This is a genomic window from Dehalococcoidia bacterium, from assembly GCA_021295915.1.
Lineage (GTDB): Bacteria > Chloroflexota > Dehalococcoidia > Lucifugimonadales > UBA1123 > VXRN01.
Window position 1 is genome coordinate 18,616 of record JAGWBK010000012.1, and the last position, 57,671, is coordinate 76,286.

Below are 57,671 nucleotides of genomic sequence, written 5' to 3' on the forward strand. Positions count from 1 at the left end.
CTCGCAGTCGTGCTGGCTGCGATTCTATTGATTCACACGTAGTACCAACCGGTACAGATACGCCTGCCGACTCCCCCGATGTGAAGAGTCTCGTGCCGACGCCTGACGTCGGCGGCACTGAGAACGATGTCGCGGCAATGCCATCGGTGGAGGCCGTTGCTGAAACGCCTGCGGCCACTGCCGACGTAAAGACCCTGGTTCCGGAGGATTCACCGGCGGCTGAACTGACGGGCGCTATAGAGACGCCATCCCGGCGCAGGTTCCGGCCGCACATCAGGCGTCCACACATCAAACCTGTACATATGCCCGTGCGGGTGCGCACTTTCGACTCCCTGCGCTACCGGAGCTACGTGTTCATCTGGCTGGCTACCGTATTCTCGTCTGCCGGATTCTGGCTGCAGCAGGTCGTTGTCGGCTGGCTGACGTACGAGGTCACCGCATCGGCGTTCTGGACGAGCCTTGCGCTGGGTCTCGACGCCCTCCCCATCCTGCTGGTCGGTCCCTTAGGCGGTGTGCTCGTAGACAGCTTCGACAGGAAGAAGCTGCTCGCATTCGTATATGGGTACCAGGCCGTAGTTACGACAATCTTCGCGATAGTCGCCATCACCGGAAACCTCGAAGTGTGGCACATCTTCGCCTTCATATTCTTCATGGGGCTGTCGTGGGTTATCAGCGATCCCGCGCGAATGTCTCTCATCCCCAACATCGTTCCGAAAGAGAACCTCGTCAACGCCTTCGCGTTGAACTCGATGGCGTTCTCAGTGACACGGCTGGGGATACCGGCACTGGGCGGCGTACTGATAGTAGTCATCGGGACCGGCCCAACCCTGCTGCTCGAAGCCGCCTTTCAGGTGTGTGCGGTGTGCACTGCACTCTTCCTGAACGTGCGCAAGACGGACAGGCCGGCGTTGAGACTGCCTACGGTGTTCTCAGATCTGCGTGATGGGGCCCGCTACGTTCTCAGCCAGCCGCTGCTGATCGGGCTGTTCACTCTGACAGCCATGCCGGCACTGCTCATAATGCCTTCGATACAGGGGCTGTTGCCGGTGTACGCTGCCGAGGTGTTCAACGTGGACGCCAAGGGGCTGGGGCTGCTGCTGTCGGCTGTCGGGGCCGGTTCGACGATTGGCACGTTCGTACTCGCCTCCATGGGTGAGATAAAGGCGAAGAACATCGTGATGCTAGGGGCGGCCCTGGCGCTGGCGCTGACGACGGCGCTGTTCTCCATCAACGCATTCTTCCCGACTGCCTATCTGAACCTGATGGTTATCAGCGCGGCAATGATGACTCTCTTCTCAGTCAGCAGCGCCACCGTCCAGAGCACGGTACCCGACCACTACAGGGGGAGGGTATCCGGTCTGTACATGCTGGCGTGGGGGCTGTTCCCGTTTGGCAGCCTTGGCGCGGGGTTCCTGGCAGAGCGGTTTGGCGCGCCTCACGCCACGCAGATCGCGGCTGGAACGATGCTGGTGCTGTTTGCGCTGGCGGTGTGGAGGATCAGGTCTTTGAGGCAGATCAGCTAGAGGGGATTACGGCTGACAGGGTTAGGTATTCCAGGTTTTCACCCTCACCCCAACCCTCTCCCTGAGGGAGAGGGGGACTGTTGGCTGGAATTTATCCTCGGCTGTTCAAGAATACCTACCCTGTAAGTGGGTTACTGTGAGGACTCGCCGCGCTTGGCTTCCTGCCAGAGGTCTTCTTTGGCGTCGAGAGACAGCGACTCGAAGTCGAGGCCGCGGTCGCGTGCGAGGCGCTCCATCGTCGTGAACCTGGAGTAGAACCTGCGATTGGACTTTCGTAGGGCGGTCTCGGCTTCGATACCCATCCAGCGGCTTGCGTTGACGACTGAGAACAAGACGTCGCCCAACTCCATTTCGCGGGCGTCGTCATTCTCGACCTCTTCCAGTTCGCGAAGCTCCTCTGCGACCTTCTCCAGCACACCGGCGTAGTCGTCCCAGTCGAATCCCCTGCGCGCCGCTCGTCCCTGCACGGCCTGGGCATATCCCATTGCAGGCATCGCTTTCGGAACGCCGTCCAGAATCGACCTGTCTGTGCCTGCCATCTCCTGGCGCTTGATCTCATCCCAGCGGGGTACAGCCTCTTCGGCGTTCTCCATCACGTCGTCGCCGAAGACATGCGGGTGACGTCGTACCAGCTTTTCAATGACCTGCTGGAAGACGTCAGAGCCGCTGAAGTCGCCCTGCTCTTCAGCTATCTGGATCTGAGACGCGCCGTGGAAGAGAACGTCACCGAGTTCTTCGGCTATCTTCTCCACGTCGCCCTCTTCGATGGCCTCCACGAGCTCGTAGCACTCCTCCAGAAATAGGTGCTTGAGAGAGTCGGCTGACTGCTCCCTGTCCCAGGGACAGCCGCCGGGAGAGCGCAGCGTCGCGACGAGCTGCTGGATCCCCTCGAAACTGCTTGGGAAACTGCTGTCTTTCACTGTCTTACACCTCTTTGAGACCTCTGTACAACCCAAATCTCTCGGGATAGGGATGAGAGGGGTGTGATTGCATGATACGGAACACGACTCGTGCCCCTCTGGACTCCGGCTTTCGCCGGAATGACGGCGGCCCACAGGTGTTCCACCTGTCTGTTGACACCCTCTCGAACTCGTCCATAAGATGCTACCGCATGACGCCCCGGATTGACATCGCGCCGACGGTCAAGGTCTTGGTTGCCGTCCTATTCATCGCGATGGTGCCGATCTTTCTGATTGCGTTCAACGTCCGCTGGGTCATCAACTTCCCGCCCCTCTACTCATATGGATTCGACAGGTACGACATCGTGCGCTACACGGGAATCGAGCGCGACGAGCTGATCTCGGCGGGAAAGCAGATCAGGGACTACTTCAACAACGGCGCCGAGCTGCTCGAGATACGCGTGGCCGTTGGGGGAGTCCTCGTAATGAACCTCTACAACGAGCGCGAAGTGCTGCACATGCGGGACGTAAAGGGACTCGTAAAGGGCGTGTACCGGGTGTCGGAGATCACAGGCCTGTTCCTCGCACTGGTTGTCATCGGCGGCTTCATAAACTGGCGTCGTGCGTTTGTACCGATGTTGGGCTCGCTGATACGCTGGGGCGGCGGAGTGACGCTATCTCTGGTAGTGTTGGTCGGCCTGGGAGCCCTTGTCGGATTCGACAGGCTCTTCCTGGCGTTTCACCTGATCAGCTTTAGCAACGACCTGTGGCAGCTCGATCCCCGGCGCGACTACCTGATAGCGATGTTCCCGCAGGGGTTCTTCTTCGACGCAACCATGCTCATCGCACTGGCAGTGGTCGTTGAGGCAGCGATACTGGTGATCGTGCCGAGATTCATGTCGAAAGCGACCGAGGCCGGGCGGGAGATGGCAGAATCAGATCTGGTGGGGGAAGCAAATGCCAGTTAGCGGATTGGGTATCAAATTCAGGAGACCACTCGCCGACGGCAGATCGTGGGGCGATGTCGGGCCATACGAGGAGATTAGAGGCACCCTGCGGTTCTCAATCGATCCGGATAACGGGGCCAATGCGCGCATAACGGATGCTGGACAGGCGCCGAAAAACAGCGCGGGTGGAGTCGACTTCTCGTCCGATGTATCGATCATACTGCCTGCGGACCGTTCCAGGGGCAGCGGACGGCTGATGCTGGACGTCGTCAATCGCGGCAACCGGGTCGCGCTGCCGAACTTCAACAGCGCTGATCGTTTGGCCATAGATGCAAGCGTCAGTGATGACGCCGACATCAGCCTCGGTAACGGATTCCTGATGGAGCGCGGCTACACGGTGGTCGCGTGTGGCTGGCAGGGCGACACTCCTGCGTTTCCCGCGCTGATCACCATGGACGGTCCTGACGCCGAGAACGAGAGCGGCGGTCCACTGGTCGGGAAGGTGTACACACAGCTCCAGAGCGTTGAGAACACTCACAACTTTCTGCTGTCAGACAAAGGTCACAGGGCGTATCCGGCCTATGACATGGATGAGGCGGACGCACAACTGGAAGTGCGGGACATGCCCGACGGCCCGACGAGACTGGTGCCGCGCTCGTACTGGCGGTTCGGCAGGATCGAAGAAGACGGCACGTACGTCCCCGACCCGGACTACATCTGCGCCGAGGGCAAGTTCGAGAAGGGACGACTCTACCAGATCGTGTATACGACCGTCGGCGCGCCGGTGCTGGGCCTGAGCTTCGCCGGACTCCGAGACTGCGTCTCGTGGTTCAAGTACGGGTCGCAGGCCGCGGAATCGCCGATCGACATCAGCTACGCGTACGCTTACGGTCGGTCGCAGACAGGGCGATACCTGCGAACGTACATCTACAACGACTTCAATCGGGACGAACAGGGACGCGAGGCGCTCGACGGCATCATCGCCAACGTCGCGGGAGGAATGAGGGGCGAGTTCAACCAGCGGTTCGGTCAGAACTCGAAAGACCGCAACAACATGCTGACGCAACTGTTCCCATTCTCGAGCGTCGAGCAGACCGATCCCGAGACGGGAGTGACAGACTCGCTCCACCGGCGGCTGGACGCGCGGGGGAGCCCGCTTCGAGTGTTCTACACCAACACGTCTGCCGAGTACCACAGGGGCGACGCGTCGCTTATTCACACTGACCCGGACGGGACTGCAGACGTCGACCCCGGCCCGAATGTCCGTGTGTACCACTTCACTGGGACCGAGCACGGCACCGGCACATGGCCGCCAACGGACACTTCCGACGCTGGAGAGGGCGTAAGCCGTACCCAGAACCTCAGGAGCGTGATCGACTACACGCCACTTTTGAGAGCGTGCCTTGATAACCTGGACAGGTGGGTTGCAGAGGGCGTCGAGCCGCCGGAGAGTCGCCACCCCAGAGTTGACGACGGCAGTGCTGTGCCGCCAGCGAAGCTCAGGGGCGTCATGGACGCAATTCCGGAGTCGAACTACCCGACGAGACATCCACTCCCGCACAGACGCAACTATCAGTTGAAGGCTGACGTCGAGCAGGTGACGAAGATGCCACCTGCCGTTGGCAAGGTGTTCGGATCGTTGGTGTCGGACGTGGACCAAGACGGCAACGAAATCGCAGGGATAACAATGCCCGAGATTTCCGTGCCGTTGGCGGCTCACACTGGCTGGAACCTGCGGCATCCCGACATTGGCGGCGAGACCCAGCCCCTGATGTTCGCGGGCGGTATGATCCCGTTTTCGAGGACCGAAGACGAACGAGCCGAGTCCGGTGATCCCCGGCCACCTATCAGTTCAAGATACCCCTCGAAGGATGCATACCTGGCGCTTGTGCGTGAGGCTGCTCAGCGACTGGTTGCCGAGCGACACCTTCTGGAACAGGACGTTGAAACTTGCGTGGCGCAGGCTGGGAAGTTCTGGGACTGGGCCACCTGATTGGGACAAGTCTTTACCATAGACTAGTCATTAACTTAGAATACATCGGGCTATATGATGGAACGCCTACCGGAAAGCTTAACGAAAGGAAAAGACAGAAAGACCAATGGCCACCTGGACACCTGACCCGACCTTCTATCCGTCGCCCAAGATGGCGATGGATGCCCCGCAAGAAGAGCTAGCTTACGTAGCGATCGTCAACCCGAAGGACGACGGAAAACCGGACGCGCTTGGCGTCCTGGATGTCAATCCGTCATCCCCTACTTACCAACAGGTAGTCGGTCGGATGGACATGCCGACCTCAGGGGACGAGCTGCACCATTTCGGCTGGAACGCCTGCAGCGCATCGCTGTGCCCGAACATGCCTCATCCGCACGTCGAGCGCCGATACCTGCTGCTTGGTGGACTGAGATCGTCCAACATCTTCATCGTTGATACCAAAGACGATCCCAAGAACCCAAAGATCGCCAAAGTCATCAAGGCGGAAGATTTCCAGAAGAAGACCGGATACAGCCGCCCTCACACCGTCCATTGCGGACCGGACGCGATCTATATGAATGCCCTGGGTTCGCCGGATGGCGAAGGCCCGGGCGGGATTTTCATGCTCGACCACGAGACCTTCGAGGTAAAGGGCAAATGGGAAGCTGACAGAGGCCCACAGGTCCTGTCATACGACTTCTGGTGGCATCTCAACCACGACACCATGATCACGAGCGAGTGGGGGACTCCCAAGATGGTGGAGTCGGGAATCGTTCCCGAACTGCTTTTGGACGGTCAGTACGGGCACCAGTTGCACGTATGGGACCTCAGGACCCGCAAGCACAAGCAGGTCATCGAACTAGGAGCCCAGCATCAGATGGCGCTGGAACTCAGACCTGCGCACGACCCGCGCAAGGCGTATGGCTTCGTCGGGGTCGTCACCAGCCTTGAAGACCTGTCTGGCTCGGTCTTCCTGTGGCACCAGGATGGCGACGAGTGGGCAGCCACCAAGGTCATCGAAGTGCCGGCAGAGCCTGCCGACCCGGACCTGCTGCCTCCGCTGCTGAAGGGCTTCGGCGCAGTGCCGCCTGTGATCACCGACATCAACCTCAGCCTGGACGACAAGTTCCTGTACGTGTCTTGCTGGGGCACAGGGGAGTTCAGGCAGTACGATGTGTCTGACCCCTTCAACCCCAAGCTCACCGGCTCCGTTCACATGGGTGGAATCGTCAGGAAGGCTTCCCATCCGAACGGCACGCCACTGAACGGCGGACCGCAGATGGTCGAGGTAAGCCGCGACGGGCGCAGGATCTACCTGACCAACTCCCTGTACATCGCATGGGACGAGCAGCTGTATCCAGAGGGAATCCGGGGCTGGACTACAAAGATCAACGCATCGCCTGACGGCGGTATGGAAGTCGACCCCGACTTCTTCATGGACTTCGGAGACGAGCGTCCACACCAGATCAGGCTGGAAGGCGGAGACTCCTCTTCCGACTCGTTCTGCTACCCGGACTAGCATGTCTGGGTGACCGGGAAGCGCGGCGGTGGAATTAGCTGAGTTCTGGCCCTGGCTGGCATTGGCAGCCTTGGGCGCGTATCACGGGGTCAACCCCGCGATGGGCTGGCTATTCGCCGTCGCGCTTGGTCTACAGGAGCAGAGCAGGCCGGCAGTTCTGCGCGCGTTCGCGCCGATAGTGCTGGGCCATGCCGTTTCGGTCGCTATCGTCGTCACGGTCGTATCAGCGAGCCGAACGATTATCCCCATCGAAATCCTGAAGTGGGTCGGAGCGGGCCTGCTGATCGCCTATGGCCTGTACAAGCTGTGGAAGAACTCCCACCCTCGCTGGGTCGGGATGCGGGTCGGGTTCAAGGACCTGACGTCGTGGTCGTTCCTGATGGCGTCGGCGCACGGCGCGGGCCTGATGCTCGTACCGGTGCTGTTCAACCTGCCCGGCTACGGGTCATCGGCCTCCCAGGCAATCGACGCGCGTGAACTCCCGCACTCCGAGTACATGCTGCTGGGTGCAGCGCCGTCAATCTCGACCGCAATCTCGCAGCTGACGGCCATCGGGGTGCATACTGTCGCCATGTTCGCGGTGATGGCGGTCGTCGCAATCGTGGTGTACGAGAAGGTCGGCCTGGCGTTGCTCAGAAAGTCGTGGTTCAACATGGACCGCATCTGGGCGGGGGCGCTTGTCGCAGCCGGGTTGGTGACGCTGGTTGTGGTGTGAGAGTCTGCTAGAGCAGTGGACTGAGCAGGTCTGATACGGCGAAAGACAGGTCCGGCAGGGCCAGCGGCGATATCACGTCGCCCGCCTCAAGCTCCATAACAACCCGATAGCCTAGCTCAGCCGGCTCCCGCATCACGAAGAGCCTTGGCTTGTCCACGTCGAGCACCCAGAGTTCCGGTATGCCGCGTATGGAGTAAACCACTGCCTTGTCGTTACGGTCGTAGGCCAGCGACGTGTCGGCTACTTCCACCACCAGTAGCGCGTCTAGTGGCGTCGGGTGACCGTCAACGTAAAAGTCGTCCCGCGGTGTCAGCAACTGAACATCGGGCTGTGGTTCAGTTATGTTGGCCAGGCGCAATGGGCCATGTATGCGAACGCAGGCGTGATCGCCAACGGCGTTGAGGAAGAGATGGGCGAGTTGATCGACAAGTGCCTGGTGCCGACTTCCATTGGGGAATAGCTCTACAACTTCGCCCTCGATCAACTCGACACGGTCGGTCTCAGTCAGAATCCCGACGCGAGCCATCTCGTAGTACTCATCGACGGTGAAGAGCTTTTTCTTTGCTGCGGTTACCATGCCGTCGCCCCTGAGTCCTCAGCCGAATGGCAGGAATCTTCTCCACCCAACGGTGTGTGACAGATTGTACCCCAAGAAGTCTTCGAGAGACTCGCGTCTCATCCCGATCTGTCCTGCGACGGTCGAAGTGTCGTCGAGTATCCAGTCGGGGATCTCATCCCTCGTCCTTCTGGATGCGAAAGAGTCGACCGATACAAGAACAAGTTCGCCGGAAATAGTCCAGCTTCCGATTTCGGGTCGGCGATCCCCGGTGTACTTGTCGGGATGTAGAAGTGTACCCAGCACCATCCTGGGACGCTCAAACGCACGAGTCTGGTATTCAGCAAGTGTCATAGGTGCGCACCAATCTGGAAGTGACGCTCCGCTCGGAAGACTTTCACTGAAGATCTCGCAAAGAACGGCTGAGGACAACTGTAGGACGTCAGTCTCTTCTGCCCCCGAGTTGGTCTCGCGCTTCAGTTCGTCCACTACACGGGCCAGGTAGTGCCGGTACAGCGAAGTCGTCAGCCTTTCACGTACTCCCGCAACTGAAAGCAGCAGTTTGCGGCGCGTAAGGGGATCGTCGCCCGGGAGAGATGTCCGCGTGTAAATCATCAGGCAACGCTTCACTATCTCCGACGGAAAATTGCGTGCCTCAGCATTCATCGACAGAGCGAAGCAGGGATATTCCTGAAACTGGATGTTCTCGTCCTTGATGATCTCCGGAGCATGACGGCTAAAGCGGTCTCGAGTAACGTCGTCGAAAACGACTGGAAATCTCCGATAGGCCTGCTGCAGTCCTCTCAAGTTGCTCCGGGTAAAGGACTGTGTATCGACTATTCGCGGGTACGAGAACATCGACCTCATCAGAGTCTCAATCAGGCTGGACTTCCCACAGTTGCTCTGCCCGTAGATCACAGCGAACATGGGTTGGTCGAAGCTGAACACATTCTGACGTAGGGCGGCGTTGCGCACGTCGCACATGAGTGGCGAAAAGAAGAACCAGCACATGAACGTGAAGTAGTCACGCTGGAGGCGGGGAACATCTCCTACAAATCCGTTGGCGTAGTTGCCGAAGAATTCCAGCCACGCCTCAACATCACTGCGCACTTCAGTGGAATCTATTTCCAGGCTCATGTCGTTCCCCGAGAGGTTGAACCTGCCTCCGTCGCGGGAGAGATATGTCTTCGGCCCCTCATCCTCTTGAGATGAGATGGCGATGCGGGTCATCTGTCTTACGATGTTGGGTACAAATCTGACGAAACCTCTGTCATTGGGCCGGACATCAGCCAGTGCCCTGCGACGTACGGGTTTGATGTGCTCCACCTGCTGCAGCACCTTCGGGATGCTATATTCGATCTCTTCGTCACGTTCGGCTGGAACGTAGACCGTCACACCATTAGGACTCGTTTCAGCCTCCTTTAGAACCGGCGTCTGATCAATCGGAATCAACTCGGCAGGCACGGGCTTGACTCGAAGCTCAACCCGGCTAGTCGCGATGTCTCGCACAGCCTTGTATTGGCTGGAGTAGTGGTCCCATGCAATCTCGTCGTTATCGAAGACGACCAGTGTTTCAGCCTGTCTGCCAGAAAACGCAGTTTCCGAAAGGTTGGCAGAACCCACGATGACACGCCTCAGGTCGTCCCGCTCAAGAAGATAAATCTTCGCGTGAGCAATTGCGTCCTTGACCACGTAAAAGCGTGCCGTGCCGTCAGCCGCGCGATTGTAGATGACCTCGCGCCGTTCGTCGGACATGCCCTTCACGGCGACGAAGCCGCGATTCAGTCTTTCGTCGATTACTGACTGGAACGACATGATATCGACAGCGTCCCTCGTCAACATTCCGTTGTGCCCGAAGATACACTCGAACTCCTCGTAGTCATGGTCGCGGAGTAGTCCGACAATCATCGGAATGCTAGGCGTGTAAGTAAGCGCACGCATAGTGGAGAATCCGGCGAACATTTCCATGTCGAAGGGGCGGACTCTCTCAGCGTGGGCGATTACTACGTCGAGTCCCCTGTCCCTCGTGTAGGAGTCAGGATCGTCGAATGCAAAGTGAGGTTGATTATTCAAAGCATCAGAATGAGATCTTGGTCAGTTGTACGCTTTCACATCTGGATTTTTTTTTCGCCGGAGAGGTAGGCTTCTGGCTCTTTCTGGAACGCGCGGTTGCAGCCTGGGCCGCAGAAGAAGTAGGTCTCGCCGTTGTAGTCGTAGCTGCCGCCGGAGGGCTTGCGTACGTCGACCTGCATGTCGCAGACGGGGTCGGTGGCGCGGTCGGAGCCGCTTCTGTTGAACAGGGGAATTCTCATCTGGGTGTCTCTCCTTTGAAGTTAGTCGAAGACGACTGATGCCGGTCAGGAACTCGGTCTGAATCTCTTTAGACGCAGCGAGTTGGATACGACAGTCACTGAGCTTAGAGCCATGGCGCCGGCAGCCATGATCGGGTTGAGGAAGCCGTGGTCTCCGAGTATCGGACGAAGCGCGTCGGGCACTCCCGCTCCGGCGAACAGAGGGTACAGCACTCCGGCTGCGATCGGGATGAGCGCTACGTTGTATGCGAACGCCCAGAACAAGTTCTGTCTGATTACCCGCATGGTGGCGCGGCTGAGTTCTATGGCAGCGGGCACGCCCAGCAGGTCGTCTCCCACGAGCGTTATGTCTGCGGCCTCTATTGCGACGTCAGTACCCGTGCCTATAGCTATGCCGATGTCGGCCTGAGCGAGCGCGGGGGCGTCGTTGATGCCGTCTCCGACCATCGCGACTGTCTTGCCCTCGGCCATTATCTCTTCGACTCTTTCAGCCTTCTCAGACGGCAGTACCTCGGCGATCACTCTCTCGATGCCGACTGCGGACGCGACGGCATTGGCAGTACGGACGTTGTCCCCGGTCAGCATTACCACTTCGATGTCCCTGTCACGCAGCGCAGCGACAGCGACGGCCGACTCGGGCTTCAGTGCATCCTCGATGCCGATGACTCCCTCTACGACGCCGTCCAGTCCTACGAACACCGGAGTGGCGCCGCGGGCGGCGAGGTCAGCAGCGACCTCATCCACGCTATCGGTCGAAATCCCCAGGTCAACCATCAGGACACGGTTGCCAATGGAGACTCTGACGCCGTCGACTGTACCTGTGACGCCCGCGCCTGGGATTGCAGAGAAGTCATCGGAGTCGTGAAGCGGGAGTCCGCGTTCCTGCGCGAGATCTAATATGGCCTGACCAAGAGTGTGCTCGGAGCGACTCTCCACTGACGCGGCTAGTGCCATCAGACGGTCATCACTGACATTGCCGGCATGGATAGCCGTAACGGCTGGTCGGCCCCTGGTGATGGTGCCGGTCTTGTCTAGCACTACGACATCGACGGCGTGAGCGCGTTCAAGCGACTCTGCGCTGCGTATCAGCACGCCGTTCTCTGCGCCCTTGCCCGTGCCGACCATGATGGCGGTCGGAGTGGCGAGTCCCATCGCACAGGGGCAGGCGATTATCAGCACAGCGACCGCCGTGAGGATGGCTGTGACGTAGCTGGGCTCTGGGCCAAACGCGAGCCAGACCAGGAACACTAGGGCCGCCACCCCGATGACAGCAGGTACGAAGTACGCCGAAATGAGGTCGGCCAGTCGTTGAATGGGCGCACGGGAACCCTGCGCCTCTTCGACGAGCCTGATGATGCTGGAAAGCATGGTGTCACGGCCAACACGGGTCGCCGTGAAGACCAGGCTGCCGCGCCCGTTCACGGTTGCGCCAAAAACGTCGTCTCCGGGCTGCTTGGATATGGGAGCGCTCTCTCCGGTCAGCATCGACTCGTCTACGGATGAGGTACCCGTGTCGACGACGCCATCCACCGGAATCCGCTCGCCCGGACGGACGATTATCTTCTCCCCGACAATAATGTCTTCAATGGGGATGTCAACATACTGGTCGTCGGAGTATTCACCCTCTCCCTCAAGGGAGAGAGGGGCCGTCGATCTGATGACCCTCGCGGTGCGGGGTTGAAGTCCCATCAGGGCCTGGATCGCGTTGGAGGCCCTGCGTTTCGCCCTGGCCTCCATGAACCTGCCCAGCAGTACGATGCCGATGATTGCAGTGGACGTGTCAAAGTAGGTATCTGTGGCGCGTCCCTCGAAGAACGACGAGTCCCAAAAGAACGTGACAACTGTGCTGTACGTGTAGGCGACCGACGTGCCCACTGCGATAAGCGTGTTCATGTTCGACGTGAGGTGCCGGGCCGCGCTCCAAGCCGAGGTGTAGAAGCTCCAGCCTGCCCAAATCTGGACCGGCGTCGCCAGGGCGAACAGGAGGAAGTCCATCCTGAATGGAAGAAGGTCATGCGCGTTCGGCAGTGCCATGAGCGCCATGACGACTGCGGCAACTGCCAGGCTGAATACGAACTTGATCCTCAGAGCCCTCAGGCGGCCTGGAGTGGAGTCTTCCTCGTACTCCCCGTCGCCAATCGCAGTGGCGGAGTAACCGGAGTCCTCGACGGCGTGGCGCAGGTCGGCTATTCCGGTCACGCCCTGGACGTACTCAACGGTGGCCCTCTCGGTTGCAAGGTTGACGGATGCAGACTCGACTCCCTGCACACTGGTCAGAGCGCTCTCGACGTGGGACACGCAGGCCGCGCACGTCATACCGTCGATGCCGAGGGTTACCTTGCGAGTAGCGACGCCGTATCCAGCGTCTTCGAGCGCGTCGCTCAGGACGTCCAGGCTGAGGGACCCGTTGCCAGATTGCATGGGCTCACGGAGCGACATCGTCGCCTTCTCCGTGGCGAGATTCACTGCCACGTCTTCCACTCCGTCGACCGAAATCAGTGCATCTGAAACATGGGAGACACACGCGGCGCAGGTCATCCCGGTGACCTGGAGAGAAATCTGAGAAGCAGGGGGTGCCGACAACGGATTACCACTCGGTAAAGGTAGCCTCTATTGTAGCACGGTGGATTAGAAGCCAACGTGAAAGGGGACCCCTTAAACAGGAGTCCCCCAATCACAGTCAAGCAAAACGACTCGCGGGCCGCATCTACATGGTGCGTACGACCCCGACGACCTTGCCTCGGACTGACACGTCCTTGGCGGGCACCATTATCGGGGCCATGGTGACGTTTTCGGGCTGGAGGCGGACCATGTCGCCTTCAATGTAGAACCGCTTGAGCGTGGTCTCTTCTTTCGAGTTGATCCATGCCGCGACCATCTCACCGTCACTGGCATCGACGGCAGGCTCCAGCAGTACGAGGTCTCCGTCCGCCACAAGGGCATCTATCATGGACGTGCCCTTGACCCTTAGCGCGAAGAGGTCCTGGCGGTCTTTGGTTAGGAACGGGGGCAGGTCTACCGTGTCGACGCTTTCGGACGCATACGATGGAGCGTCCGGGATCTGCAGAGGTTCACCAGCAGCGATGCTGCCCATGATTGGGACTCTCTGGATATCGCGCTTCGAGCCCTTCAGGCCCTCTCCAATCAGTTCGATGCCTCGCGATACCTCAGGCTCGCGCCTCAGATAGCCCATCGCCTGGAGCTTGTGGAGGTTGTAGTCGACTACTGAGGTCGAACTGACCTCACAGCCATTCTGGATGTCGCGCACCGTGGGCGGGTACTGGTGTTCGCCCATGAACGTCTGGATGTACTCAAGGATGCGCTGTTGTCGCTGTGAGAGCCGGTTCTTCATTTTTGACCTCGCGTACGAATGTTCTGACGGTTAGACTATCAGACCATATGTGCGATGTCAACGCATTGCGGCGCGAATTTAGAAAAGTCCAAGACTTTGTGAACTGCCGGTTACGACTGCTGGCCCACGTGTTGCGGAGTGGCGGTCTGTGTAGCGGCGGATCGTGCCGTCTTCGACGTTCCAGATGGCGGTGGCGTAGCGATCGATGAACGTGCGGTCGTGGACGGCCATCAGCACAGTCCCCGGGAAGGCATCGAGCGCCTCCTCGAACCGTTCTCGCGACGGTATGTCGAGGTGGTTCATCGGCTCGTCCAGAAGCAGGAAGTTCACTCCTTCCAACACCAGGGTGGCAAGCAGCAGGCGGGAGCGCTGACCGTAGCTCAGGCTACTGGCGGGCAGCAGAGGCTCGTCACCCTCGAATAAGTATAGGTGGAGCAGAGTTCGGGCCTCAGTTTCAGTTACGTCCGTCGCCTGCCGGATCATTTCTAGGGCGGACATGTTCCAATCCAGCCCTGCCTGGTCCTGTGGCATGTAGCCCGGCGTGATGTTTTCGCCGATCCGCACGGAGCCCAGTTTCGGAGCCCCGAGTCCGGCCACGAACTTGAGCAACGTGGACTTGCCGCAACCATTGGGGCCTAGAAGCGCGACACGTTCTCCGTGTTCCAGCAGGAGGTTGACGTCCCTGAACAGCCACCGTCCATCGAATCCGTGGCCAACATCGTCAAGCACAAGCACACGGGTGCCGCCCCTGGGCGTTCGTCCGAAGTCCAGTTTCATCGTCCACGCCGCCTTGGGACGTTCCACCCGGTCTGGAGACGAGAGCGTCTTTTCAAGGCGCCTCTCTCGCAACTTCGCCTTGCGCGCCACTTTCTTTGCGCGTCGACGGTAGAAGTCGTGCGTAGTCGAGGTCTCAGTGCGAAGCGCGGTCTGCTTCGTCTGGGCGATGTCTTTCTCTATCCTTCGCCTCTCAGCCTCCTGGTCCTTCCAGGCCGCAGTCTGCTTCTCTACTTCGCTCTCTTTCGCCGACCTGTAATCCGAGTAGTTGCCCGGATACGCAGCGAGGCCGGGGTGCTGGCTGTCGAGCTCCAGGATGCCAGTCACCGCGCCGTCCAGGAAGGTTCGATCGTGGGACACGATCACGGCTGCGCCCTCGTATCCGGACAGATACTCCTCCAGCCACTCCAGCGCCTCGATGTCGAGATGATTGGTCGGCTCGTCGAGCAGCAGGACATCGGGGGCGGACACGATTATGCTCGCAAGTCCAGCCCTCGTTCGCTGTCCTCCACTGAGAATGGAGAGAGGCGTGACGCTCGGTACGCCTCCGAGGTCCAGTCCCTGGAGCACGACAGCTATGCGCTGCTCGACATCATAGCCGCCGAGCACCGCGAACTCATCGGACGCAGTGCCGTACTCCTCTAACAGGCCATCCAACTCCGTGCCAGTGGCGCGGGACATGCTCTCCTCGATCCTGAGCAGCTCCTGGTGGGCCCTGGTGTGGTCTTCAAGACCTCGACGCACCGCCTCACCAAGCGTCTGGGCCGAGTCGACCTCAAACCCCTGCGGCAGCCACGCAGCGGATGTGGCTGAGCCGAGGATGACACGTCCGGTGTCGGCCTGCTCCTCGCCCGCGACGATTCGAAGCAGCGTCGACTTGCCCGAGCCGTTGGGACCGATCAGACCCAAGCGTTCCCCGGGATTCACCACGAACGATACATCTTCGAGGATGACTTCTGATCCGTAGCTCTTTGAGATGTTAACGACTTGCAACATTTTCGACCCAGGGGCGTTGGCGGTGAAGGCCATTATGCTAGCACGTCAGAAGCGACGACGAATGGTGGTCCACCATGATGACAACTCCGCCATCAGTCCATATATTTTTGCCATCGTCTCCATTTACCCACTATATGACTGAACCTCAAGGCAATAACCCGAAAGGAGTGGTCTATGGAGGTTTTTGACGCCCTGTTCTCTGTCGGTCTGCTCCTGGTGGTGGCCAAGCTACTGGAGGGGCTGTTCAAACGGATTGGCATCAGTTCGATCTTCGCCTACGCCATCGCTGGAGTACTTCTGGGGCCTGTGACCGGCCTGGTGGAACCCAACAGGGACATTCAACTCCTGCTGAACATCGGCATCTTCGTCTTCTTCTTCCTGGTGGGCCTGGACGAGTTGGACATCTCCGGCTTCCTGTCTGCGATACGGGGACGGCTCTTCGTTGCCGCCGTCCTTTCAGTTGCGATCTCCGTGGTGGTGACCACCGACGTCCTGTTCGATGTGGGATTGGATCTCGCCTTTACCGATGCAATGGCCGTGGCCGGTGTGCTGTCGCTCTCCAGCCTGGGCATCGTGGCCAAGGTGTTGATAGACGAAGAGCGGCTCAAGGACCCGGTAGGGATACAGATCTTCACCGGCGTGGTGATCGCAGAGCTGCTGGTCCTCTTCATAGTAGGGTTTGCCATCAGCGAACACGCCTTCCTCGAGGAGGAAGGACAACTGAGCGTAGTTACCAGCGTGCTTCTTCTCGTAGGTGAACTGGCCGCATTCACCATTGTCATGTGGCTGGTCTGCAACAAGGTCGTCCCACGTGTGTTGGTGCTGCTGCACCGGGTGTTGCAGGTGCAGCAGCTTTCGTACGGTCTGCTGCTGGGCGGACTGTTCCTGGTCATCGTGATAGCCGAAGAGGTCGGGCTCCATGGCTCGATAGGCGCCCTGCTGTTTGGCGCGGCCCTCTCGCCGCTGCCCTACCAGCTGAGGCACGACTCCATGCCAGGGATGAGGAGCACGGCGGAAGGGCTCTTCGTACCCCTCTTCTTTGCCTCTGCTGGACTGAACTTAAGCCTGGACTTCCTGGAGTTGAATCCCGGTTTCATAGCGGCGTTGATCTTCGTGCCCCTGGCCGCCAAGTTCGCCGGCGCCTTCATCAGCGCCTACGTTACCCGGCTGGATTCCCCATTCGCCGTGGCAAGCGGATTGATGGCCAAGGGCGTGGCAGAGATCGCCTTACTCCTGGTCATGCTGCACGCACATGTCATCAACGAGGCCCTCTTCTCGCTGCTGGTTGTGATCATGTTTGGCTACATTTTGCTGACGCCCATTGGGATCAGCTACGCAGTAAGAAGGGTCAAACATCCTGATGACGCTGCCGAAGACAGTGACATCCCCCACATGATGGACCGCTTTGTGCTGGACGGTATCCACGTAAAGGACGTGATCGACGATACGCGGATCTACCCGGACCAGTCCATCAGTGTGCGGAGTTTCGTGGAACAACTGGACTACCTCAGAACAGCATGACTATTTGGTGGTGGACGGCTCCGACCTGGCCGGTATAGTTTCACTGAACTTCCTGAGGTACCTTCCCAGGAGCCAGTGGGCCAGTACCTCGCTGGTGGAATTCATGCGGCAGAGCACGCTGACAGCTGACCCGGATGAGCTTGTGGAGGACACGCTTCAGCGAATGCAGGAGAGCTCGGTTTCGGTGTTGCCCGTGATCGACCCCGATACCGGAGAATTCCAGGGGTCCATCACCAGCTATGAGATCCTGGAAATGATTCTCCTGACGGCTGGCGGTAGGGACATCTAGGGCATTTCACATTCTTCCCGCGAGTTCCCTGTATTCCCAAATGGGCTGAGACTGGTAAGTATTCGAGGTTTTCACCCTCACCCCCGTATCAAGTACGGGGCAGGCTCCAGCCCTCTCCCATCAAGGGAGATGGGGCCTGTTGGCTGAAGTTCATGCCTGTCGGAATACACTTTACCTACTCCTGTCAGCCCCTTCGACAAGCTCAGGGCGAACGTACTGTCGATTTACCTACCCCTATAAGCCCCGGTGAGGAAAAGGGTAGGATGTGGGTGGCGAGAAGCCCACTGTCACCGAGAGGGGAAACACATGCAGGACCTGGTAACGGCCGAGTGGAACGACGCGATCGAGGCCATAGAACACTGCTACGAGATGGGGTGGACTGACGGTCTGCCGGTCATTCCGCCCACGCTTTATCGAGTGCAGGAGTTCATGGACGTCGCCGGACGTCCCGCGGACGAAGTCCTCGGCTCGATACCGGAGCGCAGGCGCGAGGTGACTGTTGCCAAGACCGCCGCGAACGCTGTCATGGCCGGCTGCCTGCCAGAGTACTTCCCTGTCGTGCTGGCCGCGACAGAGGCGATGCTGGACCCGGAGTTCAATCTCATCGCTCCCTCGTCCAGCCAGGGCGGCGCGGCGGTGCTGGTGATCGTCAATGGACCCGTCGCGGAAGAGATCGGCATGAACTCGGGGGCAAACCTGTTCGGGCCCGGCAACCGGGCCAACGCAACGATTGGGCGGGCGATACGTCTCATCCTGATGAACGCATGCGCGTCCATACCCGGGCTGTTCGACCGAACGGTAATCGGACATCCCGGCAAGTACACGTACTGCATCGCCGAGAACGAGTCCGACTCCGACTGGCTGCCTCTGCACGTGGAGCGTGGGCTCAGTCCGGACCAGAGCGCGGTCACGGTGTTCGCGTCGTGGGAGCCGCGACAGGTGCGCTCCGCGGCGTACTCGCAGGAGGTGGTGCTGGACACCGTGGCTGACGTCGCCTCGGTCCTCGGTTCGTCCCTTGCGTCGTCGGACTCGGTGGGAGACGACTCCACCCCTGTCCGGCAGGGTCAGCTCGTGGTGACAATCGGGGGAGCCGCAGACTTCTGGGGGACCTGGACGAAACAAGACGTTCGCGAGTATCTCCATCCCAGAATTGGCCGATCGATAGCCGACCTGAAGATCGTCAGGGTGCTGGAGGGCGACGTTGGACCGCAGGACTACCAGGTCTTCGCCAACTTCGTTCCCGAGCCTGACGACATCCTGGTTGTGAGGGCAGGCTCGCCCGAGGCGACGGGATACCGCTGCTCGGTCATATTAAGCGAGCTGCCCAAGGTGGCGTCCATGGCCGTAACGAGGGCAGTGTGAGGGGCGCTTCGCGCCGAGGAGAGAGCGGAGAGGAGTGAGGAGTGAGATTTCCTCGTCCCACTTCGTACCAGAACTGATGCAATCTTCCCAATCGCTCATCGTTGGCCAACTATCTCCGGAACGCCTGCGCGACGTAGTCGATGACCTGAAGCGCGACGATCCGCTGGCTCCGGTGACGGTCGTAGGCCCGTCCAACTACGCCAACCTGTCGCTGAGGCACGACTTCGCACGCGTCGGTTTCGTAAACGTCAGGTTCATGGTGTTTTCGCGGCTCGCGGAGTTCCTTGGCGCGCCGCGCATGGCGAGCGAGGGTCGCGCTCCCCTTACGCGAGTCATCGAGAACGCAGCCGTCCGGTCCGCAGCAAGCGAGGCCGTGGGACCACTTGGCGACCTGAGGGAACACTCGTCCACCCTGCGCAGCCTCAAGCAGGCATTTCGAGGCCTGAGATATGTCTCGAGCACCGCCTTAGACGCTCTCGCCGGTGCCGGGGTGCTGCAGGCCGAGACCGTGAGACTGTACCGGCAGTTCAGACTCGACACAGCAGAATTCTATGACGACGAGGACCTGGCACGAGCCGCTGCCGTATCTGTCGATGATCAACCGACTGCCGGATTCGAGGACATCGGCGCGATCGTGTTCTACTTGCCGCGTGATCTCACACCCGGACAGGTGGCGCTAATCGATGCGCTGGCCAGACGACAACGGTGTGTCGTGATGCTCGGACTCACGGACGACCCCGCTGCCAACGAGCCACTGGATGGGCTGGCTAAGCGACTGTCGCCATTTCTGAGAGCGTCGCAAATCGACGTAGTGAACCCTCTCCCAGAGGGAGCTGACAGGAGTGTGTATCTCGCAGACCGTCATTCCCGCGAAGGCGGGAATCCAGGGGCTGGGGCCGTCCTTCGACAAGCTCAGGACGAACGAATTGACGGTTTACCTGCCCCCGTGAGCCCGGAGGGAGAGAAAGCCGATACACATCTGCTGGTCGCATCTGACCCTCACCAGGAGATCAGGTGGATAATCCGGCAGATCGTCAGTCGAGCGCACGATGGGATGCCATTCGGCCGGATGGCAGTGCTGTACCGCAAGTCCGACTACGGCAAGATCATCGCTGAGGAGATGGATCTGGCCGGCATACCCATCGCAGGGCCGGACCGCACTACTCTTGCCGAGACTGCCGTGGGACGGACCCTGGTTGGCCTCATGGAGCTGGCCGACAGCGATCTTCGACGCGGGCAAGTCGCCTCGTGGCTGACAGGATGCCCGGTCAGGTCGCCCTCCCGAGAGATTCGGCTGAACCCGAGCAGGTGGGACAAGCTGTCGAAAGAGGTGGGAATCGTCCGTGGCATCGAACAGTGGAGAGACAGGCTGGACAAGTACGCTGCGGGGCTTGAGGAGTCGATCTCCGACCCAGAAAAGGCTGAGGAGATGTCGGAGGGGAGGCTGCGAAGCATGAGCTCGCAGGCCAAGTCGGCGAGGGATATGCTCGCTTTCATCGGGCACCTCCACGACGATATTCAGCCGCCGAATGAAGGCGCGTCGTGGGCCGACTTTTCGGCGTGGGCTCGCCGGCTGGTCGACGACTATGTGTCCAGGGGGACAGGCACTCCAGAGCACGAGTTGGATGCGTTAGAGAGAGTCCAGGACATACTTTCGGAGTTGACCGCCGCGGGTGCGGTCGCACCGGACCCTACACTTCAGGTATTTCGCGAGGACCTGTACGAGGCGCTGCAGGCTTCTGCCGGACGCCTGGGCGAGATGGGAAGAGGCGTGTTTGTCGCCCGGTTCCGGGACGCGGCCGGAATGCGATTCGACGCCGTGTACATGGTCGGAATGATCGAGGGAGCGGTGCCGCCCGCGCTGGGAGACGATCCGCTGGTCCCAGAGTCAGCGCGACACCGCGCCGGGGGCTCGTCTGCTGGATTCGACATGCCGCAGGACGCCAGGGCCAGAGAGCGACTCGACTACCTTTACGCGCTCGACAGCGCGCCTGACAGGACTCTGTCGGTCTCATTGGCAGACCTATCCGCGGGACGAGAGCAGCACGCGTCCAGGTGGCTGCTCGAACAGGCGGCGAAACTTAGCGGGGCGCGGGTGACCGCATCCGAGTTGCAGCGCATGGGAGGCAGTGACTGGCTGACCGTTGTTCCCTCGGCAGAGTCCGGACTGCTGGATGGCGCAGCGATAGATGCCTCCGATTTGCTCGACTACGACTTGCGCCACCTGGTCCGCTGGGAGAGGGCAGGCCAGCGCGTGTCCCAACACCCGTTTGCCACTGGCACAATCCTCAGCAGAACTCTGGAACTGGGAAGAGCGCGGAACAGCCGGGACTTCACCCAGTGGGATGGCAACGGTTCGTCTGTCGCTCGTGAGTCCAGTTATGCCAGCTACACCCTCAACAGGGCGCTGTCCCCGACGCGACTCGAACGCTGGGCTGCGTGCCCGTTCAGCTACTTCCTCGGAAATGTGCTCAGGATCGGTTCAATTGAGACCCCGGAGGATGTGTTCTCGATATCGGCCCTTGAACGCGGCAGCCTGATCCACAACATCCTGGATGAGTTTATGAGGCGCGTGGCTGAGTCTGGAACGATGCCCCAGCCTCACGAGGCCTGGAGCGCCGATCACAGGGCGGTGCTCATGAAGGTCGCCCATGAGCGATTCTCCAAGGCCGAGGCTGACGGCGTTACAGGAAGGCCTGTGATGTGGGAGCTGGAGAGGGCACAGGTCCTGGCCGACCTCGACACATTCCTGGAGCGGGACGACGCTCACAGGGCTAGATTTGAGGTGACACCAAAGGAGTTCGAGGTCAAGTTCGGATTGCCAGAAGGCCACTGGCAGGAGGCGGTATGGAGTCTCGATGACGGCGAGCGGGTGCGATTCAGGGGTATTATCGACCGCGTCGACGTCTCCTCAGACGGTCGCACTGCGCTGGTCATCGACTACAAGACAGGGAGCTCTTGGCAATACAATGGTCTCGAAAACGACCCCACAGACAAGGGCAAAAAGCTCCAGCTAGGGGTGTACGCACTGGCTGCACAGCGCGGCCTTGCGAACGTCGATAACGTAAGCTCAGCGTACTGGTTCGTGACGACGCGCGGATCGTTCGCGCTCGCTCCAAAGGAGCCCGTCGATGGCAGCTCCGACGAGGTACGCAACAGGCTCGGTGAGGTAGTCACCAGCATCGTCTCAGGTATCAGGAGTGGTGTGTTCCCAGCCAATCCTGGAGAGCGCACCCGCTTCGGATTCAACAACTGTGCATTCTGCGATTTCGACTCGCTCTGTCCTTCACGGCGTGACCGGACATGGGAGAGCAAACGTGATGATCCGCTGCTGTCCGGTTACCGCGACCTGGTTGGCGAGTAGTGGCATGATGACGGCGTTCACACCCATAGACCAGGCCGCACGTGACAAGATCCGGCTCACGCTGGGCGAGACTATGTTCGTCGAGGCGGGGGCGGGCACCGGCAAGACCACCAGCATGGTGAGCAGGGTCGTCAACCTGATCGGGTCGGGCAAGGCAACAGTAGACAGGGTCGCTGCGATCACCTTCACCAACTCCGCAGCCTCGGAGCTACAGGAGCGCATCAGGGAGGAGCTTGAGAAGGCAGCATCTGATGACGAAGTCGACCAGGCGTGGCGTGACCGTTGCGCTGTTGGAGTCGAGGACATCGACAGGGCGACGTTCACCACGCTGCACAGCTTCGCCGGAGCGATTCTTCGCGAGCGTCCGCTGGAGGCGGGGCTTCCGCCATCGTTCGAGACGATGGACCAGGTCGCCAGCGACCTCGACTTCGACGAGAAGTGGAACGAGTGGCTGGACTGGGCCCTGGACGACTCGGACAATGTCCCGACGTTGCCGGTGGCGCTGTCCCTCGGCCTGCGCCCAGACCAACTCCGAGAGATCGCGCTGGAGTTCCACAAGAACTACGACCTCCTTGAGGGGGTTGTGTTCGACGACACTGCGGTTCACCCTCACCCCAGCCCTCTCCCCCGGATCAAGTCCGGGGCAGGCTCTGAGGGAGAGGAGGCAGCTAAGTTCCATTCTGCTCAGAAGCTCGTTGACGCCGGACCTGAGCTTGAGCGACTGTGCGGCTTCTCGAAGCTGCGAGATGACGACCGGCTCTTCCAGCACGTCCAGTCCAAGCTGTCGTCCATACGACGGCTGAACGAGATGGAGCCGGGGTCGCCCGCCGCTCTCGGAATGCTGTCCAGGCTCATGCCACTTCGCATGAACCGGGGTCGCCAGGGCGACTGGAACACCGATCCGACCTCAGGCGTCAATGCGTGCAAGCAGATGAAGGACTACCTCCAGGAGCTTCATGACGCCGCCGCGATGGAGTTGGACCAGGCCCGGGGCACGTCGCTGCCCCTGATTCTGAGTGCGCTCCGTGATTTCGTAGTCGGCTACGAACAGGAGCGCAAGCGAGAGGGTCGCGCCGGGTATCACGACCTGCTGGTCTGGGCACGGAACCTGCTTCGAGACAACATCAGGGTTCGCGACCACTTCAGGCAGCAGTACACGCACCTGCTGCTCGATGAAGCCCAGGACACCGACCCCATTCAGATGCAGATCGCCATGTTCATCGCCGAGGACGTCCCGGATGGCACGCCACCGGAGTCGCGTCCAACGGACTGGCGCAACGTGAAGCCGGCAGACGGCAGGCTGTTCGTCGTCGGCGATCCCAAGCAGTCAATCTATCGTTTCCGGCGGGCAGACGTCCGCCAGCTCAACACCCTCAGGAGCCGGATGAACCAGACACCGGTCAACCTCGACCAGAATTTCCGGTCGCACCGACCGATCATCGACTGGGTGAACCACCTGTTCAGCAATTGGATGGAAGCCAGCGAGTCACAGGCCGAGTACGTGAGCCTGCGGCACAGGTGGGAAAACGAAACAGGCGACGAAGGTGCGCCATCGGTCTGGGAGCTAGGCGACGCTTTCGATGCACTGATGGGAAAAGTCAGGGCGCTAGAGTGCCAGGGGATCGCGTCAGCCCTCAAGCAGATTACCGGCAGTGGCTGGCAGATTCGATCAGGCGAGAGCAACGGCGCGCCTGAGTACAGGGCGGCCAGGTACTCGGACATCTGCATACTGATGCCGACCCGCACGGGCCTGAGAGACCTCGAGGTCGCTCTCGACGACGCTGGCGTGCCGTACAGGCTGGAGGGCAGCTCGCTAATCTTCGATACGCAGGAGGTCCGCGATCTGCTCAACTGCCTCAGGGCGATCGACGACCCTGAGGATGAGGTCGCGATAGTCGCCGCGCTTCGTTCACCGGCCTTCGCCTGCACCGACGTAGACCTGCTCAGGTACTACGAGTCAGGTGGCCGGTTCGACTATCTAGCTCGTTCGAGTAACCGGCGTGGCCCTGTGGCCGAAGGGTTGGAAGCACTCGGCAGCTACCACGAGCGCAGGATGTGGAGCTCGGTCGCGGCCCTGATAGACGGGTTCGTTCGCGAGCGGCCGCTGATGACCGCCGCGGTCGACCATCCACGCAGGCGTGAGCAGTGGCGCAGGTATCGGTTCATCGTGGCGCAGGCGAGGGCATTCACAGAGGCCGGCGGCGGCTCCCTTCGCAGTTTTCTCGAATGGATCGACCGGCTACGAAGCGAGGGAGCCCGCGTGACGGAGACTCCTGTACCCGAGACCGACGAGGACGCTGTCCGCATCATGACGGTACACGGCTCCAAAGGGCTGGAGTTCCCAGTGGTGATTCTGACAGGTCTGAACAATCGGAGATCGAACCGGACGGGCCAGGTGCTGTTTGGACGCCAGGACGGACATAGTGGACGTAACTCGGTCGAGGTAAAGGTCGGAAGCGGCGTCCGTACGTTCCAGACAGCAGGCTACGAGGACTTACAGACAGACGAGAAGGCGATGCTCGAGGACGAGCATGTCAGGCTACTGTACGTCGCCACAACACGTGCCATGGACCACCTCGTGCTCAGCATGTACAGGCGTCTGGGAGCCGAGACAGACGCCTCCTATATCGCCGACCACTTCGAGGAGCATGAAGATATGTGGCGCCGGTTGCCAGATACGACTGGCCAGCAGCTACTCCCGCCATCGTCAGCGACAGATGTGCAGAGTGGTGATGCTCTGGATGCAGTCCAGCACTCCCGCGAGGCCAGATCACAATGGATCAAGGCGCGAGACGAAGTGATCGGGCAACAGGGGCGTCCAACCACGGTGGCGGCGACCAGGCTGGCGGAGGTCGCCAACGAGGAGACCAAGGACGAGCAGGAGAACGAAGAGCCTTGGAGGCGCGGACGCGCTGGAACACAGATAGGACGCGCCGTCCACGCCGTACTCCAGACCATAGACCTCGCAACCGGCAACGGAATCGATGAGACCGCCCGGGCCCAGGCGTATGCTGAAGGCATCCCGGGGCGGGTCGAAGACATCATCAGGCTATCGAGAGTCGCGGTGCGGAGCAGCGTGGTGAAGCGTGCAGTGGAGTCTGGACGGTACTGGCGGGAGGTGCCTGTCGGAGTACCGATCGCCGGTGGATCGCTACAGGGGTTCATCGACTTGCTGTTCGAAGACCCAGACGGACTCGTCATCGTGGACTACAAGACGGACTCGGTGACCGCCGAAGGAGCGGCAGCCGCAGCCGCTCGTTATCGGCCACAGGCGGCGGGATATGCTCTAGCCATCCAGCGCGCCATGCCGCAGAGAAAAGTGGCGGAGGTCGTGTTCCTATTCCTGGAACCGCATAGCGAAGAGTCGATGTCGGACATCGAGGAGCTAACGGCAGAGGGAGAGGCGCTGGCTACAGACTACCTCACTTCAAGCTGAAGCTCGCAGGGGCCTCCTCGACAACTCCGTCGTTCTTGAGCTTTGCCAGATGCGTTGTGACGTTGCGCTGTGCGGAACGCTTGAGGCCGGGTTTTAGATCGCGGGGGTAGATCGAGTCTGTGATCGACTCGGCGGTTGTGTGACCTTCATTCAGTGCTTCAAGCACCTGTGTCTCTCGCCGAGCCCTGTGATCGTACTGCCAGCGGATTAGTCCACTGCCCTTGGGTGGCGGTACAACCGGGCCGTGCGCGGGACACACGGTCTCGTGTTCGATCTCGATCAGCCTCTGGAGAGACTCCATGTACGACGAGAGATCGCCGACTGACGTGGACGATGCGCCGAGCACTGTGTCTCCGGTGAACATCACTCCGTCCTCTGCCAAGTGGTAACAGACGTGGTCGACCTCGTGGCCCGGCGTGAACAGCGCGCTGAGCGTCACGCCAGCCACTTCGACGTGCTCATTGTCCTCCAGCGGAGCGACAGCATCATCGTCGCCCAGAATCTTGCGCAGCCGTTCGACGAGTTCAGGGTGGCAGCGTACCGTTGCTCCCGTGGCTTCCTGCACACGGTCGAGTCCGCCGATGTGGTCGACGTGGCCGTGCGTAATCAGGATCGCCTTGATCGTCGGCTTCCCGAGTTCGGCGTAGTAGTCGAGGATGGACTGGGTCCACTCCCGCCAGTGGTCGCCAGTGTCGATCAGCACCATCTCGCCCGAAGGGTCCCCAACGAAGTAGTTGTTAGATCCGCCGGGGTGGGAGACAGCGCCGTCGTCGATGTGCATGTTGTAAACGTGTGGGGTTATCTGCATGTATGTACTCTGCTCCGGCCTGTCATTCAATCGTCATTCCCGAGAAAGCGGGAATCCAGTGGGTGGGAATACGAGTCGCCTGCGAGCGCTGCTACAGCGCGTCCAACTGCGCTACAACCTCGGCAGGTAAGTCTATCGTCGTGGCCTCGGCGTTGCTTTGGACCTGCTCGGGACGGGACGCGCCTACTATCACTGACGTGATCTGTGGGCGCGATAGAGTCCAGGCGATGAGAAGCTGGGGTACGCTGACTTCTAGCTCTGCCGCGGTCGACCTGAGCGACTCGACCATGCCAAAGGTACGCTCGTTCCAGTAGGTGTCCTTGGCACGCTGTGCGTGTCGTGACGCCATGTGGCTGTCGTCGGGAGGGCCGGCATTGGGATCGTACCTTCCCGTCAGCACACCGCCCATGAATACCTGGTAGGGGATGATTCCGACTCCCTGGTCGTCGCAGGCGGCGAACAGCTCGCCCTCGATGTCGCGCTTCCCCATGTTGTACTCAGGCTGCACCGACTCGAACCGTTCATATCCGCGTTTGTCGCTGACCCACAGAGCCTTCGTGAGCTGCCACGCGGCGAAGTTCGAGCAGCCGATGTAGCGGATCTTGCCTGCCCGCACCATGTCATCCAGCGTGCCCAGCGACTCCTCGAGCGGCGTGTCAGGGTCGAAGTAGTGCACCTGGTACAGGTCGATATAGTCGGTACCCAGCCTTCTCAGGCTGCTATCGACGGCGTCGATGAGGTGCTTACGAGACAGGCCTATATCGTTCGGACCATCGCCAGTTGCGATGAAGCCCTTGGTGGCAACTACGAAATCGTGTCTGCGACTTCTCACCGCCTTGCCGACGACCACTTCGGAGTGACCCGCGTTGTAGGCATCGGCGGTATCGATGAAGTTGACGCCCGCTGCGAGCGCAGCGTCGATTACCGATATGGCGCGGTCATCCTCCACGTATCCCGCGCCGAACATGTTGGTGCCCAAGCACACCCTCGACACCTTCAGCCCGCTGCGCCCAAGTCTTACGTATTCCATGTGATGCCCTACCTGAACAGTCTTGCGGGACGCTCGACGGTGGCCTGGAGGCGGCGCATGAAGCTGGCGGCGACGGCGCCGTCTATGACTTGGTGATCGGCTGTCAAGCTGAGCGTCAGCATCTCCCTTACCACCACCTCGCCGCGAGAGACCACCGGCTTCTGCACTACGCGACCCACGCCCAGGATTCCGCTCTGTGGCGGGTTGAGGATCGGTGTGAAGCCATCGACGGAGCCTAAAACGCTGATGGTGAACGTGCCGCCAACCACGTCGTCCGGAGAAAGCTCGTTCGCACGCGCCTTGTTTGCCAACTCGAAAGTCGCATCGGCAATCTCGGTTATGTTCATCGAGCCTACGTCCCTTACCACCGGGACGATCAGCCCATCGTCGAGCGCGACCGCAACGCCAATGTTCACCTGGTCGAAGTAGTGGATAGTCCCGCTTGACAGCACGGAGTTCATGGCCGGCACCCGTCTGAGCGCTTCTGAACACGCTTTGATTAGCACGTGGGCCAACGTTATCGTGGTGTCTTCACCCTGGGATGCCTCCCTGCGCATTCGCTGCGCCTCGGTAGCGTCAACTTCGAGAAAGTACGAAAGCTGGGCAGTGTTCCTCAGGCTGTCCGACATGTGCTGGGCGATGCTTCGACGCATCCCGCTCAGCGGCTCGCTCCTCGAGGGCTCAGGCAGACCCGGAGGCATCGCTGGTGCCTGCGCGGCGGCCTGGGCCTCGGCAAAAGCACGGACATCCGATTCGACGATACGTCCCCTCGGTCCTGTGGGAGTCACCTGCGACAGGTCCACTCCGAGGTTGGTTGCGAGTCTGCGTGCTCCCGGTGTAGACGGTACGACCGCAGGCGCAGCGGCCTGAGCTTCCGCGAATGCCCGGACGTCTGCCTCGACCACACGTCCTCCAGGGCCGGTGGGAGTTACCTCCGATATGTCGACGCCGAGATTGGATGCGACCCTGCGAGCGCCCGGGGTCGAGCGCACTGATCCTCCCACCTGCTGGCGTGCCGCAGGACGTCTCTGCGGTGCCTGTCTGGTCGCAGTCCGTGTAGCCGGGGCTGCAGCAGCTTCCTGGGCGGGTGCCTCTTCTCCTTCGTCGAGCACGTATCCAATCAGGCCGTCTACTGCTACCGTAGCGCCCTCGTCGACTACCGGGTGGAAGCGACCGCCTGCGACCGATTCGAGATCGTAGTTGAGCTTCTCGGTTTCGATCTCGGCGATGACCTCGCCCTGGTTGACCTCGTCACCCTGGCTCCTGGCGAGCCGGACGACAACGCCCTCGGTCATGAAGTCGCCCAGCCTGGGCATGACAATTGGAGTAGCCAGTTCTTTCACCCTCACCCTAACCCTCTCCCGTCAAGGGAGAGGGGACTTTCATACCCGCCGCGGCAGGTCACCTCTCACCTGTCCCTACTCCAGCACGCTGAGCGCTGCCTCGACGGTCATCTCAGCCGTGGGCACGAATAGCGCCTCCAGAGGTCTGCTGTACGGTACGGGCGCGTGTGGCGCGTTCAGGCGCTTGGGCGGAGCGTCGAGGTAGTCGAACGCCTCCTCGGCGACGAGCGCAGAAATGTCAGACGCGATGGAGCAGCGCGGGTAGTCCTCGTCGACTATCACGACCTTGCGGGTCTTCTTGACCGAGTTGAGTATCGTCTCGTCATCCATCGGCGACAGTGACAGCAGATCGACTACTTCAACGGAGTAGCCCTGCTCCTCAAGCGCTGCCGCGGCCTGAAGGCACACGTTGGTCATATAGCTGATGCCTATTAGTGTGACGTCAGTGCCTTCCTGCACGACGCGCGACTTGCCAATCTCTATCTCGTAAGACTCCTCCGGCACGTCGACGTCGAACCTGATGCCCATGAGCTGGCGGTTGTTGAAGACGATGACGGGGTCATTGTCCCGTATCGCGGCGGTCATCAGACCCTTCGCGGTATACGGATCGGACGGAGCAACGCACTTCAGACCAGGGAAGTGGGTGAAGATCGAGTACAGGGTCTCCGAGTGCTGGGCTGCAGAGTTCGTGCCTGCACCAGTGCCTGTCATGATCGTCAGCGGTATCGTCACCTTACCGCCGAACATGTAGTGGATTTTGGCGGCGTTGTTCGTGATCTGGTCTGCGCATACGCCGTAGAAACCTACGTACATCAAGTCGACCACGGGACGCAGCCCCGATGCGGCGGCCCCAACGCCAGCTCCGATGAACCCGGCCTCCGAGATGGGCGTGTCTCTCACCCTGCCGCGTCCGAATTGGCCGACAAGTCCCCTGGTGAGCCTCATCGGGCCGCCCCATGCGTCCTGCTTGTCCTCCCTGTCGCCGCCTCCGGCGATGTCCTCGCCCATGACGATGACGTTCTCGTCGCGTTCCATCTCCTGCCGGATGGCCTCGTTGATTGCCTGTATGTATGAGACCTGTCGTACGGCTTCAGCTACCATGATGTTCTCTCTCCCAGCGATCTGATCAGTAATTCCAGCGTATTCTTGTTGATCTTAGGCGCGGTCATGTGGAATGTCTGAGAGTTCCTGCAACGTCTTCTCTCTGAGGCCCACAATAGTAACCCCGACGACTTCACCCCTGCTTTCGTCGTATCTAACGATTAAGCCCTCTCCTATATCTATACCTACTGCTGGCCTCGGAGACGAGACAGAGATATAGAGTACATCGCCCTCACCGTCGTATTCCCAGTTCAAGTCGCGTTTGCTGTCTAGTATTGACACCGCTTCCAAATGACTCTCCTCCTTGAGGATGGGAGACTGGTCAAGTACGCAGTCAACACGAAACCATCAGTCTCTTCAATTTCCTGGTATGGCACTATTACATACTTACTAGTGAGTGACGTGGCTGGATACAACCGTACAGCCAGCAGAGCCCCGAAGTCACCTTCCTGAATGAAATCAGGGGTTTCAATGGTCTCCAGGATCTGCTCTCTGTGACTTTGCATCTCCGGGTGTCCACTCTGAATATGCTGCCACCTCTCATCGGTTAATCTGATAGGGACATTGTTTGTAGAATGTGCAATCTGCATTGGTCAGTCAAAACGGTTCAGCTGACATAAACTCAGACTGTAACCGCATATGTCTAAATCATTCTCATATGAGCAGGAGTCTAAAGACGTCAGGACTGACCATGGCCGCATTTGACTGCGACTTGTCTACCCGTAGCTCACATACACGTCGGTCATCAGCTCTTCTGGGTCTGGGAACGGGCTTTCGTCCGCGAACCTGGTTGCGTCGGTAACCGCCTGCCGGCACTCTTCGTCAATCGCCCTTAGTTCGGACTCGGTGGCGAACCCGTTGTCCACGAGGTGGGCCTCCATACGGGCGAGGCAGTCACGCGCCTCGTAGTAGTCCTCTTCCTCCTGCGTCCTGTACCCGAGCGGGTCGTCGGCGCCGAAGTGGCCCTGGTACCGGTAGGTCTGCGCCTCTATCAGCGTGGGACCGTCGCCATTGCGTGCGCGGGCGACCGCCTCGGCGGCCACCTCGTGCATCTCGATGACGTCCTGACCGTCCACCGACACGCCCGGCATGTCGTAACCGGCGGCGCGGTTGGCGACCGACGCGCCCGCTACGGTGAACTCGAACGGCGTGGATTCCGCGTACCTGTTGTTCTCGCACACGAACAGCACGGGCAGCTTCCAGATGCTCGCGAGGTTCATCGACTCGTGAAGCACACCCTGGCTGGACGCGCCGTCTCCGAAGAATACGACGCTGACCTGGTCGGTGCCGCGCACCTTGGCGCTCAGGCCCACACCTGTCGCTACGGGGATATTGGAGCCTACGACACCGTTTGCGCCGAGCATCCCCTTGTTGATGTCGGCGATGTGCATCGTGCCGCCCTTGCCCTTGTTGGTGCCGGTGGCCTTGCCAAGCAGTTCGGCCATCATCTCGCTGAGGTCAACGCCCTTGGCGATGCAGTGGTGATGGCTCCTGTGGGTTCCGAGGACATAGTCGTCGTCTCGAAGGTGGGCGCAGATGCCAGTCGGGACCGCCTCCTGGCCTATGGAGGAGTGCATGCCTCGCAGCTTGCCGGCGTCGGCCTCTCGCCGTGACTGCTCCTCGAAAGTGCGTATCGTCACCATCGTCCGGTACATCCACAGGAAGGTGTCTTTGTTGAGTTCAGAATAAGTGCTGCTCATGGTCGCCTCCACGGAAGTTGAAATACGAGTGAGAACGCTTTGCGCGGTAGCAAGGACAAACGAACTCGTCGTCCCGCTTGCCTCGGCGCGAGTGTAGCAATAGAGGTGTGAGGCGTCAAACGTAATCAGCCCCTAGAACGCGCAACAATTCTGTATGAGCACGCCGTCAGAGTGGTGGCCCCCTCTCCCTCAGAGCCTGCCCCGTGCTTGACACGGGGGAGAGGGCTGGGGTGAGGGTGAAAAGCATGAGCACTACCCCTGGTAGTTCCCTCAGAAAGAGGAACTCTGAGGGCACACCTTCTCAGACACCTTACTCGTCGAGATACACCATCCACTCCAGCAGGTTCTGGTCGGGGTCGCGAGCGTAGAGGCTGACGGCGTTCCGGTGCTTCAGTGCCCCTCGGCGCGGGCCAGGACCGGCGATGATCTCGACACCAGCATCCTCGAGCATCTTGCTGCACTCTTCAGCCGTCCCGTTCCAGACGAAGCAGATGTCCGCTGAACCCGGCACAGCCGTCGGCCCACGAAGGCTCGCAGTGTAACCCTCAGGATGGACGTTGATCTTGGAGTCGCCAACCTGGATCGAGAATATGCTGGCCTGACCAGAACGCCAGGCGTCTTCGTCGTTTATCGTAAATCCGATACTCTTATAGAACTCGATGAGCTTCTCGGCATTGGCCGTGGGCATGGCGATGTGGTCGATGCTGACAGTGCTCATGGCTTGCTCCTTCTGGTAGCTGTAGTAGTAGGGCCCATAGGGGCAGGTTTGAAGCCTGCCCCTACAAGGCACATCAGTATGGCAGTTCGGTGTCGGGCCTCTGCTGTATGAAGTGGCCCTGGCGGACTCCGAAGTTCTCCTGTAGCTGCACGGTGAGACCGCCGTCGACGACAAGCGCGTGTCCGGTGATGAAACTCGCCTCGTCAGAGCACAGGAATACGATCGCGTTGGCGATGTCCTCGGGGCGTCCGACGCGCCCGACCGGGTACTGGTCGACGAAGAAGTCCAGGCCGGACGGCGTATCCTCCCACCTCTGTTCGAGTCGCTCGGTAACAATATGCCCTGGGCAGACGGCGTTCACCCTTATCCCGTCCGGCCCAAGCTCGGTCGAAAGCTGCCGGGTGATGCCTATGACCGCGTGCTTGCCTGTCTCGTAGATCAGGGCTCCAGGGGCGCCGAGCAGACCGTGCACTGATGAGATGTTCACGATGCTGCCGTGTCCGTTCTGGCGCATGTAGGGTACGGCGTGCTTGGCCGTCAGGAAATGGGCCTTCACCAAGATGCCCATGCCTGCGTCGAAGTCGGACTCGGCTATGTCCTCGAGTGGGCTTTCTCCACCCCACAGACCTGCGGAGAACGCGTTGTTGACGAGAATGTCGATTCTGCCGAACTCGGCTTGGGCCCGTTCGACCATCGCCTCAATCTCGTCCGCGCGGCTCACGTCCGCCCGCATGACGACAGCGTTTCCGCCCGCCTCCGCAATGGCTTCGGCGTTGGACTGAGCGGCGTCCATGTCGACGTCGGCTATCAGGACGCTGGCGCCCTCTTCAGCCAGCCGGCGTGACGTCGCACCGCCTATGCCCAGCGCTCCGCCTGTTACGATCGCAGCCTGTCCCGCAAGTCTGCTCATGCTGCCCTCCTTCATTCGAGTCGTGGAGAACTCCAGATGCTAGTCCTTGCCATTCTAAACTGACTGAGAGAAGATCGTCCTGAGTCCGCGGTCTCAGAGGATGTGTCAGATTCCTACGAGCCTGAATTGCCCCCTCTCCCTTGAGGGTTTACAGGGGTAGGTAGACTGACAATTCGTTCGTCCTGAGCTTGTCGAAGGACACCCCTATCCCCTGGATTCCGGCCTCCATACCTACCCTTGTCAGCTCCCTTGAGGGAGAGGGTTAGAACCTGCCCCGGACTTGATCCAGGGGTGAGGGTGAATCTATGCCTACCAAAATGGCACGGGACCCAGCCTCAACCTAGGAGCACCAGCCCCCACACTACCGGGACCGTAAGCAGGGAGATGAACACCGCCGCCGAGCCCAGGTCCTTGGCTCTGGCAGACAGGTCGTGAAACTCCGTACCGACCCGATCCACCACTGCCTCTATTGCAGAGTTGAGCAGTTCGACGATAAGCACGATCAGCAGCGAGGCGATCATCAACGCCCGCTCGATTCCGTTGTCGCCCAGCCAGACGGCGACCGGAACGAGAATAAGCGCGAGAATAAGCTCCTGCCGGAAAGCAGCCTCACCCCGTATCGCGCTGCGCAGGCCTGCCAGCGAGTACCGTGTGGCCCGGACGATCCTGCTGAGGTCCAGCGTGCTTCCCGGCATCAGGGATTAGGCTGGATTGAGAGATCAACAGGTCGGTCTTCGAGGATGGCCAGCGGAGTATCGACCACCATTGCCAGCGCGCAGTCCATCCCGACGATTGACGCGGCGGCCTCGATTCCGACTCCGACCTTAGGCGCCCTGAGGCCCGTGGGCGAGTGCGTATCTGACGCCATCACGTGGGCAAGGCCCATTTCGAGCAGTTCGTGGGTGAACCGTTTGACCTCGTCGCCCCACGTGCCTACGACGCTTCCCGAGGTTATCTGGCTGAGCATTCCACGTTCGACGAAGCTCGCAAGTAGATCGACGTCCTGCTGGAACGCCTCGATACGCTCCGGGTGTGCAAGTACAGGCGTCAGGCCCATGCCCTGGACCTCCGACAGCGTCTTCTCGATGGATTCGGGTCTGCCGAAGAACGGCATCTCTATCAGGATGTACCGGCTGCCGTTCATCGGGAGCGCGCGACCGGCCTCTATCTCGGATGGAAGCGCCTCGTCGAGGTGGTTCTCCATACCAAGCACGAGGGAGATGTCGACACAGTGCTCGGTGTTCTGCGCGTTCATGTCCGCGATCAGTCGGCGGATGTACGCGACCGACGACTCCTCGGTCACGTCCTTCCGGTGCGGCGTTGCGAGAATGACCTTCGTGCCGGTCCCCGCTGCGACCCTCGACATTTCGAGCGTCTCTTCAGGAGTCCTCGCTCCGTCGTCCACGCCCGGGAGGATGTGCGCGTGGAGGTCGTACATTACAGAGCCCCATCCATCATTCCGGCGAAAGCCGGAATACATGAGATGGCCCAATGCTCAGCAACGCACAGGGCGCTGTCGTGGGTTCGTGGCATTAGCTGCGAATGTGGATCCTGCGGAAGGCCTCTGCGTAGGGCATGTCGGCTCGCTGACCTATCCTCCGAGCGTTCGCTCTGACGAATTCGCCCACGTCTGTGCCGTCATCTGAGGACACCTGGGAGGCGTGCTTCTTGAGGGACTCTATCTTGAGGTCAATCGTGTCCGTAATGTCTACGAAGGTGTCAGGCTCCTCAGTGCCCCAGAACAGGACGTCGCCGACCTTGTGCGTTTCGAGGCCATCCTCGGTGATGTGCTCCGGGTAGTGCAGCCTGTCCCGGGCGAACGGGAAGACCGCATCCATGGTGACCTGGCCGCACAGCCTGTGGTCGCGGTGAAGGTAGAAGCTGCGCCGGTGCGGGTCGGTGGCGAAGACTACGTCGGGCCTGAGCCGGCGTATCGCGTGGACCAGGTGACCCCTGAACTCAGACGTGTCCTCCAGTCCGCCGTCCGGATATCTCAGGTACACGACCTCCTTGATGCCCAGCACCTCGGCGGCCTCGGCCTGCTCACGCTCGCGTATCTCGGCCAGGCGTACGGAGGTCAGGTCAGGGTCGCTCGTACCCTTGTCCCCGTTGGTGCAGAGGACGTAGTACACCTCGGTCCCTTCCGCAATCCACCCGGCCACGGTTCCTCCGCAGCCAATCTCCGCATCGTCAGGATGAGGAGTTATTACCAGCGCTCGTTCGGGTCTGTCCATAGTCGTAGAAGGGCCTCCTGCTCGGGAATCGGGGTTCGACAACTCAGTTTACAGGTATAGCTTCAGGGCTGTCAGCACGAACCGTCCCCGGCTGGGAGCGCGGGTGTCTCACCCGCATCCGCTAAATGATAATCCCCTGACCTTCGGGGGCCGGCAAGGGAAACTCGTAGGGGCGGTTCGCGAACCGCCCCTACCCAACTAACAACCCCTTCACTCCCAGCACACCTATTACCCGTAGGGGCAGGTTTGAAACCTGCCCCTACACGCAACACCTACCCACCAGTCAGCGTCTACCCACGAACTGGCAACCAACATAATCTGAGAAATCCCTTAATCTGACAGATCAGAGTTCAGACAATCGTGCCCCTCTGTTACAATCGGCTTGGCTTCCAATCTAGGTCTTAGCATAAGCGGTGAACATGGACGGAATTACTCTTAGAAAATTCGAGTGGGGCGACCTTGAGTCGGTCACGCGGCTTTTCACCAGCATCAGCGGGGCCGGAGGCACTGAGAAGGAGGTTGGCCCTGATTTCGTGCGGCAGACGCTTGCTCACCCGTCCGTACATCCAGAGACCAACCTGACTCTCGCTCTGTCTGGCTCAGAACTGGTCGGCTACTACCAACTCTTCCCTGAGGTCCCCATCAGCCGCGCGGTTGTCGCAGGCGGTGTCCTCGAGGAGTTCAGAGGACGGGGCATTGGCAAACGACTGCTGAGCACCGCAATCGAGCAGGTAGAGGCCCTGAACGTATCGGTGCTGCACATCCAGACGGCAGCCGACGCAGCCGACGCGCGTCACATTCTGGAGTCCGAGGGATTCGAGCAGGCCAAGGACTACTGGCAGATGCGCTGGAGCGGCGGCGACCTTCCTGAGTTGAATCTCCGGTCCAACTTCCGGCTCAAGCCCTTCGCACTTGGCGAGGACGAGGCAATGTTGACCGAACTCCAGAACGCAGCGTTCGGTCAGCACTGGGGATTCTGTCCAAACACCGTGGAAGAGGTCGCTGCGAGGGTCAGGATCTCCAACACCGATCCAGGTGGAATCATCTTCGTGATGGACGGTGACAGGCCAGCCGGTTACAACTGGACACTCAGGAATGAAAACGAGCACGGCAAGGTCGGGTTTGTCTCTATGACAGGCGTACATCCCGACTACCGGGGCAACGGCCTGGGTACCGTGGTGGTGGTCACCGGAATGGAGTATCTCAAGCAGCAGGGCGTGGACGCAGTCGAGCTTGAGGTTGACTCCGAAAATACCCCGGCCAGGGAGCTGTACCTGAAGCTTGGGTATCGCCAGGTCCACCACTCCGTCTGGTTCGAGCGTCGATTCCAGGAGCAAAGCTGACTAATGAGCTTCCACTTCGTCCAGATGGCCGATCCTCAGTTCGGCATGTTCGCTTCAATAAGCGAGTACACCGACGAGGACATCAGGGAACGGCACGCAAGAGGGCTGCTCGTTCGTAAAGCGCCAGAACGGATAACGGGATTTGCGGATGAGACGCGGCTGTACACCGCTGCCATCGAGGCGACGAACAGTCTCAACCCCGCCTTCGCTGTCGTCTGCGGAGACCTCGTCCACGACGCCGCCAACCAGGCCCAGGTGGAGGAACTCGCAAGAGTCACAGCGTTGCTGGACGATAACATCGCCATGTATCTCGTCCCGGGCAACCACGACGTAGGCGAGGCGCCTACGGCCGACTCACTCTCCCTCTACCGATACCGATTCGGGCCCGACAACTACTCCTTCGACCAGGGAGACTGTCACTTCATCGTAATCAACAGCTCGGTGGCGTTCGATCCGGTGAACGTGCCCGGCGAGTGGGACAACATAGTCCAGTTCATGATCGACGACCTCAGCGCCGCCAAGGCGCGAGGCGTTCAGCACCTCGTTCTGTTCACACATCATCCACTGTTCCAGGAACACGCAGGTGAAGAGGACAGCATGTGGACGGTGCCGAGCGAGCGTCGCGACGTAATCGTCAGAATACTAAGGGACTACGACGCGGCGGCGGTGTTCGCCGGTCACCTGCACAAGAACGTCTACGCCGACGATGCTGGTCTGATGATGGTCACGACGGGAGCGGTAGGGTATCCTCTCGGCCCCGACCCTTCAGGCATCAGGGTCGTCCACATGCGAGAGGACTCAATACGGCACCGATACTTCGGGATGGACTCGGTACCAGGCTCACTGCCCAATCTGGGAAGCTCGGACTGACGACGGTCGCTTAGCTGCGGTCCTGACCAGTGGTCACGGGGTCGCGGTCTCTCCCTTTACCACAGTGATCGTCTCCCGCAGTCCTTCCGGGATTACGATGCCGCCTGAGAAGATGATCTTCATTGCCTGCTCGACGCTTATGCCGGCGTCGATGACTTCGTCCTCTGGAATAACCGCGAGCATACCGGAGGTCGGATTCGGCACCGTCGCAATGTAGATGACTAGCATCGTCCGCTCGTCATGCGGCAGCACACACTGGCCTGTGACCAGGCCCAGCGCTCTCACTCCTGGCCTCGGCCACTCCAGGAACACGACGCGACTGAAGGCGTTCTCCCTTGGAGTAGACAGCGCATGGGTAGTCTGGTTAGCCACGTCGTAGATCGACTTGACTATCGGGATCCGGCCCAGGAAGGCGTTGGTCGCCATTGCGACCCTGTTCTGTCCCTTTTCGCCGGTAACCAGCATCCCCAGGAAATAGAAAACCGCGAGAACAGAACCCGTGACCGCAGCCCAGACAAGGAGCGTTGCGCCCGGAATGTCTTCGAGGAAGGGCCTGCTGATAACGAAGCCGACGAACGGGCTGATCACGCTGCCTGCAAAGCCCACGAGGTAGCGAAGTATAAGAATGGTTATGAACAGAGGGATGAGGAGCAGGAATCCGCGGGCAATGCTCTGCCACACATGTCGCCTGATTCGAAACGGGAGAGCTTCGCGTTTGCGAGTGTGGAGGGCATCCTGATTCGTGTGGCTAGTTCCGTTGCCGTTCATCAGCGTGCGTCCTCAATGACCTAAAGTTTTACGCTCCTCCTACATTCATATTAACCGAGGTCTAATTCGAAGGGTGTACCAAAAGACTGGTCAACATTTAAGGAATAAATGGAAGTCAGCCGGTCGTACCGGTCTGACGATGGGCGAGTCGCAAGAATCTAAATGGATATGGAGCAGCCTGAAGTGGCGCGGGAGCCCGTCGAGATTACCGTATCCCCACTGTCATATAGTCACCGCAATGGCGGGGTGACACGACCTCAGTCGCCGGCTAGTTCTGCCCAGGAGATGCGGTCGATGTGGGTGGAGTAGTAGTCGAGCATCTGGTCGGCGACGCTGTCCCAGCCCATACTGAGAGCCTTCTGGCGGGCCGCCTGACCCATGGCATGCCTGAGCTCTGGGTTTGCGAGAAGAACGTCTAGTCTCTGGGCGAACGACTCGGGGCACCTCCACGGTACGAGGTAGCCGTTCTCGCCGCTGTTCACGAAAGTCTTCATGCCGCCCACGCGGGATACAACCACGGGTGTGCCGCAGGCCATCGCCTCAAGTGGGGCCAGACCGAAGCTCTCGGAGTGAGACGGCAGGACGAAAACGTCCGCTGCGCTATAGTACGTTGGGAGCGCGCTCTGCGGCACCGATCCGGTGAACGTGACGGTATCATCGATTCCAAGTTCTGCTGTCATCGACTTCAGTCTGTCCAGCTCCGCGTCGTTGCCCGGGTTGCCGCCTACGACCAGCACTCTGAGGTTCTGACCGTACTCCAGCATCGGGACCGCGCGAAGCAGAATGTCGATGCCCTTCAGCGGCTCGATCCTGCCGACGTAGAGAATGACGCGCTCTTCTTTGATGCCCAGCTCGGCGCGGGCAGCGTCCTGGTCGACGGGCTGGAACATGTCCAGGTTGACTCCAGCCGGGATGACCTGGATGTTGCGAGGTGGCGCATCGTAGTGCCTGATGACATCCTGGCCCTCCTCGTCGGTGGAGACGACGATGCCGTCGGCGACGGACATGACGTGGCCCTCGATGTCCTGCCGGAGCTGCGGCTCCCGCTCGCCGGGTCTTGCGCGCATCTTGGTCTTCGCCAGCGTGTGGAACGTCGCTATGTGTGGAACGCCCCACTCCCGGCTCAGCGTCGCGCCAACCATGCCGGACAGCCAGTAGTGGCTGTGGATCAGGTCGTAGGGTCGGGTTTGAAACCCCCCCTGACCTTCTTCCTCCTGAAAGCGGTACAGGCCGTTGACGAAGCTGGGGATGTAGGAGAAAAGATCGTTCTTGGAAGCGTCGAGGGGGCCGGCATCAAGGTGAACAACCCTGGCGCCCTCTTCAATCTCGACAATTTTCGGGTCGGTGGGATCGTGGTACCGGGTGAAGACATCGACCCGGTTCCCTCTTCTAGCGTACTCCCTAGCTAGCTGCAGGACATAGACGTTCATGCCGCCAGTGTCCTTTTCGCCCAGCCTTGCTACGGGACAGCCATGGTAGCTCAACAGCGCCAGGCTTCTACACATATACACCTCTACCGCGTAATCGTCAGACCGAATACAAGCTCATCCTGGCCTCCCAGGTTGTACTTGTATCTCTCATTGCCTTTTAGGAAGTTGAACGTCTTACGACCCTCTTCTATCGCCAACTGGAGACTGAGTGCCTTGTTTATCAGGCCAACGCTTAGTCTCGAGTAGCTTGGATCGTAGCCGCTATTGTATAGCAGATAGTCGCCGCCGTAGTCGAAGCAGATGCAGGCGGCTACGTTCTCACCGTCCACCTCGAGGAAGTTCAACCTGAACTGGTCCCGGCTGAGAGACTCCCTTGCGATGTCGAGGAAGAACGTCTCCCTTTCTGGTGTGAGGAACTCGTTCTTGTCGTCCCGGCTCGCGCGCAGCAACCTGAAGAAGTCCTGCATGGAGCCGTTGAGCACCTCGCCATCGTCAGCCACGTACTGCCGGTGGGTATTCTCTCTATCCAGTCGACGTATCTTTCGCCTGAGCTCGTGCCGGTCTTTCTTCCTGAGTCCCAGCAGGAACTCGTCCCATGTAGATGGAAGTTCCGCTGTAGGTGTCGTCTCCTCCTCCTCGATAGCAACGCTCATGTTGGCGTCTTTAGCGAGGCTCGGAAGGTACTCCAGCGTCGGCGATCCGCTGGGGAGTGATGGTAGGTCCAGTGTCGTCCAGCCAGCATCGGAAAGGTGTTCCCACAGAGCGGGGAAGAACCTGTCGACCCTGTCCTGCGGGACAACGAAGTCGAAGTAGTCTGAAAGGTCCTTGTCGCCGAGGAACGTGAGAGTATCCCCGTCGGACATTAGCGGGGCGATGCCAAGCAGGTCGTCACCGTCGTATACGGACAGGATGTATGGACGGGTTTCAGACCCGCCAAAGTTGTCCCACCACGTCTTCTGCCACCACGGTGTCACGAACACCGTATCGGTTACGCAGTCTGGGAGGATGTCCTCCCAGCGACTCCATATCGAATCGAAAGTCTCTTCTCTGACCTCTGTGGTCACTGTCTTATCGCTCCTATACGGGCGGGTTACAACCTCGCCCCTACCCAACTACTCCACCAGAAGCGCCTGCTCGACCGCAGACAGGTCGGGCGGGAACTCTTCCATCCACTCAGGTTCAATTTCGTTCGCGAGGTCAGGGTCCTTCAACCCTGAGCCTGTAATGATGCACACGACCTTCTTGCCTTCGAGATCAAGTCCAGCATTGGAATGCTTGAGCAATCCGGCGACACCCGCGGCAGACGCCGGCTCGCAGAAGACGCCTTCGCCGCTGGCCATCAGCTTGTAGGCGTCAAGAATGTCCTGGTCCGAGACCATGTCGATAGTGCCGCCTGACTCGTCGCGTGCCCGGATCGCGTTGTTCCAGCTTGCCGGGTTGCCTATCCTGATCGCCGACGCGATCGTCTCCGGCTCTGGTACCACGTCCCCCCTGACTATGGGTGCAGCGCCCTGGGCCTGGAAGCCCATCATTTTCGGACGGACGGCAGTCCACTCGTTGATGTACGCCTCCTGGAAGCCGAGCCAGTAGGCGGTGATGTTGCCTGCGTTGCCAACGGGGATGAAAACATGGTCAGGGGCAGTGCCAAGGTCTTCGACTATTTCGAACGATGCTGTCTTCTGACCCTGGATGCGATTGGGGTTGACTGAATTGACGAGGGTGATGGGGTTTCTCTCGGTGAGTTCGCGGACGAGTTCGAGCGCATGGTCGAAGCTGCCGCGAATCAGCATAATGCGGGCGCCGTAGGCAATCGCCTGCGCCATCTTCCCCCTGGATATGTTGCCCTTGGGCACTATTATGGTCGTTTGCAGTCCGAGGTATGCTCCATAGGCGGCTGCCGACGCGCTGGTGTTGCCAGTTGAAGCACACGCTATGCTGCGCCCCCCAGCCTCCATCGCCTTGGCGATCGCCACGACCATTCCACGGTCCTTGAACGATCCGGTCGGGTTGCAGCCCTCAAGTTTGAAGTAGAGCTCGTCGCATCCGACCATCGGACCGATTGTGCGCGACTTCACCAGGGGAGTGTCTCCCTCTCCGAGGGAGAACATGGGCGTGTCGTCGGATACCGGGAGGTGGTCCTTGTACTTTTCGAGTACGCCTTTGTTCATTATCTCCCTGATGCCGGGGCTGACTCTCAGACTTCATCTTCCCGGCCTGTGTGACACAAAATCGTCAGCGCAAAACGCCGCTGAATTGCCGGGAGTTGTGTCTTGATACAGTGGCGGACAGGGTGGGATTCGAACCCACGAGAGCCCTATAAGACCCTACGCCCTTAGCAGGGGCGCGCCTTCAGCGAAGATTCTAAGTGCCCTCGCCTGAGTATCACATACTGAGTCAAAGCTGTTGATACTCTAACGCAGGGGGCTATTGGGGGGCAAGTTGGGGAGGCGAATGTAACCGTCCCACAGGGGGCGGTCAAGTTGGCCTGTCTAGGCGGTTACCACCTGCCGGACCGTTCAGCGTGCGGGTGGTCAGGCAGCCGATACGACAGGCCAGCGTCGTCGTAGGCCGACGCCTCCAGGAGCGTCGAGAAACCAGTGGGGGCCTCTTTCCTAAATCGTGCTCGCAATTTCTGAATGCGCTGATCCAGCCGGTACCAGAACAGTGGAAAGGGCAATCTGCTCGGAGGAAAGTTCAGCTGGTTGGCGAGGTCGTTTCCTATGAGGCCCCGGGAGACGGGGTAAATGACGCCATTCACCAGTTTATTCCGTTCCTCAGCATCTGTGATGCCCGCGACCAGGGGGGCGGAGTTGATCAGCGCGTTCGTCATGATGATCGCGTCCGGCGTTGGAGGGGGCTCACAGAGGGAGCCGATCCGGTATATGTGCAGGGCGTGGCTCTCATCTGTGAAGAGGATAGTCTCAGGGATGCCCATGAGATGACCCGCGTAGCGCCAGACAGCGTGGAAACCGGCGCGTTCCTCCGGGCTGTAATGAGCCCCCAGCGCCTCCGAGTGTTTGACCGTACGCGCAGCGAAGCAGGCAACCGCATAGCCCATGTGCGCGGCGCTGAGCGGCACGCCCCAGGCATCGTGCTCCCACTCTTCAGTCTGTGCCAGAAGCCTCCGAACCTGGGCATGCACGAACCGGATGCGGACAGACAGCTTCCAGCCGTCGCCGTGCCTTTCCAACCCACCGGGCCAAAATATCTCCATCTGATGCCGGTTGTTCTGCTTGAGCCGCCAGACGCCGTCGTCGAATATTCGCCCTGTCTCCACGAACGACTTGCTTATCAGCGTAGCGAAGCCGTCTATAAGCACGCCGGTGACGAAAGCTGATAGTACGGCGACTGAGTTTCTCTGGAAGGCGCGGACGCCCGGCGCGAAGGCGCTGTGATCAAGCCACTCCGGGTAAGAAGTCGCGCAGCAACTGCGGGGCATTCCGCATTCCCTCGCGGTCCTCATCCATCCCGGCGAGAAGGAACTGGGCGACTTCGCTCTGAGGCAGCGACGCCAGCTCTTCCACCACCGCGTCCATGATCGGATCGCCAATTCGGGTATGGGCGATGTAGTTGTCCGCGACCTCTCTGTCGACCAAGCGGGCCTTCTCGTAGCCCAATTTGTATTCAGATGGGACTTGCATAGGACACGCGTATCTTTCAATGCTTCTTTTACATAAACTGGTCTATACCGTTGTCTGATTCATTGTCAAGGGCGGGGTTGGCGCATTGTTAGAAAAGATGGGGTCCGATCGGCTCATATCTTGACCTGCACCGTCTCAGGGCCCGTACACAGTCGATCGACTCCGACGAAGCAGATTCTCAGAGAGGCGGCGCCAGAACAGGGCGGTGAGGAGGACCACTGCCGCCGCACCTGCCAGGAGCAGGCTGTACAGTCTGAGCCCGCTGAGGATGTCCACCGCGACTCCTTCTGCGATCTCGCCTACTTTGGCGTCGATCAGGTGCATCGTCCCGCTGAAGATGCCCCCCATCTGAAGCCCCACCTCGGCACGTGCCTGTTCGGCGGCGGCGTCTGCCACCAGCTGCTGAATGGGCCATGTGAGGATGTAGATCAGCCCTGCCGAAATGAGCACGGTCGAGGATGCCCAGATAACGCGGCTGCGCCAGGATGATCCCCCAAGAAGACTAGTGAAGACCAGCAGCACCGGCGTCAACAGGTATGCCAGCCACTCATAACTGCTAACCGTGTCCAATCGCGCCCGTACACCGTCCAGTGCGGCGCCAACACGATTGATGGAGGGACGACTCGATGAAGGCCGATACTTATGAGAGTAACCGTCCCTGAAGAACACCCGAACTCTATCCAGCGCGTGTAACGCATCATCCCTTGCAGACAGGTCGGTTCTCAGGTCCTGGTCGCTGTAGGTCCAGCCCTCGTCCATGACAGATCTGATGTAGTCCAGGCGTTCCAGCGTCTGCGGTCCGCCGGACCGTTCCAACGCTGCCCGAAGGCGCTCCTCGTCGAACCGGACGGTGTCCGGGATGGACGCGAGCACGACAGTATGGACCGAGTCGGCAATGCTGTCCTCGGCATGACCCAGGATCTGGTCCACCGAAACTCCAGAGGGAATGCAGCCCGGCAGCGCGTGTTCGAGTCTTCGCCGGGCGACGGTCGACTCCGCCCTGGTTCCGCAGAACGGCAGCGTGGAAAGCATCCCATGCACGTTTCCGACGACCAGGTCTTCAAGCGCCGTTGCAGCTTCCCTCTTGTTGAGACTCAGGTCTATCTCAGTCGAGAACCCGTCCGAACGTCCGACTACGTACGGCCCCACGCTGTCGATCAGGTACTCAGCCTCTCGCTGTACCCATGACGGTGGGGCGGCCTGCCGCAGCGCGCCCATCACTTCGTCAGTAGAAACACTCACGCCATATGGAAGCTCTACCCCTGCTCCAACCACGCTGGTCAGCACAGGCTCGATTACGCCCGGATAAACGAGCTCGTATGCGTCGACCTCCAGGAGAATGGACTTCGTCTCCTCGACAGCGTTTTCGATCTGCGAGTCGGTCAGGCTGATCCTGATCTCGAAGCTGTCCGTCTCTCCCACCAAATATGCGGTGAACTCTTCCAGGGCGAGCTCGACCTGGTCGGCAAGCCACTCGGCGGTCAGGGTGCTCATCACTACCTGGACCATCCTGTCTTCCGCGTCTCCGGAGCTTTCGAACAGGTACAACACCCAGACGGACATGTTCTCGTTCGCGCTCAGCATCTCGCCCGCAGCCTCCCGAACTCGCGGCTCCAGCTCATGCTCGATTAACAGCGCGTACGCTCCCGACTCGCTCATGAGTTCGTGCAACTCCCCCGTCACACCCCTGACGTGGTCAGTGTCTGCGCTCACGGCCACGCTGTCCCGGTTTCCGGTGACGTACGCACCCACCTGGAGCATGGCAGATGACCCTAGCCTCTCGATGTATTCGACAGATAGGCCGCGATGCACGGCTTCGGCCAATTGCCGTGTGGTCAGACCGGATGCGGCAATAGGATTTTCGCGAAATATGCCTCCGAACTGTCCTGCATCGACTCGCCGTGCCTCGTCGATTGCCGTCGCGAGCGCATCTACCGTTGTGAACCGATAGACGTGATTCTTCTTCACTAGGTCGGGATAGAATTCAGGATCCAGGAGGGTGGTATTCAACCTGATAAGCGCGAGGGACACCAACAGCGACAACAGGAATACGACACCCAATAACACGGCTATTCCGCGTCGAATGTAAGTTGCAGTGGGTGTATGGGGTGTGTTTCCGGTGTTTTCCACAACTCAAGCTCTTGATATAGTATCTCAGTATTTGCACCATATTATCAGCAACACGAGCCTGTATCGCCTGTGGGGGGTTGAGTTTTCACCCTCACCCCAACCCTCTCCCTGAGGGAGAGGGGGCACGTTGATCAGAGTTCAAGTTCGAGGTTTAGCTGTTGACGACTTCACACGTAAATCACAACGTCAGGTACGAGCCGGATGAAAGCCCTCCTCGCCTGGTAACCGTTGGCGCCGGTTTTCAGGCGGCCATGCTGATAGTGGCGCCGGTGGTGCTGACCGTGGTCATAGTGGCCCGTATCGCGGACCAGCCAGAATCTTACATTGCCTGGGGAGCCTTCGCCGCGCTCCTGGTCAGCGGGATCACCACTATCCTACAAGCCGTGAGGGTGGGGCGTATCGGGTCCGGACACGTCCTTATCATGGGGACGTCGGGCGCTTTCATCTCGGTATGCGTCGTGGCCCTGGTGAAAGGCGGGCCGGCCATGATGGCGACGCTCATAGTCATATCGTCGCTGTTCCAGTTCATGCTGGCTGCTCGCCTCTCCCTGCTGCGACGGATCTTCACGCCGGTCGTCACCGGCACCGTGATCATGCTGATCGCCGCGACGGTCATGCCGATAGTGTTCGACACATTAAAGGACGTCCCTGAAGGGGCGCCGCCGGAGGCTGCGATCCTGGCTGCCGCGGCAACCCTCGTAGTAGTCGCGGGACTGGTTCTGCGGGGTCCTCCTGTCGTGAGGTTGTGGTCTCCGATAATCGGGATCATAGTCGGGTGTGCAGTGGCGGCGCCATTCGGACTGTACGATGTGCAACAGGTGATCGACGCCCCCTGGTTTGGGATCCAGGCTGCCGAGTGGCCAGGGTTCCACGTGGTCCCTGATGAGACGCTTCTCGCGCTCATTCCCGCGTTCGTCGTGGTAACCCTTGTCGGCGCGATAGAGACCATCGGCGACGGCGTAGCAATCCAGCGTGTATCCCAGCGCACTCCGCGGGCGACCGACTTCCGCGTGGTACAGGGCGCGCTCAACGCTGATGGTGTGGGGAACCTGCTATCAGGTCTTTTGGGAACGCTGCCCAACACGACCTACTCGTCCAGCATATCGCTTGCCGAGATCACCGGGGTCGCAGCAAGGCGAGTGGGCGTGGTCATAGGCGTTATATTCATCTTAGTGGCGTTCTTCCCCAAGTTCACAGCCCTGCTGATAGCCATACCGACGCCAGTTGCGGCTGCTTACATCACCGTCTTCATAGGTGTGCTTTTCGTGCAGGGGATGAAGATCGTCATACAGGACGGCGTGGACCACCGAAAGGCGGCAATAGTTGGGCTGTCGTTCTGGATCGGCACGGGCTTCCAGAACGGGTGGATATTCGCCGACCAACTGGGGGACGGGTTCCTCGGAGCGCTGCTCAGCAACGGTATGACTTCGGGGGCGATCGTCGCAATTGTGATGATGGTGTTCATCGAGGTGACGGGGCCGAGGCGGAGGCGGCTGGAGACCTCGCTGGACATGGACACTCTGCCCAAGCTGTCGGACTTCCTTCGCGGGTTCGCGACCGGATCGGGATGGAATCCAGACTCCGCCGAGCGGCTGGTACTGGTCGGAGAGGAGACGCTGACGAGCCTGTCATCGGATGAGAACGGCGTTGGAGACGGGAGAGCGCGCCGGCTCGTCGTAAACGCGCGCAGCAGAGTAGGAGGGGCGGAGCTGGAGTTCATATCCGCATACGAAGGCGAGAACCTGCAGGACCAGCTTGCATACATGGGAGAGACGCCTGAGATAACGGACGATCGGGAGATTTCATTCCGGCTCTTACGCCACTTCGCGTCCTCAGTGCATCATCAGAAGTACCACGGTGTGGACATAGTCACTGTGAATGTCGATGCCCAGATGGACTAGGGTACCTATTGGGTCCGATATAGTATGGAGTGAAAATCGCGGTCAGCCCGCCGTCGGTGGACGTCACGTAGAGTTCTCCCCCAGCAATGACAGGACTCGCGGTCGCGGGACCGCCTATGTCTACCTGCCACAGTTTCGCGCCTGTCCGGGCGTCGATGGTGTAGAGTATGCCGCCGGAGTCGGCCAGGTAGACGAAGTCGGCCCATGCTGACGGTGAGCGTTCGAGGCTCGACTCCGCGCGAAATTCCCAGATCGGACGACCCGTTGCCAGGTCCAGGGCATACATAACTCCCGAAGCACCAGACACATACACTGTTCCCGACGCCACAGCAGGCTCGCCTACTAGATTGTCCCCTACCGGCTGATAGCTCCACTCGAACCCCCGCTGGTTGGGAACGTCATCCAGTATCCCCCAGGCGAAGAGCTGGAGACCCACCCGTGTCACGAGTTTCTCGAAGGGTTTATCGTCCTTTCGCCAGTCTATCGCCGTCAGCCTTCCCAGCCCGTCGATCGCCAGCACATAAGAGCCGGTCAAGGCCGGAGAACCGCTGCCCGTCGTCAACTGAAAGTCCAGACGAGGTCTGCCCGTAGTCCTGTCCAGCACGTACAGGTACTTGTCCTCTGACGTGACGGCGACCACGTCCTCATTCGCCGCGGGACTTGAGGTTACCCGACCTCCGGTCCTGTAAACCCAGCGCTCTTCTCCCGTCATGGCATCGAGCGCGTAGATACCGAAGTCGTCAGAGCCGACGTAAAGCTCGCCCCGGTCCACGGCGGGGGACCCGTGTATTGGCCCTCTGGTGCGGTACTCCCACCTCACGTCTCCCGTGTCGACATCCAGGGCGAGCACTCGTGCATCCCGGAGCCCGAGGAATACCATGCCTCCTGCTACGGCTACTGACCAGTCGACCGGCCCGGTTGCCTCATGCTCCCACACGGTCTCCCCTGTCCTGGCTTCAAGTGCTACCACCCTGTGGTCGCCAGTGCCTATGTACACGCGCCCATCTACCAATGCAGGCGAAGACCTGATGGGCTCACGAGCCCTGAACTGCCACATCACCTCGCCGTAGGGCACAGAGCCGCCATGGACGTCGGCGCCAGTGTGGGCAGGGTCGCGCCGGAACATCGCCCATTCCCTCTCACCGGGCAAGGCACTGATTGTGGACGTGGGCGGCTCCAGCGATGCGAAAGGATCAAAGTTTACGTAGCCGATCCAGCCAACGATAGCGAAAGCGGCGAGTCCTATTAGCACGTATCGCAGCATCTGGCGACGCCTTAACGCGGTGCCACGCCGCCTCGCACTCTTCTCCGCTTCCTGCAGACTGACCGACTCAGTGCCAGCTAATGACAAGCGGCATTCGGCACACCACACCGATCCGACAGCGTTGAAGTGTCCACACACGGGACAGACGAGTACCTGGTCCAAGTTGGTGTTCAAGTGAATGCGCCCCGGTGACTATGTGAAGTCACGGCTGGTCCGAGGATTCGCCGATCTCCTGCATACGCGCCTGAGCTGCTTCTTTCAGCGGCGACCTGCCCGGCACCGTCATGAGCGTCTCGTAGAGGTGCCTGGCCTCCTGCATAGCGCCTTTCTCCAGGTGGGAGTCTGCGACTTCGGAAATCTTAGTGGGCGTCATATGCCACTCGATGCTCTCGACGGCCCGGCGGGCGTTGAACACCTCGCGCTCGCTCAGGAGAGTGCCGGTCGTTCCGTTCGCCATGAGGTAACCTGTGTCATCGACGTTTCTCAGGGACAGCGCATACCCCAGTTGATGGGACAGTACGCGAGGCAGCGGCTCATCCATGCCTCCCTCGACCGGTATGAGCGACGCGGTGTCCTTGAAGAAGATCACATCAAGTCCCCCGATCGTCGCACCGTTTGGCTGAAACTCGTGGATGCAGTACAGGTGGAACATGTTGTGCGCCATGGACTGTCGAGGCCTGATCAGAGGGTAGAGTTGAAGTGGTACCCCGCGTTGGAATCCGCCTATTACGTACTGGTTGGCGGCAGGCTCCTGAACAACCGACTCCAGGTAGAAGTTGATACTCGCCTGCTGCCATATCAGGTTCACCTTGGCGAGTATCCTGTCCACGTCCTCGGCAGTCAGCTGGCAGTTAAGAGGTTCCTGTTGTTTGGACTCAAGCAGGTGGAACCGGACCGGCAACAGACGATACTCGTCGTACAGGAATGCGTCCAGCGCTAGCTGCTGCGCGCGTTCCTCTTCTTCGTTCTGGACCCACACGAGCACGCCGCCGACAGTGACCAACGCGATCAACAGTGACAGTGCGACGAACGCTGTCCTCCTGCTGTGCCTACTGTCAGTGTCCAACGACTGCACCCATCCCCGTGTTACCTGCGCAGGGCAGGCCCTCCAACCTCAGCGCCATCATATCCCCTGTGGGCCGGAAGGGACAGCATCGGGGATCGCTCAATGCTGTCCCAGATTAGTAGGTGGACAAAAGGGCAACAATCCTTCCGACAAGCTCAGGACGAACGGATGCGGGCGAGACGCCCGCGCTCCAAGCGTGTACCCACCAAATTGACTCAGACTCGCTCGTTCCAGTCTTGGTTGAAGTCCAACTCGACGTGTAATACCATCCGCTACACTGACGCGCCAGCGATTTGGAGTTTGGGTGGAAGGGGGAAAGAGCTGATGGCGTTAACACGACTGCTCTTGGGCGTAGGGTGTGTGCTCCTGTGGACTGCCGTTACGGCCTGCGCCTCAGCAGACCCCGCAAGTCAGACGACTCCGACCCTGGATGCTGCCTCTCTGGCCGCTCCCTCGCCAGCGGTCCCGGCAGTAGATGCAGCAGTGTCTACCAGCGTTGCGAAGAGCGATTCGGTCACTGTTCAGGCGGCCAGCGGGTCCGGCATGAGCTCGGATCACTCCAGCGCCACAGTGGAGCCTGTCTCACTTGCCGCGGCTGACGACACGTCGGGTGCTGAGCTCGATTGCACGGACGAGGCCAACCGGTGCGACCCCGCATGTCTGACCGCCGTGCCAAGCTCAAGACTCCTCCTGCCCGCAGTCGGGGACGTGGCCTATAGATTCGACCTTCCAAGCACGGCAGGCCCAACGTATTCTCTGGAATCGTACCGGGGGAAGAGCAATGTCGTTCTCGTGTTCTACCGCGCCTTCTGGTGAGAGATGTGCAGGGACCAGCTCGTGGAGCTGAACGAGAGCTATGAGGACATCAAGGCGCTGAACGCGGAAATCGTTGCAGTCAGCACTGACAGCCTGGCCGACTCTCAATGGGTGATAGACAACGTGGGGCTTGAGTACCCGATTCTCTACGATCCGGAGATTACCACGGTGGCTGACTACGGTGTGTTCAACCTTCTCGGCGACGAGCTGGCTACGTCGTCGACGTTCCTTATAGACACGAACGGAGTCATCCGGTGGTTCCACGCCGCAGAGGACCTCGAAGACCAGGTTCCAACGTCCACAGTGCTGGAGCAACTGAGGCTCCTGGAGAGCTAAGTTCGGATCGCCCGGTCACGTAATGGAATACTCCTGTCACGCACTATACTCAGTACTGACATACCATGATTTTTTATTCTTGACATAGCTTTCTTGCTATGCAAGCATGTGCCTCAATTTATGGGGATCCTGTAGGGAACACGTTCAGGACAGGAGGGGGCAAAACTTACGGACAGGTCTGGGTAGCTTAGGCAGGAGGTTGGTAGATGGTTAGACTGTTAGTCACAATTGCCTTGTTTGGAGTCATTGCCGCACTTGTAGCAGGGTGCAGCTCGTCAACTGAAGACTCCACAAGTACGTCGGAGGCACCGTCTTCCGCCCAGTCTGTGGCAACTGTCGCCCCTGCGCCCCAGGCTCAGCAGGCGGCACCAGCCCCAACGTCAGCGCCGGTAGTCAAGCAGCAACCCGCTCCTGCGGCACCTGCAGCTCCGGCCGCAACGGCCGCACCGGTCGTGGCCCCCGTTGAAGTGGAAAGCTCCACCATGATCGCCTCCGAGTTCATCGCCGATACGGCGAAGGCCCTAGGTGTACCAGTCAGCTATATCCCCATACCTGATCCGTACGAGCCGGTCTACGGTGGCTCCGCAGCGGTCGGGACGCTCGAATGGGTGGTCCCCAGTTATTGGGACTGGTCAATCAAGATGGGGCACTGGAACGGTGCGCTGAGTCACTATGCTGAAGGGCTCGGCATGTTCCACTATGGCCCCGAGTACAGCCCGGTTGACTACTCGTCTCAGCCCGGCGTCGCTGAGGCATGGGATATCTCGGGTGATGGCATGACCTACACCTTTGACATCCGAAAGGGCGTCAAGTGGGGCATCGATACCGGAGGAATCCACAAGTGGCTTGCTGACGACGTCGACGTCGACGCGGACGTCACCGCACACGACTACGTCGCCGCAGCCGGGATTTCTTTCGGGATAGAAGCCAGCTCGTACATTCCCAAGTTCAACATGATAGACGGCCCAGACTCCTTCAAGGCGCTGGACGACTACACGCTTCAGATCACGACGAACCAGCCATCCGCACCCCTGATCTTCCAGCTAACACACAAGGGGCCATGGATACTGGGACGCCAGGGCGTTGACAAGCGAATTGCCGACGAGGGTCTGGAACTCCAGGAGGCCATCAACGACATCAGGGTCCAGATCGGGACCGGACCGTGGATCATCGAGGAGTGGGAGCCCGCAAACCACATCACCTTCACGAAGAACCCCGACTATTGGGGAACTGACGGGAAGGGCAACCAGATACCGTTCCTGGACCAGATGACTATCCACGGCATACAGGATGAGCGTCTTCAGGACGCCGCGTTCCGCACCGGCAAGCTCGGTGGAATCACTCTCGAGACCTGCGGACTGAGCCCGCAGCGATACCAGGACATCAAGAAGTCCAACCCCGACACCAACTTCGAGGTCTTCGTGGACCCGATGAACGTGCGTGGGCTTGGCATGAACTGGGGCGAGAGTGGAGACGGCGAAGGCAAGCCGTGGGGCGACCAGCGAGTCCGACACGCGATGCAGCTAGCCATCGACAAGGAAGGCTGGGTGGAGAGCATCCTGATCGGATGGGGTCTCCCATATCCAACTCCGTTGGCGCCAGGCAACCAGTGGTGGCTGCAGCCGGGCCAGTACGGTGATTCCGACGGCGACGGCGTAAGCGGCGAGGACCTGATGAAGTACGACCCGATGAAGGCGAAGGAGTTGCTGGCCGAAGCCGGATACGCTGATGGCTTCGACGCGGTGCTCCACTCCACTCACGGTGTCGGGGCAACCTGGTTCAGCGAGTCTGAGCTCATCGCCGAGTCTCTGCGTAACATCGGCATCAACGTGACGATGGACGTCAAGGACGGTGCTGCCCGTTCAGCGGCCCGCACTGCTGGCGAGTTCGACTTCATCTACGAGTTCCCATGCTGGGGATTCGAGCCGGTGGACTGGTTCGGACCCTGCTATTTCTCCCCTGAGCAGAAGCAGTCCCAGCCAGTTTCAGGTCTCGTTGACCTCGAGCTCGACAGAATGATCGTCGAGATGAACCAGAAGCTCGACGCCGAAGAGCGCTTCGAAGCAGTTGCCGATCTTCAGCGTTACCTGATGGAGAAGCAGTACTACATCTATGCGACAAACTGGATCCAGATAGTCGCCATAGCACCGTGGTTCAAGAATTACAGCTTCCACTACACCCACCAGATCGGCCAGGGCACTGCCCGAGCGTGGGTCGAACAGTAGAAGTCCGGCATCAACCAACGGTCTGAGTTAATCAGTCATCCCGGCGGGCTGTCCGCCTGTCGGAATGACTCGAAACCAGCCTCCAACTCGCGTTGAGACTTCACTCGACAAGTCTCGACCACAAGTCCGGCCTCCCTTTGTGCATGGCCGGCCTCACCACCCGTTCCGTTACGTATTTCAAGTGTACAATTCGCTCGATTGACCATCGTTAAGCAAGAGGGAAAGGTCGAATGCGGCAGTACCTAGTTCGCCGACTAATTCTGATGATTCCCGGTGTGCTGTTCCTGACGATTTTCGTCTTTTCGATGGTCAGGATTGTGCCCGGTGACGTCATCGAAGTCATAGTCGGGATGCAGGGCGGCGGTCGCGGCGGATATATGTCCGAGGAGATGAAGGACAAGGTCCGTTCCCAACTCGGTATAGACAAGCCGATCTACGTACAGTACTTCGTATGGATGGGGCAGATAGCGCGCGGCGACCTGGGAGAGTCCCTGTTCAGCAAGATTCCCGTCGTCGATTCCCTCAAGAAGCGGTACAGCGTTACGCTCGAACTCATCATCATTACGATGATTGTGATGGTGGTCTGGGGGCTGGCAATTGGGATAATCTCTGCCACTTACCAGGATACCTGGATAGACTACATATTACGCAGTGTTGCTGTACTTGGGCTTTCCATGCCCTATTTCTGGGTTGCGATACTCGTTGTCGTATTTGGCTCCATCATTTTCAACTGGTCGCCTCCACTGGGAGTCAACCACTTCATGGATGGACCACGTCTCAATCTCGAGCAGTTCCTCCTTCCGGCAGCGATTCTAGGCATTTCGCAGGGCTCTGCCGTGGCACGGATGACCAGGGCGACCATCCTTGAAATCGTCCGTCAAGACTACGTCCGTACAGCCCGAGCGAAGGGACTTGGTGACCGCATCATCCTGACCCGGCACACGCTGAGGAACGCCCTGATCCCCGTGGTCAGCCTGATCGGTATCACGTTTGCATTCTCGCTCGGCGGGACAGTCATTCTGGAGCAGATCTGGTCCCTGCCGGGTGTAGGCACCTTGATGCTCAAGGCCATTCAGCAGCGAGACTACCCCGTGATCCAGGGCATAATCCTCGTTCTCGGTCTGCTGGTTATGGTGACCAATCTGCTAGTCGATCTCAGCTACGCCTGGCTCAACCCCAGGATTCGGTACAACTAGGACCACAAGGGTAAACAGGTGCAACCAGAACAACAGTCCATGAGCATCGAGATCGAACAGGATCTCAGACGCAAGCGGCTCAATCCCTGGCTGGACTTCGTTGTGCGTATCTTCAAGGAGAAGCCGCTGAGTGCGGTAGGGCTGGTGATCGTCTGCTTGCTGCTGCTCATGGCCCTCAGTGCGCAGTGGATCGCTCCCCACGACTACAGGGAGCAGGTACTCGACGAGGCGTTGCTGGGCCACAGCCTCGACCACCCACTGGGTACCGACCAGATAGGTCGCGATCAGCTCAGCCGCATAATCGTGGGCGCACAGGTCTCCATGATCGTTGGCTTCTCATGCGTGATAGGGTTCCTGTTTGTTGCCATCATCATCGGCATGGGCTCAGGGTATGTCGGCGGAGCAATCGACATCGTCGTGCAGAGAGTAGTCGATGGCTGGATGACCATTCCCACGCTGATTCTGCTGCTGGCGATGGTGGCCGTCGTGGGTCAGGGCATGTGGCAGATCATCTTCATACTCTCTATCGACCGCGGAATCAGCACGTCCCGCGTTCTGCGAGGTGAGGCGCTCTACCTGAAGGAGAGCACCTACGTCGAAGCGGCGCGTGCGATGGGCGCCGGAAACATGCGCGTCTTCCTCGTTCACATCGTCCCGAACGCATTCGCTTCCATCATCGTCATGGCCACCATCAGTCTTGGAGTGTTCATCCTCGCAGAGGCGTCTCTCAGCTTCCTGGGCTACGGCATTCCGCCACCGTTCCCGACCTGGGGTTCGATGCTCAGCGGCTCGGCACTGGGATTCATGGCCCGCGCACCGTGGATAGCCATCTGGCCCGGCGTCGCGCTAACCCTGGCGGTCTGGGCCTTCAACATGCTCGGCGACGGAATGCGCGACCTCCTCGACCCCAGACTGCGGGGCAGCGGGTAGGTCTCTACGATCGGCTCCAGGGTGTTTCCAGGTCGGGCAGCGCTCCTATTCTGTCTCCTTGTGGCAGCCATGCTAACTGCGGTCGCCTGCACTCAGAGCCAGGAGACATTTGAGACCTCCGACGAGTACGTTGCAGAGGGACTCAGCGCCTACGAGCGCGGGGAACTCGATAGGGCGCTCCACATGTACGACAGGGCACTGCAGCTGGACCCGGACAACGCCTGGACCCTCGCAGGCCGCTCCGTCATTCACCTACAGAAACCCGAGACGTACGACGACGCGATAGTAGATGCGACCAGGGCGATCGAGCTTGACCCGAGCCTGGCCCGTGCATACGTCAACAGGGCAACAGCGCTAGTGGACATGGGCCACAGCGAGTACGCGCGAGTGGCGGTCATGTCCAAGATCACGTCACGTCCCGGAACCGCGTGGACTCTCCCACCCGAGGAGAGGGTCGAAAGGGCGATTGCCGACGCAACGAGGGCGGTCGAACTGGACCCGAATATGCCTGACGCCTACTTCGTGCGTGCCCACGCTCAAATGGACGTCGGACGCTCTGACATGGCCGTGGACGACTTCAGCCATGTCCTGGACTCCGATCCGACGCTGTACGTGAAGGTCATGGCCTATGTGCACAGGTCGCAGGCGCACCGCAACATCGGCAATCTGGCGTGGGCGATAGACGATGCCACTAAGGCCATGGAGCTTGCGCAGGAGCTATCCGACAATTTCGGTGATGAGCCGAGGCTCGTCACCTGGCACGGTTTCGACGCAGACGCGATCGAGGCTACTGCGTTTACAAACCGTGGGCTCGCCTACGACAGGCAAGGAAGACCGGATATCTCGGTCAACGAGTACACACAAGCCCTGGACCAGGATTCCGACTACATCGAGGCATATGTGAACCGCTCCAATGCCTTCAGAAGCACCGGTCAGTACGAGAAGGCGCTGGCGGATGCCAACAAGGCAATCGAATCGGGTCAGCATCTTGCGGTCGCATACAACGCCCGTGCATTAGCCAACCTTGGGCTGGGGAATGAAGGGCAGGCCCTATCGGACGCGACCGAAGCCATCAGGCAGGACGGAACTTACGCCTTGGCCTACTCCAACCGGGCGTACATCTACACAGGCCAGGGTCGCTACGACCTCGCGATATCAGACGCGACCAAAGCAATCGATCTGGACCCCGATTTGGCTGAAGCCTACTCAAACAGGGCTGAGGCCCACCTCAAGAGGGGAGACTACCCCGGCGTCATAGCGGACTCGACATCCGCCCTGTCCAGAGACCCTTCACTTACCGGAGCCTACCTCGGGCGTGCTCTCGCCTACCTTAACGAACAGGAGTACTCGAAGGCCCGGAGCGACGCAGAACAGGTCCTGCAACAGGCACCCGGCCAACTGTACGCAGTCTACGTGCGTGGAGCTGCGTCAATGGAGTTGACCGGTGGCATGGACGGCCGGGAAGACCTCGAGAGAGTCATCAGCGCGTCCAGGAGTCCAACGCTCGTCAACCTCGCCAGGCGCGCTCTTTCCCGATCCAATCAATAGACACAGCGCTCAACCCGACCAGGATGTCAGGGAACAGTCTTCTGTGTTAGGAAAAACGATGCTGGTCAGCCTATACTGAACCAGGATAAGACCAACACTTCAGACATACACACGACAGCGGCCGACTGGGCCGCCGAGGAGACTGCACATGGCACCGATTTCCAAGTACGTAAACGTAAACGGAGTCCGACTTCGATACCTCGACTGGGGGACGCGGGGGCTGCCGCCCATGGTCTGTCTGCACGGACACACCGGGCAGGCGCGCATCTGGGACGAGTTTGCCGAGGTGGTGCGAAACTCTTACCACGTGTACGCCGTAGACCAGCGAGGTCACGGCGAGTCCGCCCATGCGCTGGACGGCTACGCCCGTGACAGGTTCGTCGAAGACCTTGCCGCCTTCGTGGACGCCCTGGAGCTGGAGCGGTTCACACTCTCAGGCCTGTCCATGGGTGGCTGGCACTCGATGCTGTACACGGCCGAACATCCTGACCGGGTCGAGCGCATCGTGATGGTGGACATCGGCCCTGAGCCGTCTGAGGAAGCCGTTGCAGCCTCCGGCAGCCGACCGCTGACCCCGATGGCGTTCGATACCATCGAGGAGGCCGTTGCCTGGATGCGATCCGGCAACCCGTGGGCGTCCGATGCCAGGCTGCTGAAGGATGCCCAGCACAAGATGAAGCAGACTGATGACGGCCTGTGGACGTGGAAGGCCGACCACGACCTGTTCAACGTGCCACTTCCCGACATGTCGGACCCGGACCTCATCGGCAGGTACTGGAGCGCGCTGGACACCATTCCATGTCCAATACTGGAGGTACGGGGTTCC

At 60.0% G+C, this 57,671-nt stretch carries 47 protein-coding genes (1 of these 47 running past the window's edge); 20 read left to right on the forward strand and 27 right to left on the reverse strand.

The window, feature by feature from the left end:
- Positions 1–1,523: MFS transporter (locus tag J4G14_05175; GenBank protein ID MCE2457188.1), on the forward strand; the 1,523-nt coding region annotated here is incomplete at its 5' end.
- 131 nt (positions 1,524–1,654) lie between these two features.
- Here J4G14_05175 and mazG read toward each other — a convergent pair.
- Positions 1,655–2,443: a nucleoside triphosphate pyrophosphohydrolase gene (gene mazG, locus J4G14_05180; GenBank protein MCE2457189.1), complete on the reverse strand. Its 789-nt coding sequence runs from the start codon at positions 2,441–2,443 to the stop codon at positions 1,655–1,657.
- A gap of 71 nt (positions 2,444–2,514) precedes the next feature.
- On the opposite strand from mazG, the gene J4G14_05185 reads away from it, so the two are divergent.
- The 4 genes from J4G14_05185 (at position 2,515) to J4G14_05200 (ending at position 7,575) form a co-directional block, all read left to right on the forward strand.
- A complete protein-coding gene (locus tag J4G14_05185; GenBank protein MCE2457190.1) occupies positions 2,515–3,390 on the forward strand; it encodes a TIGR01906 family membrane protein in 876 nt (291 codons plus the stop codon).
- Positions 3,380–5,362 carry a hypothetical protein gene (locus J4G14_05190; protein MCE2457191.1) on the forward strand — a complete coding sequence of 661 codons (1,983 nt, stop codon included), beginning with the start codon at positions 3,380–3,382 and terminating at the stop codon, positions 5,360–5,362. Before J4G14_05185 ends, J4G14_05190 begins: the two co-directional genes overlap by 11 nt.
- Before the next feature lie 106 nt (positions 5,363–5,468).
- A complete protein-coding gene (locus tag J4G14_05195) occupies positions 5,469–6,860 on the forward strand; it encodes a selenium-binding family protein (protein MCE2457192.1) in 1,392 nt (463 codons plus the stop codon).
- 28 nt (positions 6,861–6,888) lie between these two features.
- A complete protein-coding gene (locus J4G14_05200; protein MCE2457193.1) occupies positions 6,889–7,575 on the forward strand; it encodes a hypothetical protein in 687 nt (228 codons plus the stop codon).
- Between the two features lie 7 nt (positions 7,576–7,582).
- Here the strand turns inward: J4G14_05200 and J4G14_05205 are convergent, their stop codons facing one another.
- The 6 genes from J4G14_05205 to J4G14_05230 all read right to left on the reverse strand — a co-directional run bounded on the left by J4G14_05205 (position 7,583) and on the right by J4G14_05230 (position 15,565).
- A complete protein-coding gene (locus tag J4G14_05205) occupies positions 7,583–8,152 on the reverse strand; it encodes a Uma2 family endonuclease (GenBank protein MCE2457194.1) in 570 nt (189 codons plus the stop codon).
- 18 nt (positions 8,153–8,170) lie between these two features.
- Positions 8,171–10,204, reverse strand: coding sequence for a phospholipase D family protein (locus J4G14_05210; protein MCE2457195.1), 2,034 nt, complete (start codon positions 10,202–10,204; stop codon positions 8,171–8,173).
- Positions 10,205–10,239: 35 nt separating this feature from the next.
- Positions 10,240–10,443: a YHS domain-containing protein gene (locus J4G14_05215; GenBank protein MCE2457196.1), complete on the reverse strand. Its 204-nt coding sequence runs from the start codon at positions 10,441–10,443 to the stop codon at positions 10,240–10,242.
- 45 nt (positions 10,444–10,488) lie between these two features.
- Positions 10,489–13,026 (reverse strand): copper-translocating P-type ATPase, encoded by a 2,538-nt coding sequence (locus J4G14_05220; GenBank protein ID MCE2457197.1) that lies wholly within the window; start codon positions 13,024–13,026, stop codon positions 10,489–10,491.
- Positions 13,027–13,150: 124 nt separating this feature from the next.
- On the reverse strand, positions 13,151–13,795 hold the full coding sequence (gene lexA, locus J4G14_05225; GenBank protein ID MCE2457198.1) for a transcriptional repressor LexA: 645 nt from the start codon (positions 13,793–13,795) through the stop codon (positions 13,151–13,153).
- 78 nt (positions 13,796–13,873) lie between these two features.
- Entirely contained in the window at positions 13,874–15,565 is a 1,692-nt protein-coding gene (locus tag J4G14_05230) for an ABC-F family ATP-binding cassette domain-containing protein (protein ID MCE2457199.1), read from the reverse strand.
- A gap of 174 nt (positions 15,566–15,739) precedes the next feature.
- Here J4G14_05230 and J4G14_05235 point away from each other — a divergent pair, with 174 nt between their 5' ends.
- The 5 genes from J4G14_05235 to J4G14_05255 all read left to right on the forward strand — a co-directional run bounded on the left by J4G14_05235 (position 15,740) and on the right by J4G14_05255 (position 25,537).
- Positions 15,740–17,086, forward strand: coding sequence for a cation:proton antiporter (locus tag J4G14_05235; protein ID MCE2457200.1), 1,347 nt, complete (start codon positions 15,740–15,742; stop codon positions 17,084–17,086).
- Positions 17,087–17,096: 10 nt separating this feature from the next.
- Entirely contained in the window at positions 17,097–17,375 is a 279-nt protein-coding gene (locus J4G14_05240) for a CBS domain-containing protein (protein ID MCE2457201.1), read from the forward strand.
- Positions 17,376–17,681: 306 nt separating this feature from the next.
- Positions 17,682–18,737 carry a hypothetical protein gene (locus J4G14_05245; protein MCE2457202.1) on the forward strand — a complete coding sequence of 352 codons (1,056 nt, stop codon included), beginning with the start codon at positions 17,682–17,684 and terminating at the stop codon, positions 18,735–18,737.
- A 76-nt stretch (positions 18,738–18,813) separates the two neighbouring features.
- Complete coding sequence (locus J4G14_05250; protein ID MCE2457203.1) at positions 18,814–22,101, forward strand: PD-(D/E)XK nuclease family protein; 3,288 nt, start codon at positions 18,814–18,816, stop codon at positions 22,099–22,101.
- Positions 22,102–22,105: 4 nt separating this feature from the next.
- On the forward strand, positions 22,106–25,537 hold the full coding sequence (locus J4G14_05255) for a UvrD-helicase domain-containing protein (protein MCE2457204.1): 3,432 nt from the start codon (positions 22,106–22,108) through the stop codon (positions 25,535–25,537).
- Here the strand turns inward: J4G14_05255 and J4G14_05260 are convergent.
- The 11 genes from J4G14_05260 to J4G14_05310 all read right to left on the reverse strand — a co-directional run bounded on the left by J4G14_05260 (position 25,524) and on the right by J4G14_05310 (position 35,381).
- Positions 25,524–26,345, reverse strand: coding sequence for an MBL fold metallo-hydrolase (locus tag J4G14_05260; protein MCE2457205.1), 822 nt, complete (start codon positions 26,343–26,345; stop codon positions 25,524–25,526). The genes J4G14_05255 and J4G14_05260 overlap by 14 nt on opposite strands.
- Positions 26,346–26,436: 91 nt before the next feature.
- Positions 26,437–27,375, reverse strand: a complete 939-nt coding sequence (locus J4G14_05265; protein MCE2457206.1) for an aldo/keto reductase — start codon at positions 27,373–27,375, stop codon at positions 26,437–26,439.
- Positions 27,376–27,383: 8 nt separating this feature from the next.
- Positions 27,384–28,724: a 2-oxo acid dehydrogenase subunit E2 gene (locus J4G14_05270; protein MCE2457207.1), complete on the reverse strand. Its 1,341-nt coding sequence runs from the start codon at positions 28,722–28,724 to the stop codon at positions 27,384–27,386.
- A gap of 69 nt (positions 28,725–28,793) precedes the next feature.
- Positions 28,794–29,819, reverse strand: coding sequence for an alpha-ketoacid dehydrogenase subunit beta (locus J4G14_05275; protein ID MCE2457208.1), 1,026 nt, complete (start codon positions 29,817–29,819; stop codon positions 28,794–28,796).
- Between the two features lie 54 nt (positions 29,820–29,873).
- Positions 29,874–30,110: a DUF2283 domain-containing protein gene (locus J4G14_05280; GenBank protein MCE2457209.1), complete on the reverse strand. Its 237-nt coding sequence runs from the start codon at positions 30,108–30,110 to the stop codon at positions 29,874–29,876.
- Between the two features lie 425 nt (positions 30,111–30,535).
- A complete protein-coding gene (locus tag J4G14_05285) occupies positions 30,536–31,519 on the reverse strand; it encodes a thiamine pyrophosphate-dependent dehydrogenase E1 component subunit alpha (GenBank protein ID MCE2457210.1) in 984 nt (327 codons plus the stop codon).
- 310 nt (positions 31,520–31,829) lie between these two features.
- Positions 31,830–32,237 carry a VOC family protein gene (locus J4G14_05290; protein MCE2457211.1) on the reverse strand — a complete coding sequence of 136 codons (408 nt, stop codon included), beginning with the start codon at positions 32,235–32,237 and terminating at the stop codon, positions 31,830–31,832.
- A 73-nt stretch (positions 32,238–32,310) separates the two neighbouring features.
- Positions 32,311–33,147: an SDR family oxidoreductase gene (locus J4G14_05295; protein MCE2457212.1), complete on the reverse strand. Its 837-nt coding sequence runs from the start codon at positions 33,145–33,147 to the stop codon at positions 32,311–32,313.
- A 335-nt stretch (positions 33,148–33,482) separates the two neighbouring features.
- Complete coding sequence (locus tag J4G14_05300) at positions 33,483–33,842, reverse strand: diacylglycerol kinase (GenBank protein ID MCE2457213.1); 360 nt, start codon at positions 33,840–33,842, stop codon at positions 33,483–33,485.
- Positions 33,842–34,585, reverse strand: coding sequence for a hypothetical protein (locus tag J4G14_05305; GenBank protein MCE2457214.1), 744 nt, complete (start codon positions 34,583–34,585; stop codon positions 33,842–33,844). Before J4G14_05305 ends, J4G14_05300 begins: the two co-directional genes overlap by 1 nt.
- Before the next feature lie 94 nt (positions 34,586–34,679).
- Positions 34,680–35,381 carry a PIG-L family deacetylase gene (locus J4G14_05310; protein MCE2457215.1) on the reverse strand — a complete coding sequence of 234 codons (702 nt, stop codon included), beginning with the start codon at positions 35,379–35,381 and terminating at the stop codon, positions 34,680–34,682.
- A 419-nt stretch (positions 35,382–35,800) separates the two neighbouring features.
- Between J4G14_05310 and J4G14_05315 the strand changes: the two genes are divergently transcribed.
- Positions 35,801–36,724: a GNAT family N-acetyltransferase gene (locus J4G14_05315; protein MCE2457216.1), complete on the forward strand. Its 924-nt coding sequence runs from the start codon at positions 35,801–35,803 to the stop codon at positions 36,722–36,724.
- 3 nt (positions 36,725–36,727) lie between these two features.
- Positions 36,728–37,594 carry a metallophosphoesterase gene (locus tag J4G14_05320; protein ID MCE2457217.1) on the forward strand — a complete coding sequence of 289 codons (867 nt, stop codon included), beginning with the start codon at positions 36,728–36,730 and terminating at the stop codon, positions 37,592–37,594.
- A 33-nt stretch (positions 37,595–37,627) separates the two neighbouring features.
- On the opposite strand, the gene J4G14_05325 is transcribed toward J4G14_05320, so the two are convergent.
- The 7 genes from J4G14_05325 to J4G14_05355 form a co-directional block, all read right to left on the reverse strand.
- The gene (locus J4G14_05325) at positions 37,628–38,362 is read right to left on the reverse strand and encodes a DUF502 domain-containing protein (protein ID MCE2457218.1); all 735 of its coding nucleotides are present in this window, start codon (positions 38,360–38,362) and stop codon (positions 37,628–37,630) included.
- Between the two features lie 257 nt (positions 38,363–38,619).
- Positions 38,620–39,867 carry a glycosyltransferase gene (locus tag J4G14_05330; GenBank protein MCE2457219.1) on the reverse strand — a complete coding sequence of 416 codons (1,248 nt, stop codon included), beginning with the start codon at positions 39,865–39,867 and terminating at the stop codon, positions 38,620–38,622.
- A gap of 8 nt (positions 39,868–39,875) precedes the next feature.
- The gene (locus tag J4G14_05335; GenBank protein ID MCE2457220.1) at positions 39,876–40,856 is read right to left on the reverse strand and encodes a GNAT family N-acetyltransferase; all 981 of its coding nucleotides are present in this window, start codon (positions 40,854–40,856) and stop codon (positions 39,876–39,878) included.
- Between the two features lie 48 nt (positions 40,857–40,904).
- Complete coding sequence (locus J4G14_05340) at positions 40,905–41,960, reverse strand: threonine synthase (GenBank protein ID MCE2457221.1); 1,056 nt, start codon at positions 41,958–41,960, stop codon at positions 40,905–40,907.
- Positions 41,961–42,289: 329 nt separating this feature from the next.
- Positions 42,290–43,231: a DUF2236 domain-containing protein gene (locus tag J4G14_05345; protein MCE2457222.1), complete on the reverse strand. Its 942-nt coding sequence runs from the start codon at positions 43,229–43,231 to the stop codon at positions 42,290–42,292.
- A complete protein-coding gene (locus J4G14_05350) occupies positions 43,188–43,388 on the reverse strand; it encodes a hypothetical protein (GenBank protein MCE2457223.1) in 201 nt (66 codons plus the stop codon). The genes J4G14_05345 and J4G14_05350 overlap by 44 nt, the downstream gene beginning before the upstream one ends.
- Positions 43,389–43,568: 180 nt before the next feature.
- Positions 43,569–45,563 (reverse strand): hypothetical protein, encoded by a 1,995-nt coding sequence (locus tag J4G14_05355; protein ID MCE2457224.1) that lies wholly within the window; start codon positions 45,561–45,563, stop codon positions 43,569–43,571.
- Between the two features lie 158 nt (positions 45,564–45,721).
- Here J4G14_05355 and J4G14_05360 point away from each other — a divergent pair, with 158 nt between their 5' ends.
- The gene (locus tag J4G14_05360) at positions 45,722–47,464 is read left to right on the forward strand and encodes a hypothetical protein (GenBank protein MCE2457225.1); all 1,743 of its coding nucleotides are present in this window, start codon (positions 45,722–45,724) and stop codon (positions 47,462–47,464) included.
- Here the strand turns inward: J4G14_05360 and J4G14_05365 are convergent.
- Positions 47,433–48,728, reverse strand: a complete 1,296-nt coding sequence (locus J4G14_05365) for a PQQ-binding-like beta-propeller repeat protein (GenBank protein ID MCE2457226.1) — start codon at positions 48,726–48,728, stop codon at positions 47,433–47,435. The two genes, J4G14_05360 and J4G14_05365, sit on opposite strands and share 32 nt — an antisense overlap.
- A 202-nt stretch (positions 48,729–48,930) precedes the next feature.
- Positions 48,931–49,794: a hypothetical protein gene (locus J4G14_05370; protein ID MCE2457227.1), complete on the reverse strand. Its 864-nt coding sequence runs from the start codon at positions 49,792–49,794 to the stop codon at positions 48,931–48,933.
- A 324-nt stretch (positions 49,795–50,118) separates the two neighbouring features.
- On the opposite strand from J4G14_05370, the gene J4G14_05375 reads away from it, so the two are divergent.
- From J4G14_05375 to J4G14_05405, 7 genes are all read left to right on the forward strand, one after another.
- The gene (locus J4G14_05375; protein ID MCE2457228.1) at positions 50,119–50,610 is read left to right on the forward strand and encodes a hypothetical protein; all 492 of its coding nucleotides are present in this window, start codon (positions 50,119–50,121) and stop codon (positions 50,608–50,610) included.
- Between the two features lie 21 nt (positions 50,611–50,631).
- A complete protein-coding gene (locus tag J4G14_05380) occupies positions 50,632–50,946 on the forward strand; it encodes a redoxin domain-containing protein (GenBank protein ID MCE2457229.1) in 315 nt (104 codons plus the stop codon).
- A gap of 206 nt (positions 50,947–51,152) precedes the next feature.
- Positions 51,153–53,171 (forward strand): ABC transporter substrate-binding protein, encoded by a 2,019-nt coding sequence (locus J4G14_05385; GenBank protein ID MCE2457230.1) that lies wholly within the window; start codon positions 51,153–51,155, stop codon positions 53,169–53,171.
- Between the two features lie 230 nt (positions 53,172–53,401).
- Positions 53,402–54,367 (forward strand): ABC transporter permease, encoded by a 966-nt coding sequence (locus J4G14_05390; protein ID MCE2457231.1) that lies wholly within the window; start codon positions 53,402–53,404, stop codon positions 54,365–54,367.
- Positions 54,368–54,406: 39 nt separating this feature from the next.
- Positions 54,407–55,297, forward strand: a complete 891-nt coding sequence (locus J4G14_05395) for an ABC transporter permease (GenBank protein MCE2457232.1) — start codon at positions 54,407–54,409, stop codon at positions 55,295–55,297.
- Positions 55,298–55,366: 69 nt separating this feature from the next.
- Positions 55,367–56,845, forward strand: a complete 1,479-nt coding sequence (locus tag J4G14_05400; protein ID MCE2457233.1) for a tetratricopeptide repeat protein — start codon at positions 55,367–55,369, stop codon at positions 56,843–56,845.
- A gap of 148 nt (positions 56,846–56,993) precedes the next feature.
- Positions 56,994–57,671, forward strand: partial view of an alpha/beta hydrolase gene (locus tag J4G14_05405; GenBank protein MCE2457234.1) — the 5' portion only. The gene runs 153 nt beyond the window's last position; the window shows 678 of its 831 coding nt (coding positions 1–678); its start codon is at positions 56,994–56,996; its stop codon lies beyond the right edge, outside the window.

What these genes read in the sequence shown, in the direction of transcription:
- J4G14_05385 (MCE2457230.1), top strand. Translation starts at nt 51,153, where the DNA reads ATGGTTAGACTGTTAGTCACAATTGCCTTGTTTGGAGTCATTGCCGCA.
- J4G14_05325 (MCE2457218.1), bottom strand. Translation starts at nt 38,362, where the DNA reads ATGAACGGCAACGGAACTAGCCACACGAATCAGGATGCCCTCCACACT.
- J4G14_05310 (MCE2457215.1), bottom strand. Translation starts at nt 35,381, where the DNA reads ATGGACAGACCCGAACGAGCGCTGGTAATAACTCCTCATCCTGACGAT.
- J4G14_05250 (MCE2457203.1), top strand. Translation starts at nt 18,814, where the DNA reads ATGCAATCTTCCCAATCGCTCATCGTTGGCCAACTATCTCCGGAACGC.
- J4G14_05395 (MCE2457232.1), top strand. Translation starts at nt 54,407, where the DNA reads ATGAGCATCGAGATCGAACAGGATCTCAGACGCAAGCGGCTCAATCCC.
- J4G14_05275 (MCE2457208.1), bottom strand. Translation starts at nt 29,819, where the DNA reads ATGGTAGCTGAAGCCGTACGACAGGTCTCATACATACAGGCAATCAAC.
- J4G14_05345 (MCE2457222.1), bottom strand. Translation starts at nt 43,231, where the DNA reads ATGCCCCGCAGTTGCTGCGCGACTTCTTACCCGGAGTGGCTTGATCAC.
- J4G14_05215 (MCE2457196.1), bottom strand. Translation starts at nt 10,443, where the DNA reads ATGAGAATTCCCCTGTTCAACAGAAGCGGCTCCGACCGCGCCACCGAC.
- J4G14_05205 (MCE2457194.1), bottom strand. Translation starts at nt 8,152, where the DNA reads ATGGTAACCGCAGCAAAGAAAAAGCTCTTCACCGTCGATGAGTACTAC.
- J4G14_05365 (MCE2457226.1), bottom strand. Translation starts at nt 48,728, where the DNA reads ATGCTGCGATACGTGCTAATAGGACTCGCCGCTTTCGCTATCGTTGGC.
- J4G14_05260 (MCE2457205.1), bottom strand. Translation starts at nt 26,345, where the DNA reads ATGCAGATAACCCCACACGTTTACAACATGCACATCGACGACGGCGCT.
- J4G14_05375 (MCE2457228.1), top strand. Translation starts at nt 50,119, where the DNA reads ATGGCGTTAACACGACTGCTCTTGGGCGTAGGGTGTGTGCTCCTGTGG.
- lexA (MCE2457198.1), bottom strand. Translation starts at nt 13,795, where the DNA reads ATGAAGAACCGGCTCTCACAGCGACAACAGCGCATCCTTGAGTACATC.
- J4G14_05305 (MCE2457214.1), bottom strand. Translation starts at nt 34,585, where the DNA reads ATGTACGACCTCCACGCGCACATCCTCCCGGGCGTGGACGACGGAGCG.
- J4G14_05330 (MCE2457219.1), bottom strand. Translation starts at nt 39,867, where the DNA reads ATGTGTAGAAGCCTGGCGCTGTTGAGCTACCATGGCTGTCCCGTAGCA.
- J4G14_05300 (MCE2457213.1), bottom strand. Translation starts at nt 33,842, where the DNA reads ATGCCGGGAAGCACGCTGGACCTCAGCAGGATCGTCCGGGCCACACGG.
- J4G14_05235 (MCE2457200.1), top strand. Translation starts at nt 15,740, where the DNA reads ATGGAGGTTTTTGACGCCCTGTTCTCTGTCGGTCTGCTCCTGGTGGTG.
- J4G14_05255 (MCE2457204.1), top strand. Translation starts at nt 22,106, where the DNA reads ATGATGACGGCGTTCACACCCATAGACCAGGCCGCACGTGACAAGATC.
- J4G14_05285 (MCE2457210.1), bottom strand. Translation starts at nt 31,519, where the DNA reads ATGAGCAGCACTTATTCTGAACTCAACAAAGACACCTTCCTGTGGATG.
- J4G14_05290 (MCE2457211.1), bottom strand. Translation starts at nt 32,237, where the DNA reads ATGAGCACTGTCAGCATCGACCACATCGCCATGCCCACGGCCAATGCC.
- J4G14_05245 (MCE2457202.1), top strand. Translation starts at nt 17,682, where the DNA reads ATGCAGGACCTGGTAACGGCCGAGTGGAACGACGCGATCGAGGCCATA.
- J4G14_05295 (MCE2457212.1), bottom strand. Translation starts at nt 33,147, where the DNA reads ATGAGCAGACTTGCGGGACAGGCTGCGATCGTAACAGGCGGAGCGCTG.
- J4G14_05185 (MCE2457190.1), top strand. Translation starts at nt 2,515, where the DNA reads ATGATACGGAACACGACTCGTGCCCCTCTGGACTCCGGCTTTCGCCGG.
- J4G14_05230 (MCE2457199.1), bottom strand. Translation starts at nt 15,565, where the DNA reads ATGTTGCAAGTCGTTAACATCTCAAAGAGCTACGGATCAGAAGTCATC.
- J4G14_05195 (MCE2457192.1), top strand. Translation starts at nt 5,469, where the DNA reads ATGGCCACCTGGACACCTGACCCGACCTTCTATCCGTCGCCCAAGATG.
- J4G14_05265 (MCE2457206.1), bottom strand. Translation starts at nt 27,375, where the DNA reads ATGGAATACGTAAGACTTGGGCGCAGCGGGCTGAAGGTGTCGAGGGTG.
- J4G14_05340 (MCE2457221.1), bottom strand. Translation starts at nt 41,960, where the DNA reads ATGAACAAAGGCGTACTCGAAAAGTACAAGGACCACCTCCCGGTATCC.
- J4G14_05315 (MCE2457216.1), top strand. Translation starts at nt 35,801, where the DNA reads ATGGACGGAATTACTCTTAGAAAATTCGAGTGGGGCGACCTTGAGTCG.
- J4G14_05320 (MCE2457217.1), top strand. Translation starts at nt 36,728, where the DNA reads ATGAGCTTCCACTTCGTCCAGATGGCCGATCCTCAGTTCGGCATGTTC.
- J4G14_05190 (MCE2457191.1), top strand. Translation starts at nt 3,380, where the DNA reads ATGCCAGTTAGCGGATTGGGTATCAAATTCAGGAGACCACTCGCCGAC.
- J4G14_05390 (MCE2457231.1), top strand. Translation starts at nt 53,402, where the DNA reads ATGCGGCAGTACCTAGTTCGCCGACTAATTCTGATGATTCCCGGTGTG.
- J4G14_05400 (MCE2457233.1), top strand. Translation starts at nt 55,367, where the DNA reads ATGCTAACTGCGGTCGCCTGCACTCAGAGCCAGGAGACATTTGAGACC.